The 53,247-nt window shown below is 38.9% G+C and carries 88 protein-coding genes and 1 pseudogene (2 of these 89 cut by a window edge); 12 read left to right on the forward strand and 77 right to left on the reverse strand.

Going from position 1 to position 53,247, the window contains the following annotated elements; translation table 11 throughout:
* From GN277_RS17830 to GN277_RS17910, 19 genes are all read right to left on the reverse strand, one after another.
* Positions 1 to 1,039 carry the 5' portion of a hypothetical protein gene (locus GN277_RS17830; protein ID WP_159752270.1) on the reverse strand. It extends 1,346 nt beyond the left edge of the window, so the window shows 1,039 of its 2,385 coding nt (coding positions 1-1,039); it begins with the start codon at positions 1,037 to 1,039; its stop codon lies off the left edge, out of view.
* Positions 1,040 to 1,186: 147 nt separating this feature from the next.
* Positions 1,187 to 1,513 carry a hypothetical protein gene (locus tag GN277_RS17835; RefSeq protein WP_159752272.1) on the reverse strand — a complete coding sequence of 109 codons (327 nt, stop codon included), beginning with the start codon at positions 1,511 to 1,513 and terminating at the stop codon, positions 1,187 to 1,189.
* 400 nt (positions 1,514 to 1,913) lie between these two features.
* Complete coding sequence (locus tag GN277_RS17840) at positions 1,914 to 2,849, reverse strand: hypothetical protein (RefSeq protein WP_159752274.1); 936 nt, start codon at positions 2,847 to 2,849, stop codon at positions 1,914 to 1,916.
* Entirely contained in the window at positions 2,843 to 3,739 is an 897-nt protein-coding gene (locus tag GN277_RS17845; RefSeq protein ID WP_159752276.1) for a hypothetical protein, read from the reverse strand. Before GN277_RS17845 ends, GN277_RS17840 begins: the two co-directional genes overlap by 7 nt.
* Before the next feature lie 17 nt (positions 3,740 to 3,756).
* Complete coding sequence (locus GN277_RS32460) at positions 3,757 to 3,963, reverse strand: DUF5659 domain-containing protein (protein WP_408641726.1); 207 nt, start codon at positions 3,961 to 3,963, stop codon at positions 3,757 to 3,759.
* Positions 3,964 to 4,005: 42 nt separating this feature from the next.
* Positions 4,006 to 4,410 carry a hypothetical protein gene (locus tag GN277_RS17850; RefSeq protein ID WP_159752278.1) on the reverse strand — a complete coding sequence of 135 codons (405 nt, stop codon included), beginning with the start codon at positions 4,408 to 4,410 and terminating at the stop codon, positions 4,006 to 4,008.
* Between the two features lie 230 nt (positions 4,411 to 4,640).
* On the reverse strand, positions 4,641 to 4,850 hold the full coding sequence (locus tag GN277_RS17855; RefSeq protein ID WP_159752280.1) for a hypothetical protein: 210 nt from the start codon (positions 4,848 to 4,850) through the stop codon (positions 4,641 to 4,643).
* Entirely contained in the window at positions 4,840 to 5,037 is a 198-nt protein-coding gene (locus GN277_RS17860; RefSeq protein ID WP_159752282.1) for a hypothetical protein, read from the reverse strand. The genes GN277_RS17855 and GN277_RS17860 overlap by 11 nt, the downstream gene beginning before the upstream one ends.
* A gap of 29 nt (positions 5,038 to 5,066) precedes the next feature.
* Positions 5,067 to 5,486: a hypothetical protein gene (locus GN277_RS17865; protein ID WP_159751405.1), complete on the reverse strand. Its 420-nt coding sequence runs from the start codon at positions 5,484 to 5,486 to the stop codon at positions 5,067 to 5,069.
* Between the two features lie 101 nt (positions 5,487 to 5,587).
* Positions 5,588 to 5,974, reverse strand: a complete 387-nt coding sequence (locus GN277_RS32465) for a cold-shock protein (protein ID WP_159752284.1) — start codon at positions 5,972 to 5,974, stop codon at positions 5,588 to 5,590.
* A gap of 174 nt (positions 5,975 to 6,148) precedes the next feature.
* Complete coding sequence (locus GN277_RS17875) at positions 6,149 to 6,436, reverse strand: hypothetical protein (RefSeq protein WP_159752286.1); 288 nt, start codon at positions 6,434 to 6,436, stop codon at positions 6,149 to 6,151.
* A gap of 98 nt (positions 6,437 to 6,534) precedes the next feature.
* A complete protein-coding gene (locus GN277_RS17880) occupies positions 6,535 to 6,819 on the reverse strand; it encodes a hypothetical protein (protein ID WP_159752288.1) in 285 nt (94 codons plus the stop codon).
* Between the two features lie 127 nt (positions 6,820 to 6,946).
* The gene (locus tag GN277_RS17885) at positions 6,947 to 8,011 is read right to left on the reverse strand and encodes an FtsZ/tubulin family protein (RefSeq protein WP_159752290.1); all 1,065 of its coding nucleotides are present in this window, start codon (positions 8,009 to 8,011) and stop codon (positions 6,947 to 6,949) included.
* Complete coding sequence (locus GN277_RS17890) at positions 7,989 to 8,282, reverse strand: winged helix-turn-helix domain-containing protein (protein ID WP_159752292.1); 294 nt, start codon at positions 8,280 to 8,282, stop codon at positions 7,989 to 7,991. The genes GN277_RS17885 and GN277_RS17890 overlap by 23 nt, the downstream gene beginning before the upstream one ends.
* A gap of 204 nt (positions 8,283 to 8,486) precedes the next feature.
* Positions 8,487 to 8,621, reverse strand: a complete 135-nt coding sequence (locus GN277_RS30960; RefSeq protein ID WP_280178615.1) for a hypothetical protein — start codon at positions 8,619 to 8,621, stop codon at positions 8,487 to 8,489.
* Positions 8,622 to 9,190: 569 nt separating this feature from the next.
* On the reverse strand, positions 9,191 to 9,931 hold the full coding sequence (locus tag GN277_RS17895; protein ID WP_159752294.1) for a toll/interleukin-1 receptor domain-containing protein: 741 nt from the start codon (positions 9,929 to 9,931) through the stop codon (positions 9,191 to 9,193).
* Between the two features lie 319 nt (positions 9,932 to 10,250).
* Complete coding sequence (locus GN277_RS17900; protein WP_159752296.1) at positions 10,251 to 10,811, reverse strand: Uma2 family endonuclease; 561 nt, start codon at positions 10,809 to 10,811, stop codon at positions 10,251 to 10,253.
* A gap of 147 nt (positions 10,812 to 10,958) precedes the next feature.
* Complete coding sequence (locus tag GN277_RS17905) at positions 10,959 to 11,204, reverse strand: helix-turn-helix domain-containing protein (protein WP_159751411.1); 246 nt, start codon at positions 11,202 to 11,204, stop codon at positions 10,959 to 10,961.
* Positions 11,205 to 11,306: 102 nt separating this feature from the next.
* Positions 11,307 to 11,543 carry a helix-turn-helix domain-containing protein gene (locus tag GN277_RS17910; protein ID WP_159751412.1) on the reverse strand — a complete coding sequence of 79 codons (237 nt, stop codon included), beginning with the start codon at positions 11,541 to 11,543 and terminating at the stop codon, positions 11,307 to 11,309.
* A 118-nt stretch (positions 11,544 to 11,661) separates the two neighbouring features.
* On the opposite strand from GN277_RS17910, the gene GN277_RS17915 reads away from it, so the two are divergent.
* Positions 11,662 to 12,168 (forward strand): hypothetical protein, encoded by a 507-nt coding sequence (locus GN277_RS17915; RefSeq protein WP_159752298.1) that lies wholly within the window; start codon positions 11,662 to 11,664, stop codon positions 12,166 to 12,168.
* Between the two features lie 161 nt (positions 12,169 to 12,329).
* Here the strand turns inward: GN277_RS17915 and GN277_RS30965 are convergent, their stop codons facing one another.
* The 6 genes from GN277_RS30965 to GN277_RS17935 form a co-directional block, all read right to left on the reverse strand.
* Positions 12,330 to 12,455: a hypothetical protein gene (locus GN277_RS30965; protein WP_280178616.1), complete on the reverse strand. Its 126-nt coding sequence runs from the start codon at positions 12,453 to 12,455 to the stop codon at positions 12,330 to 12,332.
* Between the two features lie 19 nt (positions 12,456 to 12,474).
* A complete protein-coding gene (locus GN277_RS17920; RefSeq protein WP_159752300.1) occupies positions 12,475 to 12,747 on the reverse strand; it encodes a hypothetical protein in 273 nt (90 codons plus the stop codon).
* Positions 12,748 to 13,180: 433 nt separating this feature from the next.
* On the reverse strand, positions 13,181 to 13,312 hold the full coding sequence (locus tag GN277_RS30970; protein ID WP_280178605.1) for a hypothetical protein: 132 nt from the start codon (positions 13,310 to 13,312) through the stop codon (positions 13,181 to 13,183).
* 128 nt (positions 13,313 to 13,440) lie between these two features.
* Positions 13,441 to 13,671, reverse strand: a complete 231-nt coding sequence (locus tag GN277_RS17925; RefSeq protein ID WP_159752302.1) for a hypothetical protein — start codon at positions 13,669 to 13,671, stop codon at positions 13,441 to 13,443.
* Between the two features lies 1 nt (position 13,672).
* Positions 13,673 to 13,858: a LexA family protein gene (locus GN277_RS17930; RefSeq protein ID WP_159752304.1), complete on the reverse strand. Its 186-nt coding sequence runs from the start codon at positions 13,856 to 13,858 to the stop codon at positions 13,673 to 13,675.
* Positions 13,859 to 13,887: 29 nt separating this feature from the next.
* Positions 13,888 to 14,481, reverse strand: coding sequence for a recombinase family protein (locus GN277_RS17935; RefSeq protein ID WP_159751416.1), 594 nt, complete (start codon positions 14,479 to 14,481; stop codon positions 13,888 to 13,890).
* 239 nt (positions 14,482 to 14,720) lie between these two features.
* Here GN277_RS17935 and GN277_RS17940 point away from each other — a divergent pair, with 239 nt between their 5' ends.
* Positions 14,721 to 14,996, forward strand: coding sequence for a hypothetical protein (locus GN277_RS17940; protein ID WP_159751417.1), 276 nt, complete (start codon positions 14,721 to 14,723; stop codon positions 14,994 to 14,996).
* Between the two features lie 94 nt (positions 14,997 to 15,090).
* Here GN277_RS17940 and GN277_RS17945 read toward each other — a convergent pair whose 3' ends face one another.
* The 8 genes from GN277_RS17945 to GN277_RS17980 all read right to left on the reverse strand — a co-directional run bounded on the left by GN277_RS17945 (position 15,091) and on the right by GN277_RS17980 (position 17,681).
* Entirely contained in the window at positions 15,091 to 15,270 is a 180-nt protein-coding gene (locus GN277_RS17945; protein WP_159752306.1) for a hypothetical protein, read from the reverse strand.
* 10 nt (positions 15,271 to 15,280) lie between these two features.
* Entirely contained in the window at positions 15,281 to 15,457 is a 177-nt protein-coding gene (locus GN277_RS17950; protein ID WP_159751419.1) for a hypothetical protein, read from the reverse strand.
* Positions 15,458 to 15,520: 63 nt separating this feature from the next.
* Complete coding sequence (locus GN277_RS17955) at positions 15,521 to 15,955, reverse strand: hypothetical protein (RefSeq protein WP_159752308.1); 435 nt, start codon at positions 15,953 to 15,955, stop codon at positions 15,521 to 15,523.
* A 128-nt stretch (positions 15,956 to 16,083) separates the two neighbouring features.
* A complete protein-coding gene (locus GN277_RS17960) occupies positions 16,084 to 16,239 on the reverse strand; it encodes a hypothetical protein (protein ID WP_159752310.1) in 156 nt (51 codons plus the stop codon).
* Positions 16,240 to 16,252: 13 nt separating this feature from the next.
* A complete protein-coding gene (locus tag GN277_RS17965) occupies positions 16,253 to 16,441 on the reverse strand; it encodes a hypothetical protein (RefSeq protein ID WP_159752312.1) in 189 nt (62 codons plus the stop codon).
* Between the two features lie 9 nt (positions 16,442 to 16,450).
* Positions 16,451 to 16,822 (reverse strand): hypothetical protein, encoded by a 372-nt coding sequence (locus GN277_RS17970; RefSeq protein WP_159752314.1) that lies wholly within the window; start codon positions 16,820 to 16,822, stop codon positions 16,451 to 16,453.
* Between the two features lie 106 nt (positions 16,823 to 16,928).
* Positions 16,929 to 17,228, reverse strand: coding sequence for a hypothetical protein (locus GN277_RS17975; RefSeq protein ID WP_159752316.1), 300 nt, complete (start codon positions 17,226 to 17,228; stop codon positions 16,929 to 16,931).
* 276 nt (positions 17,229 to 17,504) lie between these two features.
* Positions 17,505 to 17,681 carry a hypothetical protein gene (locus GN277_RS17980; RefSeq protein WP_159751426.1) on the reverse strand — a complete coding sequence of 59 codons (177 nt, stop codon included), beginning with the start codon at positions 17,679 to 17,681 and terminating at the stop codon, positions 17,505 to 17,507.
* A gap of 472 nt (positions 17,682 to 18,153) precedes the next feature.
* Between GN277_RS17980 and GN277_RS17985 the strand changes: the two genes are divergently transcribed.
* The 5 genes from GN277_RS17985 to GN277_RS18005 all read left to right on the forward strand — a co-directional run bounded on the left by GN277_RS17985 (position 18,154) and on the right by GN277_RS18005 (position 19,972).
* A complete protein-coding gene (locus GN277_RS17985) occupies positions 18,154 to 18,339 on the forward strand; it encodes a hypothetical protein (RefSeq protein WP_159752318.1) in 186 nt (61 codons plus the stop codon).
* 241 nt (positions 18,340 to 18,580) lie between these two features.
* Positions 18,581 to 18,868 carry a hypothetical protein gene (locus tag GN277_RS17990; protein WP_159752320.1) on the forward strand — a complete coding sequence of 96 codons (288 nt, stop codon included), beginning with the start codon at positions 18,581 to 18,583 and terminating at the stop codon, positions 18,866 to 18,868.
* 105 nt (positions 18,869 to 18,973) lie between these two features.
* Positions 18,974 to 19,492, forward strand: coding sequence for a J domain-containing protein (locus tag GN277_RS17995; protein ID WP_159752322.1), 519 nt, complete (start codon positions 18,974 to 18,976; stop codon positions 19,490 to 19,492).
* A gap of 62 nt (positions 19,493 to 19,554) precedes the next feature.
* Complete coding sequence (locus GN277_RS18000; protein ID WP_159752324.1) at positions 19,555 to 19,722, forward strand: hypothetical protein; 168 nt, start codon at positions 19,555 to 19,557, stop codon at positions 19,720 to 19,722.
* Complete coding sequence (locus GN277_RS18005) at positions 19,664 to 19,972, forward strand: hypothetical protein (protein ID WP_159752326.1); 309 nt, start codon at positions 19,664 to 19,666, stop codon at positions 19,970 to 19,972. Before GN277_RS18000 ends, GN277_RS18005 begins: the two co-directional genes overlap by 59 nt.
* Before the next feature lie 341 nt (positions 19,973 to 20,313).
* Here GN277_RS18005 and GN277_RS18010 read toward each other — a convergent pair whose 3' ends face one another.
* Positions 20,314 to 20,469 carry a hypothetical protein gene (locus GN277_RS18010; protein WP_159752328.1) on the reverse strand — a complete coding sequence of 52 codons (156 nt, stop codon included), beginning with the start codon at positions 20,467 to 20,469 and terminating at the stop codon, positions 20,314 to 20,316.
* Between the two features lie 151 nt (positions 20,470 to 20,620).
* Between GN277_RS18010 and GN277_RS18015 the strand changes: the two genes are divergently transcribed.
* Both GN277_RS18015 and GN277_RS32190 read left to right on the forward strand, forming a co-directional pair.
* Positions 20,621 to 20,845: a helix-turn-helix domain-containing protein gene (locus GN277_RS18015; protein WP_159752330.1), complete on the forward strand. Its 225-nt coding sequence runs from the start codon at positions 20,621 to 20,623 to the stop codon at positions 20,843 to 20,845.
* Positions 20,846 to 20,849: 4 nt separating this feature from the next.
* A pseudogene (locus GN277_RS32190) lies at positions 20,850 to 21,016 on the forward strand (helix-turn-helix domain-containing protein).
* A gap of 179 nt (positions 21,017 to 21,195) precedes the next feature.
* Here GN277_RS32190 and GN277_RS18025 read toward each other — a convergent pair.
* From GN277_RS18025 to GN277_RS18060, 8 genes are all read right to left on the reverse strand, one after another.
* Positions 21,196 to 22,176: a hypothetical protein gene (locus tag GN277_RS18025; RefSeq protein ID WP_159752332.1), complete on the reverse strand. Its 981-nt coding sequence runs from the start codon at positions 22,174 to 22,176 to the stop codon at positions 21,196 to 21,198.
* Positions 22,177 to 22,191: 15 nt separating this feature from the next.
* Complete coding sequence (locus GN277_RS18030) at positions 22,192 to 22,851, reverse strand: toll/interleukin-1 receptor domain-containing protein (RefSeq protein ID WP_159752334.1); 660 nt, start codon at positions 22,849 to 22,851, stop codon at positions 22,192 to 22,194.
* Between the two features lie 80 nt (positions 22,852 to 22,931).
* A complete protein-coding gene (locus tag GN277_RS18035; protein ID WP_159752336.1) occupies positions 22,932 to 23,273 on the reverse strand; it encodes a hypothetical protein in 342 nt (113 codons plus the stop codon).
* A 237-nt stretch (positions 23,274 to 23,510) separates the two neighbouring features.
* A complete protein-coding gene (locus tag GN277_RS18040) occupies positions 23,511 to 24,077 on the reverse strand; it encodes a hypothetical protein (RefSeq protein WP_159752338.1) in 567 nt (188 codons plus the stop codon).
* A gap of 20 nt (positions 24,078 to 24,097) precedes the next feature.
* Positions 24,098 to 25,069, reverse strand: coding sequence for a hypothetical protein (locus GN277_RS18045; RefSeq protein ID WP_159751436.1), 972 nt, complete (start codon positions 25,067 to 25,069; stop codon positions 24,098 to 24,100).
* 279 nt (positions 25,070 to 25,348) lie between these two features.
* Positions 25,349 to 25,615 carry a cold-shock protein gene (locus GN277_RS18050; RefSeq protein ID WP_159751437.1) on the reverse strand — a complete coding sequence of 89 codons (267 nt, stop codon included), beginning with the start codon at positions 25,613 to 25,615 and terminating at the stop codon, positions 25,349 to 25,351.
* Positions 25,608 to 25,931: an HU family DNA-binding protein gene (locus tag GN277_RS18055; protein WP_159751438.1), complete on the reverse strand. Its 324-nt coding sequence runs from the start codon at positions 25,929 to 25,931 to the stop codon at positions 25,608 to 25,610. Before GN277_RS18055 ends, GN277_RS18050 begins: the two co-directional genes overlap by 8 nt.
* Position 25,932: 1 nt before the next feature.
* Positions 25,933 to 26,397, reverse strand: a complete 465-nt coding sequence (locus GN277_RS18060) for a hypothetical protein (protein ID WP_159752340.1) — start codon at positions 26,395 to 26,397, stop codon at positions 25,933 to 25,935.
* 836 nt (positions 26,398 to 27,233) lie between these two features.
* On the opposite strand from GN277_RS18060, the gene GN277_RS18065 reads away from it, so the two are divergent.
* Positions 27,234 to 27,530 carry an ABC transporter substrate-binding protein gene (locus tag GN277_RS18065; RefSeq protein WP_159752342.1) on the forward strand — a complete coding sequence of 99 codons (297 nt, stop codon included), beginning with the start codon at positions 27,234 to 27,236 and terminating at the stop codon, positions 27,528 to 27,530.
* Positions 27,531 to 27,661: 131 nt separating this feature from the next.
* The gene (locus GN277_RS18070) at positions 27,662 to 27,958 is read left to right on the forward strand and encodes a helix-turn-helix domain-containing protein (RefSeq protein WP_159752344.1); all 297 of its coding nucleotides are present in this window, start codon (positions 27,662 to 27,664) and stop codon (positions 27,956 to 27,958) included.
* Positions 27,959 to 28,045: 87 nt separating this feature from the next.
* On the opposite strand, the gene GN277_RS18075 is transcribed toward GN277_RS18070, so the two are convergent.
* From GN277_RS18075 to GN277_RS18105, 8 genes are all read right to left on the reverse strand, one after another.
* A complete protein-coding gene (locus tag GN277_RS18075) occupies positions 28,046 to 28,981 on the reverse strand; it encodes a hypothetical protein (RefSeq protein ID WP_159752346.1) in 936 nt (311 codons plus the stop codon).
* Between the two features lie 201 nt (positions 28,982 to 29,182).
* Positions 29,183 to 29,278, reverse strand: coding sequence for a putative holin-like toxin (locus tag GN277_RS30370; RefSeq protein ID WP_004071533.1), 96 nt, complete (start codon positions 29,276 to 29,278; stop codon positions 29,183 to 29,185).
* A 102-nt stretch (positions 29,279 to 29,380) separates the two neighbouring features.
* The gene (locus GN277_RS18080; RefSeq protein WP_159752348.1) at positions 29,381 to 29,632 is read right to left on the reverse strand and encodes a phage holin; all 252 of its coding nucleotides are present in this window, start codon (positions 29,630 to 29,632) and stop codon (positions 29,381 to 29,383) included.
* A 13-nt stretch (positions 29,633 to 29,645) separates the two neighbouring features.
* Positions 29,646 to 29,939 carry a hypothetical protein gene (locus GN277_RS18085; RefSeq protein ID WP_159752350.1) on the reverse strand — a complete coding sequence of 98 codons (294 nt, stop codon included), beginning with the start codon at positions 29,937 to 29,939 and terminating at the stop codon, positions 29,646 to 29,648.
* A 49-nt stretch (positions 29,940 to 29,988) separates the two neighbouring features.
* Positions 29,989 to 30,114, reverse strand: coding sequence for a CD1375 family protein (locus GN277_RS30975; RefSeq protein WP_330587338.1), 126 nt, complete (start codon positions 30,112 to 30,114; stop codon positions 29,989 to 29,991).
* Positions 30,115 to 30,166: 52 nt separating this feature from the next.
* A complete protein-coding gene (locus GN277_RS18095) occupies positions 30,167 to 30,295 on the reverse strand; it encodes a CD1375 family protein (RefSeq protein WP_159752354.1) in 129 nt (42 codons plus the stop codon).
* Between the two features lie 2 nt (positions 30,296 to 30,297).
* Positions 30,298 to 30,708 (reverse strand): hypothetical protein, encoded by a 411-nt coding sequence (locus tag GN277_RS18100; protein WP_159752356.1) that lies wholly within the window; start codon positions 30,706 to 30,708, stop codon positions 30,298 to 30,300.
* Positions 30,709 to 30,730: 22 nt separating this feature from the next.
* A complete protein-coding gene (locus GN277_RS18105; RefSeq protein ID WP_159752358.1) occupies positions 30,731 to 30,889 on the reverse strand; it encodes a hypothetical protein in 159 nt (52 codons plus the stop codon).
* A 109-nt stretch (positions 30,890 to 30,998) separates the two neighbouring features.
* Here GN277_RS18105 and GN277_RS32470 point away from each other — a divergent pair, with 109 nt between their 5' ends.
* The gene (locus tag GN277_RS32470; protein WP_159752360.1) at positions 30,999 to 31,277 is read left to right on the forward strand and encodes an H-type lectin domain-containing protein; all 279 of its coding nucleotides are present in this window, start codon (positions 30,999 to 31,001) and stop codon (positions 31,275 to 31,277) included.
* Here the strand turns inward: GN277_RS32470 and GN277_RS18115 are convergent.
* The 27 genes from GN277_RS18115 to GN277_RS18245 all read right to left on the reverse strand — a co-directional run.
* Entirely contained in the window at positions 31,270 to 31,773 is a 504-nt protein-coding gene (locus GN277_RS18115) for a hypothetical protein (RefSeq protein WP_159752362.1), read from the reverse strand. The two genes, GN277_RS32470 and GN277_RS18115, sit on opposite strands and share 8 nt — an antisense overlap.
* 18 nt (positions 31,774 to 31,791) lie before the next feature.
* Positions 31,792 to 33,279 (reverse strand): pyocin knob domain-containing protein, encoded by a 1,488-nt coding sequence (locus tag GN277_RS18120; RefSeq protein ID WP_159752365.1) that lies wholly within the window; start codon positions 33,277 to 33,279, stop codon positions 31,792 to 31,794.
* Between the two features lie 22 nt (positions 33,280 to 33,301).
* Positions 33,302 to 33,871, reverse strand: a complete 570-nt coding sequence (locus tag GN277_RS18125; protein WP_159752367.1) for a hypothetical protein — start codon at positions 33,869 to 33,871, stop codon at positions 33,302 to 33,304.
* Positions 33,872 to 33,873: 2 nt separating this feature from the next.
* Complete coding sequence (locus GN277_RS18130) at positions 33,874 to 35,298, reverse strand: phage tail protein (protein ID WP_322101294.1); 1,425 nt, start codon at positions 35,296 to 35,298, stop codon at positions 33,874 to 33,876.
* Positions 35,299 to 35,374: 76 nt separating this feature from the next.
* On the reverse strand, positions 35,375 to 35,692 hold the full coding sequence (locus tag GN277_RS18135) for a hypothetical protein (RefSeq protein WP_159752371.1): 318 nt from the start codon (positions 35,690 to 35,692) through the stop codon (positions 35,375 to 35,377).
* 17 nt (positions 35,693 to 35,709) lie between these two features.
* Positions 35,710 to 35,874 carry a hypothetical protein gene (locus GN277_RS18140; protein WP_159752373.1) on the reverse strand — a complete coding sequence of 55 codons (165 nt, stop codon included), beginning with the start codon at positions 35,872 to 35,874 and terminating at the stop codon, positions 35,710 to 35,712.
* A 10-nt stretch (positions 35,875 to 35,884) separates the two neighbouring features.
* Positions 35,885 to 36,067, reverse strand: a complete 183-nt coding sequence (locus tag GN277_RS18145) for a hypothetical protein (RefSeq protein WP_159752375.1) — start codon at positions 36,065 to 36,067, stop codon at positions 35,885 to 35,887.
* Entirely contained in the window at positions 36,067 to 40,086 is a 4,020-nt protein-coding gene (locus tag GN277_RS18150) for a phage tail tape measure protein (protein WP_159752377.1), read from the reverse strand. Before GN277_RS18150 ends, GN277_RS18145 begins: the two co-directional genes overlap by 1 nt.
* Positions 40,086 to 40,721: a bacteriophage Gp15 family protein gene (locus GN277_RS18155; RefSeq protein ID WP_159752379.1), complete on the reverse strand. Its 636-nt coding sequence runs from the start codon at positions 40,719 to 40,721 to the stop codon at positions 40,086 to 40,088. The genes GN277_RS18150 and GN277_RS18155 overlap by 1 nt, the downstream gene beginning before the upstream one ends.
* Entirely contained in the window at positions 40,721 to 41,080 is a 360-nt protein-coding gene (locus tag GN277_RS18160; RefSeq protein WP_159752381.1) for a DUF6673 family protein, read from the reverse strand. The genes GN277_RS18155 and GN277_RS18160 overlap by 1 nt, the downstream gene beginning before the upstream one ends.
* Before the next feature lie 15 nt (positions 41,081 to 41,095).
* Positions 41,096 to 41,647 (reverse strand): phage tail tube protein, encoded by a 552-nt coding sequence (locus GN277_RS18165; protein WP_159752383.1) that lies wholly within the window; start codon positions 41,645 to 41,647, stop codon positions 41,096 to 41,098.
* A 5-nt stretch (positions 41,648 to 41,652) separates the two neighbouring features.
* Positions 41,653 to 42,084, reverse strand: coding sequence for a hypothetical protein (locus GN277_RS18170; protein ID WP_159752385.1), 432 nt, complete (start codon positions 42,082 to 42,084; stop codon positions 41,653 to 41,655).
* Positions 42,081 to 42,503 carry a minor capsid protein gene (locus tag GN277_RS18175; RefSeq protein WP_159752387.1) on the reverse strand — a complete coding sequence of 141 codons (423 nt, stop codon included), beginning with the start codon at positions 42,501 to 42,503 and terminating at the stop codon, positions 42,081 to 42,083. The genes GN277_RS18170 and GN277_RS18175 overlap by 4 nt, the downstream gene beginning before the upstream one ends.
* Before the next feature lie 5 nt (positions 42,504 to 42,508).
* Positions 42,509 to 42,985, reverse strand: a complete 477-nt coding sequence (locus tag GN277_RS18180; RefSeq protein ID WP_159752389.1) for a DUF6751 family protein — start codon at positions 42,983 to 42,985, stop codon at positions 42,509 to 42,511.
* Positions 42,946 to 43,323: a head-tail connector protein gene (locus GN277_RS18185; RefSeq protein ID WP_159752391.1), complete on the reverse strand. Its 378-nt coding sequence runs from the start codon at positions 43,321 to 43,323 to the stop codon at positions 42,946 to 42,948. The genes GN277_RS18180 and GN277_RS18185 overlap by 40 nt, the downstream gene beginning before the upstream one ends.
* A gap of 2 nt (positions 43,324 to 43,325) precedes the next feature.
* Positions 43,326 to 43,469 carry a hypothetical protein gene (locus GN277_RS18190; protein WP_159752393.1) on the reverse strand — a complete coding sequence of 48 codons (144 nt, stop codon included), beginning with the start codon at positions 43,467 to 43,469 and terminating at the stop codon, positions 43,326 to 43,328.
* A 20-nt stretch (positions 43,470 to 43,489) separates the two neighbouring features.
* A complete protein-coding gene (locus GN277_RS18195; RefSeq protein WP_159752395.1) occupies positions 43,490 to 44,404 on the reverse strand; it encodes a hypothetical protein in 915 nt (304 codons plus the stop codon).
* 15 nt (positions 44,405 to 44,419) lie between these two features.
* Positions 44,420 to 45,049, reverse strand: coding sequence for a phage scaffolding protein (locus GN277_RS18200; RefSeq protein WP_159752397.1), 630 nt, complete (start codon positions 45,047 to 45,049; stop codon positions 44,420 to 44,422).
* A gap of 98 nt (positions 45,050 to 45,147) precedes the next feature.
* Complete coding sequence (locus GN277_RS18205; RefSeq protein ID WP_159752399.1) at positions 45,148 to 45,318, reverse strand: hypothetical protein; 171 nt, start codon at positions 45,316 to 45,318, stop codon at positions 45,148 to 45,150.
* A gap of 153 nt (positions 45,319 to 45,471) precedes the next feature.
* The gene (locus GN277_RS18210; protein WP_159752401.1) at positions 45,472 to 46,308 is read right to left on the reverse strand and encodes a hypothetical protein; all 837 of its coding nucleotides are present in this window, start codon (positions 46,306 to 46,308) and stop codon (positions 45,472 to 45,474) included.
* A 311-nt stretch (positions 46,309 to 46,619) separates the two neighbouring features.
* On the reverse strand, positions 46,620 to 46,865 hold the full coding sequence (locus GN277_RS18215) for a hypothetical protein (RefSeq protein ID WP_159752403.1): 246 nt from the start codon (positions 46,863 to 46,865) through the stop codon (positions 46,620 to 46,622).
* On the reverse strand, positions 46,865 to 48,418 hold the full coding sequence (locus GN277_RS18220) for a phage minor capsid protein (RefSeq protein WP_159752405.1): 1,554 nt from the start codon (positions 48,416 to 48,418) through the stop codon (positions 46,865 to 46,867). Before GN277_RS18220 ends, GN277_RS18215 begins: the two co-directional genes overlap by 1 nt.
* The gene (locus tag GN277_RS18225) at positions 48,415 to 49,779 is read right to left on the reverse strand and encodes a phage portal protein (protein WP_159752407.1); all 1,365 of its coding nucleotides are present in this window, start codon (positions 49,777 to 49,779) and stop codon (positions 48,415 to 48,417) included. The genes GN277_RS18220 and GN277_RS18225 overlap by 4 nt, the downstream gene beginning before the upstream one ends.
* Complete coding sequence (locus GN277_RS18230) at positions 49,779 to 51,143, reverse strand: PBSX family phage terminase large subunit (RefSeq protein WP_159752409.1); 1,365 nt, start codon at positions 51,141 to 51,143, stop codon at positions 49,779 to 49,781. The genes GN277_RS18225 and GN277_RS18230 overlap by 1 nt, the downstream gene beginning before the upstream one ends.
* Positions 51,070 to 51,981 carry a terminase small subunit gene (locus GN277_RS18235; protein WP_159752411.1) on the reverse strand — a complete coding sequence of 304 codons (912 nt, stop codon included), beginning with the start codon at positions 51,979 to 51,981 and terminating at the stop codon, positions 51,070 to 51,072. Before GN277_RS18235 ends, GN277_RS18230 begins: the two co-directional genes overlap by 74 nt.
* Before the next feature lie 65 nt (positions 51,982 to 52,046).
* Positions 52,047 to 52,529 (reverse strand): hypothetical protein, encoded by a 483-nt coding sequence (locus GN277_RS18240; protein ID WP_159752413.1) that lies wholly within the window; start codon positions 52,527 to 52,529, stop codon positions 52,047 to 52,049.
* Positions 52,530 to 52,554: 25 nt separating this feature from the next.
* Positions 52,555 to 53,247, reverse strand: the 3' portion of a protein-coding gene (locus GN277_RS18245; RefSeq protein WP_159752415.1) for a tyrosine-type recombinase/integrase. 372 nt of this gene lie beyond the right edge of the window; only the last 693 of its 1,065 coding nucleotides appear in the window; its start codon lies beyond the right edge, outside the window; its stop codon occupies positions 52,555 to 52,557.

The raw sequence follows: 53,247 nt of genomic DNA on the forward strand, positions 1-53,247 counted from the left end.
AACTATTGTTGTATGTAATGGAATTATTGATGTAGCATTCAATATCTGCTTCTTTTCTATTTGCATCTCCTTTAAATGTATCTTTCCTTACAGAAAACTCTACAATACATGGGATAACCATATCATTTTTACCTATCAGAGAATTACTGTCCTCTATCTCAATAGATGTATTCAATACATTGCTTAATCCTATCAGTTGTTTTTTTAATAATGTATATTTTTTAGTCTGTTGATCCTCTTTTAGCATAAGAAAATCATTGATAAATTCCTGATCACTAAAATCTATATCTTTAATTTTTGATTTGATCCTACTTTTATTCTTTATCCTCGTACCAAAGTATTCTTCCAGAAATTTTTTATAGGTAGTATTTCCATCCTGGGTTTTTGTTATGAACTGCTTGAATGTATCAAAATCATAATAAGCCAATGATATATTTTGTGATTTATCAACGCATTTTATTGTTGCAGGATTATGGAATTCTGTACCTAAATAATCAAGATGAAAAGATACATCTGGATTACAGACAGAATAGAAATATACATAATTTTTATAAAAAGATGATTGATGTAAGTCATATCTGCATATTTCTATACCTCTTTTCTGGGTAATTCCTATTTCTTTAAATTCAACACATATTTCCCCATCCTTCACCCTTTCTGGGTCTATGGTGCCCTCCAGTATGACACCTTCATTTGTATGCCATAAAAGACGATACTTTTTAAGGAAGCAGATGCTAATTATTGTTTTCAGTCCATTTCCCTGTTTGCCCCTTGAAGCTGTCACATATACACGATTCTGGCTTATATAGAATTTAAAATCATAAATGCTTTTTACAGTATCACAACTAAGGCCATTACCATTATCATATATCCCCATAGAGGACACATCTTGGACAATATATATTTGTTTACTATTTAATGGTTCAATAGCATCAAGGGCATTATCAATAATTTCCTTTATAATGACCTTGTTCCAATATTCTTTTGTTAATCCGATCTGCTTTATAAGTCCATCTTCTGTAAAATAATCTACAGTCATAGGTGTTTTACATATTACTCTGTTTATTACGTCCACCATCCTTTTAAAGTATTTCATCCAAAAAATCTATAATTGCGAACAAGCTATGCTTGTGAGCAAAATCATGAGCTTGCGCTTTTCAGCAAGCGAAATGCCTACTGTCAGGGACTACACCAACTCATAATCATTCTTATCAATCAAACTAATCACTTCTAATACTTCCTTCTGTGTTGCTCTATCCTTACATCCCTTAGTCATCTGTATAATCATTTTCATAGAATAGATAGGCAATAATAAAGAACGTATTTTTTCTCTATATCCCATCCATTCTAAACGTGTTGCATTGTATCCCCCATAATCCTTATAATCATGGCACCATTTCTTTTCAAGATAAGCATTCTTACTAATTACTGGTTCACAAGCTGCCAAACATGAAATCAATAATGTATCTGTAAATTTTTTATTCTGTAAATTTTCTTTATCCTGTCTTGTCATAAATTATCATTCTCCTTCTGTTTGTCTCCGACGGTAGGCACAGCCTAAGACCAGCTAAGTCCAGCTACGCCGTCCTTATCTGCCCTTAGTCCGTGATTATTATTGGAGCATCCTGCCACATTACTCACCGCCAAAAAGCGGCGGCTCGCAATATGTCAGTCTGTTCAATAATGATATGTTTTTGTAAGCAGATATTTTCTTTGGGGACGAATACACATTTTTCTATTATATATAGATATTTGTGAATACAACCCCAAATTAATTTTCAATTTGTTACCCCATTTCTATTAAATATATCTTTATATAGAGATGGGGTAACATTTCGAGATCTAATTCAATTTGTTACCCCATTTCTTATAAAAAGAATTAATATTATATAGAAAAGGGGTAACATTTCACTTTATCCTGCATATGGTAATCTGATATATTGTCCTGACAAATTAATATCTCTTGCTTGACAGTATAAAATTACCTCCGATTTATTTAATACTTTATTGCTGAAATTTCCACTACTCTTTATTCCCAAATATTCCCTAACCCTTACTTTCGGAATTCTATGCTGTTTATCAATAAATTCTGGATGCAGTCCATTCTGAATTTCAGCAAGAAAATCAATAAATCTGCTTGCATAGCTATCTTGTTTTAATGCCTCCACATAACTATCTTGCTTGCTCTTTTCCATAATAAACATGTTACTGTCATAGTTTACTGTCTCAACCAAACAATTTTCCATTTGAGATTTTATTAAATCAATCACATCTGTATTATTGATAAAAATAAATACATCTGTATCATACTTCATATTTCGATTTACTCTTTTAACCGCCTGATATATTTCAGATGCAATCCAAAAAACACGTATTTTTTCTAAACGCTTATCTGTAAAACTATATATTCTTTTCACAGCTCTTCCATTACATTTACAAGTTAATGGAAATGCTTCTTCTATGCTATCTTTGCCATAATGAAGATACTTTAATATGTAATCTACATCACTTAAATTATGGGTTTGTATAATTGCAATATTTTTCTTATCATACCATTGATTACTACCTGTAATATTCCCAAAATAACCTTTATTCTCTTCTGGTACATCAATCAAGCACATCTCGTCTTTCTTTCCGACTACTAAAATATCATTCCCATATTTTTTTAAAGCACTATTCACTACGTCATAAAAATTAATTATTTTATCTTTAATGGCAGTAGTTGTAGTAACTGGCACATTTATGATTTTCCAGTGACTATGATCTAAAACCTTTCCGCAATGTTGTAATGCAAATTCCTCTTGATTTAAGGAATATGCACTTTGTAATTCCCCTGAAGCATCTAGCATAATATTATTATCCAAAACCAATAACTATATCTTTTATCGGTAGTATATAATTTCTTATCGCTATATAAGCACATTCCTGTAAATAATTGCTTATATTCCAAAATATGTTCACATAATATTTTAACAGTGCATATATCATCTAATAGTACAAGATTGAGATCTGGTACAGAATCCACACTACACCTGATTTTTTCTCTCCAATCTTTCAGCAAAACATTTGTCACATTTGAACGAATTAATTTAATCAGCATATTAAAGTCCTTAGTTGGAGATTTATCTGTTAAAGTTATAAATCTTCGTTCACTATTTTCTTTATTCCATGTAGTCAAAAAATCTATCGGTTGATGCATTGCCTTTTCAAATGCTTGTAACAATATATTATCATTTTTAAATAAAGATCTATATGTTTCTATATCACTATTTCCAAGAGAAATTACATTGATTGTTGATAAAAACTCATCAATTACCAATGTACTTCTACTTTTTGCAAATATTTTACGTTTTCCAATATCTTTCATTAATACTGTATATTTTTGATGAGTAATAATTACAATTGGAATATTATGCAAATATGCATTGATTTTAGAAACTGTAGTTGTTGGTACATCCTCATTATTATATGCAAATGCAATATCCATTCCTGCCATCTTATTTATATTATTCATAGATTCTCTACAGTCATTATCTGTTCTTCTTACAAAAATTGCTTTTTTACCATCTTTATATAAATCAACTAATGCACTTTCAGCAGTTCTGGTTTTCCTACATCCGGCTTCTATATCAAACACCGCAAAATGTCCTGAGTTTTCACCATATATAATCTCATGTTTCAACTGTCGTTTTTGCTCATCTAATAATTTCGTATTACAGTTTTCAATATTCGTATTCATCGTTAGTGCCTCCTATGTTATCTTGAATTTCCAAAGTAGGCTTGTATGCTTTTACGAATATTTACAGATTCCATAAAATAAAAAACGTTTTTTCCTTTATATTTTGTATTCTCTTCAATACCCATAAGCCTATAACCAGACATCATCAAAAATCCAGCTAATTTTTGATTGTATACTGGAAATGCTTTTTTATCTGTATTCTTTTTATTATCTCTTGTTGTAATAAATCATTCCTCCCTTCTAATTCTTAAGATAGCTTCGTACTTTCATTCTTCTCTTCCACAATCAAAAGCATACATAACTGCACATTTTAACTCATCCATTGTAATATTTTTTAAAGTTGCAAATAACATCTTTAAACTATCGCCACCATCATTTCTTATAGCTTTTATATCCATTTGCGGATTAATTTTCTGTGCCATTTGGAAATATTTTTCATCAAATTTATGCTGTACTGCCGAAAACAATGAATTATTTAAATTTTCTGGATCACCATTAATAATCCATAGAATACCTGGCACATCATAGTCAAATACACCAGTTTCATACAATTCACTATCTGAATTAAAAATAAGTTCCTCCAGACATTTCTTTGTTTCATTAATCTTCTGTTTTCTTATTGTTTCAATTATATTTTGCTTACACCATGTACCATATTTAGGGTATTTCATTACTTCATTCCTCCTATCTCATCTTTTACATCAATAAATCCCATAATTCTATTCTCCTTTTCAATCCATATTAAATACACAAAATCCAAGTTCCATTACTGTGCCATTTTTTAATGCAATCTCCAAAACATGAGCCACAATATCATCTTTTGCTTCTCCTGTCCTGACAGTAGACTCACATCTTGTAACTTCTTCATAGCGGATTGTTACATCATTAGGAATCAATGATACTAATGTGACGCATAGTTACTGATAATCAATTCTGTTTTAGTAGAATCTTCCACTATCTCATATATCTCTGAATCAATATGAAAATTACAAATTGCTTTCCTGTTATTTGAATCCAATGATACGGTTACTGTCAATTCCTTTTCTTCATGTTCCCCAAAGAAATCATCTACTGTTTGTTTAATTGTTTCTCTTGTCAATTCATTTTTCATAAATTTCAACTCCCTTATTTTTTTCCTTTTTTCTTGAATACATATTCTTTGGTTGTTTTATAAAAATATTCTCCTTCTGAAGAATGTCTTTTACACTTTTTCTGTAAAATCTTCTTTCCTTTAAGCTATATTCTCTAAAGGCGATATACCTAATTGCAGATATACCGCCTAAAATATCATTTCTCAAAAATAACTACCTTATCTCTAAGACTTATCCTAAGCCATGAATCCGATTGAAACCACGTTCCTATTTCCGTCTAAATAATCATCTTCAGGGAACATATAGAGATTGATTAACCGCTCAGATGGAAATTCAAACCAATCCTCAAAATCCTGTACATCCTCAATCGCCTCAATCTTTGACAGGTCTATGTACATGGAACTGTTGACTTCACACGGATAAAGCGGTTTCCCATCTTCTGATTGTCCTATTGGATTCCTTTCAGTGTTTGAAAAACAAAGTAATGGCGTGGTTTTCAGTAATTCACAATTCGTGAAATACATATCGCTAAATTCAACGTCCATGTGCTTGCTGCTTTCCTCTTCATCGAGATTTCCACTGTTCAAATGAAGCTGAAAACCTCTTTTTGTTTTGTTGTGTTTTGATAATGCTACTAAGAATTCTTTTAATTCCATTTTCGTTTATCCTCCATATTCTGATATTTTTATTATAGAGAGTCAGCTTTCACCAACTCTCAGCTATTCTATATAACTACTTCTCCAAATGTGAAGAAATCTTATGCTACTTCTTCACTTGTAGAAAAACCTGCATATAAAGCCAAATCTAGGAAAGACATGCCTTGTTCATCTGACTGGATCACATTCTTTCCATCTACTACGAGATACTTCTTGGCACCATGGGAATCCTTTATCGTTTTTATATGCAATCCTTCATCTTTCAAGGCATCCTTTACCATCTGCATTGTAAGAATAGGCACGACATTGACCGCTATTTCTCTGCCATCCTTGAGCGTTTCAACCTCAAAATCCACAATGTCATTTTCTTCCAGATAACGGTAGCCATCCATTTTAATGCCTGTATAGTGGACAAAATAATCCTTGTCACTTGATGAAATGAACCCCCAGCCCTTAGACTTGTTGAAAAATTTTACCATCGCTTTCATAATTTTGTTCTCCTTTTCTTCGTGTATTTTTTTATATGACAGGCAGCATTTATATGGGATACTGCCTTGTAATATACTTCTATTTCTGTCAAATTATTTTTTTTGCAATCCAACATTTAGCATGTTGTTTTGTGATATCTTCAACCTCTTTCTATTCCGAAATATCAACGCTTGTCATACAGAAAGCAAATTAAGCGTGTATGTACCATCATATTTCTCAATGTTTTCAATGGAATCCTCATCAATGCATATGGAAGCTGTCACTCTGTTTTCTTCGTCTCTGGACACAAGATATAGTTCTGAACAATCGTCCTCCTCTAATTCAAGTGTAGCCTTTTGCATGTTGATGGAAATTCCATAGTGATCCGATGGAGAAATATTGACATATTTTCCTTTAAATGCAGCTACTAATTCTTTTACTGTTACTTCTCTTGTTTCTGTTGCTTCCGTTGTGTTCATCATTTTCTTTAATCTCCTTTGGTTTTTATTTTTGTGAGTGGATATTGGGATATTGCTTTATGCTTTATATCCACTTATTATTTACTTCTATATTTCTATTCTTAACTATCTAATTCACGCAATAAATCTAAACTAACTTTTCTACGCTTTCCTTTTGACTCCGTATTCTGCCTTTTTGCAATAGTATTCCACTGTGGAATAACTACGGCATCCAGATATTCTGATAAAAGTTTTACATCAGATTCTTTTAACGAGTTCAAACCACCTTTAAATCTGGATAGATTATTTACATCCAAGCCTATATTTAATGCGATTGCTTTTAACATCAATCCTTTATTGGTAATCTCAATTAGCTTGTTTCGTATTGATTCATTGTTGTATGCCATTACCTATATCCTCCACTTCCTTTTCCAAGTATGGAATTAGTATATTCTGACCACGATGAAATATTTACTGATTATCTGTGACTAGCTATTACCAATCCCTTATTAACTCTGATTGATTCTGACTATCTTATAAAAACAATAAATCCCTTGTAGACTTTCTCTTCTCAGTTTTCGGCTTTTCAGCGGTAATATCTCCCAAAAAGTCAATACTTCCTGTTAATTTACGTTCACTTGTAGCTGTCAAATTTCTTTTAATCGTGTCTTTATTGTCCTCAATCTTCTGTTTGATTTCTTCCAACTTCTTATATGGAAGAGAACAACCTGATATTGCTAATACTGTCGCATCAGATTCCCACCCCTCAAATGTAGCAAGTGGTTTTCCAACACTTTCAATTATTTCATTCAGTCTCACATTGTTATTAGAATTTACCAATGCTATGTTCGCCACTACACCATCATTCTCCAACGGCACATATATATTATCCCTAATCCTTTCAATCACTGTTTGAGTAGCTGCTTTATCAGAGCCTTGCTTATTCACAATGCAAACTCCCCTTTGTGATAGAACATTCTCAATTTCTGCCCGATCAACCACGCCCCTTGTAGATGTTGTCTCACAATTCAAAAACGCATCCAGATAACAAGCGAACTGTTCATTCAGAACTAATTTTTCTTTATTTTTATTGTTATCAATAATGAAGGTCGCACCACCGCCCTCTATGGTTTCTAATTCCTGGAAAAACTCATAGCAGTTCATATACTCTTTCATACTGGCATTATCATCAGGTGTACACGTTACCACACAAATGATTTTATCCGTTTCCGCTTGTAATCTCATTTTTATAGCTGGCACAATCGCACTACCCGAACCACCACCAGAACTTCCCATAAGGAAGATAACCCTACAATCCTTGAATCTTTCCTTAATCTCATTGATAAGCAAGTCAAAATTCTCACAGTTATTTTCTGCTAACAACTGTTTTGCCTTTTTACGTTCCTTGCTACTTCCGTATCCACCCAAAATATGGTATTTGCTTTCTTCCGGTATATCCAAACCATTCAAATCTGATTGAGCCGTATTCGCTGCCATAATAGGATATTCCTTTACATGAACACTCTTAGCCATATTACCGCCCATCTGCCCTAAACCTACAAAACCATACCATCCCTTAACATTCATTGTTGTATCCATTCTTTTCTTCCTCCATATCATCATATTTTTTTAGTAGCTCCAAACCTAATTCATTGATATAATAGCTGTTTGCCCTTTCTACTTTGACACCAGATTCAACCAAATTTCTTTTCTCAAGAATCTTTATATGCTTGTACAATGTATTAGGCTTATTTCTTCCTTCTTGCTCTGAAAGTTCTATCGCTGTCATGCCCCTTATACAGTTAGTAGCTTTATTTTTTCTTAAAAGTTGCATAATCACATACTGTGTTCTGACTAACTCTTCATTCACTCTTATCACCTTCTTTCTTTTAATGATATTCTCTTTTTGTTTCTTACCAACTTGGATTAATTATGGTAAAAATTATAGGCTTTTCAGCCTTTTGCACCTAAGATGTATCATATTTTTCTCCATCAGAAACCACTTTCTTCCTTATATAAGGGAACACGATCCACTTATCTACATTCCTTCTCTTACCACTTCTCCATTTTTCTTTCATCGAAATCCCCCTTGTGAAATTTTCAATGTGCTTTCATAAATATCATTCTCTTTTTTGATTGGATTAAGTTGCTTAATTTTATCAATATAATGTTGTACTTCTCTTTTTGTAATTTTCTTTGTAATATCCATAGATTTAACAAAAGCTAGATATTATAAATTTTTTCTTCCAACACTAAAAAGAGTATATTAATGAATGTTTCATCATAATAAATGAAACGTCACTTTCAATATGGTAACTATTCCTATGGAAATTTTGGCAGAATCGCCCATAACGCTTGAAAATCAGATAAAGCTGTGTGATAATACAAGTGAGCGATTTTGCTCTTAGTTATGTAATAGACCTGTCCGATGGTGTTGGCGCACCGTTTGAGGAGAGGTCTTTTGTATTTCCTTGATGGTTATTATATATCGAATGTATGTTCTTGTCAAGCAAAAATCGAATGTTTGTTCTGTTTTTTTATTGGGAATTTGAGAAAAATGGTATATTTTTGATGGTGATAACTTTCCAAAAATTTTATCCAAAATTAGTACAAAGAAAAATGTAAATCTATATTAATAAAACTCGGACATTTATATAAAGCTTTTCAATGAATAACCAACAAATGAAACTTTTATTAAATGCTAAAGGCGATACTTCAAAATAGTATCGCCTCACCGAAACATCCTCAATAATATTCACCGCCATAAAACTATCTCCTTTAAGCAGAGAATTCTTCTTTTAACCTCTTAATCGCATTTAATAAATCATCATAACCTTCATCCCTAGACAGATCCACACAATAACGAGATTTCAGAAAATTAGGCAATGGCAATTCACCGTTATCGCCATGCTCAAATATCACTGGTATATATTTTCTTTGTAATGGTTCATTTTTAATCTCCGATATTATCATTTCTGACTCATATCCCACGCCACCCATACGTTTATTTGCTTTCTCTGCATAGTCTTCATTACAAACAATAATTATTGAATCTATTTCATCAGACGTAAGAAAATGTTCCATAAAATAATTCATATCTTGTCCAGGATGTAAGTCTTTCCTGTCATACACAACATTAATTCCATCTTTCTCTAATTTATTAATCAAACTAAAAACATTTTGCTGATTAGAAGGGGGATTCCAACTATAAGAAATAAAAATTTTAGGTTTATTAATATAATTCCCTTGAAGATATGGCTTCAACTCTTCTAGCTTTGTCTTTTTTATTGTCCAATGTGTCCTGTTCCATTCCCATGTACCCATATCAAGTAATTCAGTAAGTTGCATTAAATTATCAAAAGTAATTACTTGTCCTGTAAGTTCATAATCAATTTTAATGCCTTTTTGATAGATATCTATATTTTTTATAAACCCTACATATCCTTCTGATTTATGGAATTTTTCATATGTAAATAAACAAGGGATTGTCTTTAATTCATTTATTGCTCTTGGGGACAAAGTTGAATACTTTTCTTTTAACTCAGGTAAAATATATTCTGTAAGACAACGTTCAGGTTCTAAAAAGCTGGCGACTTAGTCCAAGCAGTACCGTCGGATGTTATTAATAAATTAATCATAATTTTATGCCCCCTTTACAAAATGAAATTTCAATTTAAACCATATACTTTCTTAAACAACATTCTCTCTATAAATACATAGCCTAACAAAAACTCACACAATTAACATAATCTTCCCAAAAACAATAATAATCTTTTATTTTATAGCTTAATTAGCGATATCGGGCTACTAACTTTGCCTAACTTAACTTTATATTCCTTTATTTAATATTTATTTCAGAAAAGTCAATTTCAAAATCTTCATATATTCCTGCCTTGACTTTATCAGAAAAAGCATATTCTTCTAGTGAATCCCGTTGGAAATCATATACCGTAATCCGATTCTTTTCAAAATCTACAATCCAATATTCCCTAACTCCTGCCGTACCATATTTAAGCAGCTTCTTATAATAATCCATCTGCTTACTGCCAGGAGATACAATTTCAATAATCCAATCCGGTGCCCCATGGCATCCCTTTTCATCTAGCTTTGAAGGATCGCAAATAACCGAAATGTCGGGTTCTACATAATTGATATCATCATTATTCAAGAATACTGCAAATGGGGCAATATTTACTTCACAGTTTCCTTGGTGTATGTCAATATAATCTGCAATCTTTCTACTTAATGATAATAACAATCTTTGATGTGTTCTACTTGGTGTCGCAAGATAATATATCTGCCCTTCAATCAATTCTGCCCTCTCACCTTCTGGCAGAGCATATATATCATCTATTGTATAGGTTTCTTTGCAAGTCTCTTCTTTTCTTACTACATTCATCCGCTGCACCTCCGATCTTGGTTAATATTATAAGGGACTAGGACAGAGAATACAACTCATTTATTGATTTCCCCCTTATCTGTTCTTTCCACTAAATAATCAATGGAACCGTTTTGGCTTCTATCCGTTTAAATTTCTTTCTAAGTCTCAGATATCATATCCTTGGAAAAACGCATTAAAATCACATGAAAAAATTTTAGTTAAAGCTATAAGCAAGTCTACACTCGGATTATTCAATCCCATTTCAACCTTGCTATATGTGCCTGTGGAGATTTCAACATTCTCTACCTGTAATTTCGCTACGATATCTTTATTTCTTAAACCTTTCTCTATCCTTAATCTTTTTATATTTTCTCCCACCAAATGATTTGTCCGTTGGTTAATCCTTTCCATACTATCACCTCTATAAAAACAATATCTAAAATAGAAGGAAAAGTGATTCCAAAATAGCAGGATAATATTTTCCCATAGTTTTGCACATAATAATAGGGAGCTTTACTTTTGGAAAAATGAATCATAACTGCATGATAATATATCCGTCAATGCAATTAACAGATCCACACTGGGATTATTTCTGCCAGTCTCAATCTTACTATAAGTGCCAGTAGATATATCCACTCCATGTAATTGAAGCTGTGCGACAATCTCCTTGTTTTTCAACCCTTTTTCCAACCTTAGCCTTCTGATGTTTGTCCCTACTATGTGGTTTGTCCGTTGATTTATTCTTTCCATATTTCACCATCCCGATAAAATTGTATCCAAAATGGCAGGAAATTCGATTCCAAAATGGCAGGAAATGTGATATTCTATGACTTATAGATATAAAATATGGCTTTAGTGAGGTATGTATATGAAAAAGAAATGGATCACTCTGTTTATTATATCTGTAACTATAGGTATTCTGGCTTGTTTACAATGGGGAAGTAAAATAATGGATACATTAACCCCTAATCCTCATTTTGCCCCACTAACCCAACACCCCATAAATAAATCCGAAACCACTGAGGACAATATACCCCTGATAGAAGGATATAGCAGTACGATCGAGAGTTTTAGGAATGGATATGTTCAAGATGTTTCTATTTTGTCACACCGGATATTTATACCAGACAAGGAAGAATTTGCCAGAGAAGTTATTCAAATGATAATAGATAACTCGTTAAAAGGGATTTTGTTTTCTTATGATATCAATGGGTATCCAAATGAATTGCATATAACTGTTTATCTAAATGAGGCTGCCCATAGGCGCGGGAATAGCAGCTTTAAGATTTCTTATACACAGGATATTCAGAATGGATTTAGGTATAATATTAAAGATGATCTGGAGAAATTTAGCTTGGAGATATTTGAGGAATAGTAAAAGGGGTTAGCCATTTTGTTATTGTTTCATGGCTAACCTTTACTGTGGATATTTTAAATTTTTGTTATGGATTACAATGGTCTGAAATAATTTCCATATTCCTATCAGAAATTCTTATATTTTGTGGGTTTTCTGTAGTAATACGGGTTGCAATAATATTATAATTCTATTTTTTTATGATTAGCTCTATTTCCAATAAACTCCATAACTTCTTTATTACATTCAATAGAATCTAAAAATTCTTTTGGGATTTCTTTCATCGAATCTATTAACAACCACGTCATATTACTATCTTCCTTATATTTATCCGGAGTATATTTTTGTAAGTTTTTTTTGTGTCTTAAATATTTCACCACTCTTATAGTCATAATCTTCTACATGACACCAATAGCAAACCGGGAAATTACCAAGAACCAAAATTACATATTCAGGCTGATCTGCAATAGCTTTATCCGTAGAGTATGTTACTTTCCCATTCATAAGAAAATATCCCAAATGAATTGACAGTATATCCTGAGAAGTTAATGAATCCCTTTCTCCTTTATAGTTTGATAATTTTAGCAAACGAATATCCATTTTTATGTTCCGTCCTTTCCACTTATCTGGTGTATAAATATTTGTCGTTTATATCTCTTTAAAATAGTAACACCTATTTTTTAATTTTTCAATATGGCTATGCTACGTTTATATTTATCTATATCATATAAAGTATTTTAAACAACATATCTTACAATTTTATATGTACATTCACATTCCCCCTCTCCCACAAAATTCCCGAACACAAATTCAATAATTGATAATCATTCTCAATTACTATATAAACCTATCATGTTAGTAGGTTTTAAAATTTCATACCTCCAAAAATTTATTTCCCATTAATCCAATAGCCAACAACACTAAACCCTATCAAACAAAAAAGAAACAAAATAGTTTCTTCCTCCGAATCACTTCCCGAACATATTTTTCTTGAGTACCTTTTATCACGTTTACTGACCATATCAATAGATTTTTATATGGTAAACTTTCCATCCCTCTCACCCTTTCCAAAAACTCCACTCACCAATCCAATCCCACACCACTCCAACGCCAAAAAATAAATCCCTTCCACCGAATCAGTCACATTTTCCACCATATCAGGCAAAAAAATAACGGCTCCCTCATGCCATACGACACAAGAAAACCGTTATAAACACCTATATTTCTTACCTTTTCTTAATTTTCCATGATCCGCTTCAAGCCTCTACCGAACATTATGTAATCTCAACAACCTCATTCCTGCTTATTCTTGAACACATATCGCTCAGCAGTAGAATAAAATGCATCCTCCACTATCTGCAACTCTTCATCAGAAAGCATCCCCTTCATCCTTAACGACAGCAAGATATTATCACATACCTCTTTCTTTGCCTGGTTACTTTTTCTGGTGTCGTCCCTAGATCTTCCTCTTTTGACACATTTATATCCTGCTAATGATATGGTTCTTGGTTGAAAATCATTCATCTTAATCAATCCCTGCCCGTTCCAACTTCTTTAATTTCTCTCGTACATCTGATGGAGATTTTATACCTGTCCCTGAAGAGATATCCCGGAATGAAGGAGCAAATCCATATTTCTTAAAGTAATCTACAATAAACTTATATACGCTCTTTATTTTATGATCTTCTGAGTTTATGTCCTGCTTCTTCATAACCTTATTTCATCCTTTCCATTATGCCGCTATTTTCCTTCCACAATACGCAAATATTTGTAAACAGAATTCCTGCTAAGTCCTGCCAGCCGTGCAAATTCTGATAGATTAATTACACCATTAGAGAACTTTGGATAATATCTAAAAAATGATTGCGGGATATCTTCTATCTTAGTTTTATACCGTCCAATATGTTTCCCTTTTGTTCTTGCGTTTTCTAAGCCCGATTTTATTCTTTGGATTGTGATTTCCCTCTCCATTTGTGCAAATACTGACATCATGCGCAACATTCCCATGGTCATAGGATCAATTTTACTCCCAGTACAATCAACAATGAAGCCTCCTACAACTAATTTCAAATTCCTATTCTGAACCATTTCCAATATCTCACATAATTGCTTTGTCGAACGGGATAACCTGCTTACCTCTGTACAGGCAATCGTATCGCCTTCCTTTACCGTTTCAAGAAGCTGCTGCAGTTTTTCCCTGTCCTCATGGGATCCACTTTCATATTCCCAAAAAATATTATGTTCCTTAATTCCCAATGCAACCAGTTCTCTTTTCTGTCTACCTATATCTTGCTTATCTTCATTGGTTGAGGCTCTTGCATATCCATATTTCAAATCCGTTCCCTCCTTCCATCCAAATATAGAGAATCCATAAAATCGTTCACAAAAAGGTATAAACTATTTCTTGAACAAAATCGGCTATTTTCCCCATACTTTTCATTCCAAAATGACTATTTTCCAACTGTTCACATTTTCAAGTGTTTTCTTGAACAACATTTCCAGATCCCATTTTCCCCATTGTCATACCGTGTTTCTCCCTATATAATAGTATCAATTACAGGAGGACAATCACCATGGACATTGAAATCAAACCACGAAATCCACTCAAAAAACTTTTATCAAATCTCCATGACAAATTAGAGGACATATTATTTTTCCTGATCCGCAAGACACCTCAAGCCATTATTCCGCCATCCATTATGTTATGGTTTGAAAACTATCTCAATAAGCGTTCTAAGGAACTACAACAAGAGATCATCCGCCAGCAATGGAGACAACTATATCTTGAAAAAGCTGTAGAAGAAATCCATGCCACCCAGAAAGTGAAAAAAGCACAATCAGAAGATTAACTATTTTCCGTTGTGCTTTTCTTTTCTCATTATTTATTGATAATTATTCTCATTTAACATTCCCTACTCTTAAATCACATCTGTCAAAATCACATCATGTCCAACTGATACTGGCATTAAGTAACAAATATTCCGCTGTCGGTATGCAGCCTTCTATTATATTATTCATCAGATATATATTTATTGACCGGATGATCATATCATTCAGCTTATTTTTAATAATTGCAGGTATATTTTCCTTAAAATCCCTGAATTCATATGCTAATTTTTCCACAATTCTACCTCTATATATATTTCGTGACTTTCCTTGCAACCCTCCAATACTTATCTGCTTTTTTTGATATTTCATCTCGAATGGGTTCTTCCCCATGAGGGAAACCTTTTACTATTTCTGATAGTTTATCTCCATAACCCATACAAGCCGTATAAATTAACTGTAATTCTTCCTGAGTAAAATCCATTATATTTCCTCCATTATTCTATTGGGGACTGCCATTATAGCAATCCCAATATTTATGTAGCTGCTAAAAGAACTTATCGACCAATACTTTGATGATTGCTTTCTTTAGCTCGTTTGCATACTCGGACAAATCTACTGTGATAGCACAATCCCATTGTTCCATCATACTATTGTCGGCATCATGAAACCCTATACAAATTGTGTATTTAATCGGTTTGCCGAATTCTAATACTACTCGTAAATATGTAAAGTCCATCACTACCGGCTTATCACTCCATACAGTAGATAGATGATAACCTTTTTCAGCGTTTACGGCTTCATGCTTTTTGGTATACTCAACCTTTGCTATCTCAATAGCCTTGTCAACCTCAGCCTTCAGATTGTCGGACATATCGCAAATATCAATAGATACTTCCATGTAGTCCTCATCAAAAGTCAAGTTCCCCAATTCCAAAACGCCGATATTAGTTGTTTCTGTACGTGCTTTCCATTTCATCATATAATTTTCCACCTTTCTTTATTTCATCCAAATCAAGATTGTTTTCGGCTTACTGCCTATAGGATGTACAGGGAATCGAACCCTATATAAAAGAACCATCCACCCTAATAATCTGCTATGTACCCTTACTATTTCCTGCCAGCTTTCAGCAGTTTACTATCGTCATACCATTTAACAGCTCCACCTTTAAAAATGGGTTTCGGCTGCAGAATTGTTGACCGTCCAATCTTGGTAATAACTCCATTTTTCTTTACGGTTGTAAATGTTACTGTCTGAGTTTCCATTCCTCTATACCTCCTAAATTGTAATGATTGTTTTCCCATGCTTTATACTTTCAGAAGTTGCAAGCGATATCCCTAACACATTATTGACTCGCTTTACATCCCTATAATACCGTGCAATCCTAGCAGGACTCTTATCAGACTTCACTATATGAGACTGATATGTATTATTCTTAAAAAATGAAACGTTGTATGTCTTTCTCATTCCGTCCCCCTACATGGCCGCTGATTTCTGACGTTCCCGGCGTTCATGATCTTCTTGCCAGAACTTTTCAATATCGGCTTGAATCCGTCGCTCATGCTCTTCTAATCGCTCAAAATCATCTGTATTAAGTACTGTATACCATGGGATGTATATACCGCTTTTACCAGAATGTCCAATACAATAATTTTTCCTACGCTTTATAGATTTAAGAAACCTATCTTCCTTTTTGTGAAGTTCCTGCATGTCCTTGGCTAATTCGTAATCAAATCTGACTGTAATCCCCTGGACGGTAAAACCATCATTGTAATAATACGGATTGCCTAAAGAGACAGTTTTGTATTCAATGCCGTTCTCTTTTAAAAATTCTATAATCTTCTTCATGGTGTTTCTCCCCTTTCTTTTTGGCTACCCTCTATCCCATACTTTGTACAGGATAGAAACGCTTGCGGCTTAAAGTCCTGTTTATAGTGACCGCAACCACTGTTATTTAACTGACCTTCAACATTTTAAATCTGCTTACTTTGCTAACTTTCTGGTAGTCCTCTTTACTGAGAAGTTTTTTGACTTCTTCTTTATCTACTGTCTCTCGCTCCATTTCAGAAAGTGTAGCTTTACAGATATTACCGATATACTGAAGAATCTCCTTACCTTTCTTATTTGTTGTTTTGCACTCTTCCTCATTTTCAGTAAGATATTCAATGGCTTTCAAATTTAATTTAGAAATGTTATTTTCAGCTTCCTCTTTTATCCGCTTCCATTCCTGGATGGCTTCCATTGTTTTATTCATTTCCTCAGTCGTACAACACATAATCTCAATCTCCTTTACTCATATTATTCTTATCAAGAAGCAACCCTCAAATAATCTTCTGGACTATTGCCAATACTCGGATGGCTCACCAGTATATTGATTTAAGTTTGTGAGTGCTTTCGGCTTGCTCGGTTGCTTTATATAGGATGATATTGCTATCCCAAAAGGGCAATTTTGCTTTGATGCTACGACCGTGTGACTTGTCGATTGCCCTTAAATATGAATTCTCAAAGACTCGTCAGGGGATTTATTTGGTTAAATCATATTTGACAAATCAATGAGTTGTGCTATTGATAAATGGTCAATCATGACTTCGCCATCACCGTTATAAACTTCATACTGCTGATTGTTAGGCTCTACCATATTGCAAACGTAGAAACCTTTTTTATTTAGCTTGTTCTCGGCTTCTCTAATCTCTTTTTCAAATAACATTTTGCTTACCGTCCTTTCTTGTGCTGTGCTTTAATAGAAAACTGTTTTAATATCTTCTATACTACTTGCGTGTCTATTGCCTTCGTGATCGTCAGCTCACAGGGACGTAGTATAGAAATGGCTGCTTTGCTTTGACGCTACACTCTTATTTCAAGTGGACAGCCTATAAATATCGGATTTTCACCTTGCAAGTATTCAGCCGCTTGCAATCGCTGTTTTCGGAACTTAAGCCCCCCCCCGATAACCAGGCTTTACAGGTCTTATGTTTTGTTTGCTTTGTTTGACCTTGTAAGTGTATTATAACACGATATCGTGTTATTACAATATCGGAATATTCACTAAATATAACACGCTATCGTGTCAACAATTTTGTTCATTTTGTATAACGATATCGTGTTTGTTGACATTAATAACAAAATATGATATCGTGTTATTGAGAATATTATAATTTTTGAATATAGAGGTGTATCTTATGGAAGAAAAAAAGAAAGCGTCTGAAGCGCATATGAGAGCAACAGCAAAATGGGAAAAAGAAAACTATGATAAAGTATTAGTTAGATTCCCTAAAGGAACAAAAGAAAAGATATTAGATTCTGGTGCAAAAAGTGTAAACGGTTATATTGTTCAGGCTGTAACCGAAAAATTAGATAGAAACTAAAATTTCATAACCATTTCTATTCATATATAACACGTTATCGTTATGTATTTTAACCAATTCATATATGCCGATATCGTGTTATTTTTGTGCTTTTTTCCGATATTGCAATAACACGATATCGTGTTATAATAATCTCAACACCAAAACAAAGCACCTTGATAATCCAATAGACTTTATACCCTAAGCGTGATATAATACATACTACCAAGACAACGAACAATCACAGAAGGGGTGATATATCATGGCATTGACAAACGAGGATTTACTAGCAATCTCTCAATTACTGGATGTTAAATTAGACGCAAAATTAAAGTCAGAATTGCAACCGTTAAAGGACGATATCAGAGACATCAAGCTACATCTTGAAAATGTTACTGATAAAGACATTCAGTTGTTAGCAGAAAACTATGTTCCGGCAGCGAAACGATATGAAAAAGCAGTTCCAGAAATACAAGCAATGCAGGCTGATATTGATATCATGAAAAAAGTTATCTCTGACCATAGTGAGAAGCTGAAAAAGATATCATAGTTCCATCATAACAACTGCATAACTTATATCACCAAAGGGTGTAAGGTCTATTGAATTATCGAGGACTTTACACTCTTTTTATTTACAGGTTATGGAGGTTGAGATATGAATACTTATTTTAAGAATGTTCAAACATTGGACGAACTCAGAAAACAATACAAGGACTTGCTAAAGAAATATCACCCTGATAATGGCGGCTCAGAAGATATTACTAAAGCAATTAATGTCGAGTATGAGAAACTATTCAAGATATTAAAGGATAACCATTCAAGACAGGACACGGCAGATAATAACGCATATGACAAACAATCATCATATGACAACATGAAGTATGACTTTGCAGAAGATGAGCTATTGAGGGAAATGTTACAGAAGGTTATTTATCTCTCTGACATTACCATCGAAATTATCGGTGCATGGTTATGGATTTCAGGTAATACCTATCCTCATAGAAAAGAATTGAAAGAACTTGGTTTCAAGTTTGCAAGTCAGAAAAAGTGTTGGTTTTGGCACTCTGAGTCATTCAGGAAGAAAAGCCACAGACAACTATCCATGGATGATATCCGTAGTTATTACGGCAGTACAGAAGTTGAAACTAATGGAAGAATAAGATTAGAAGCATAGAGTTTTGAAGGGTGTGGTCATGGCTACGCCCTCATAAAATACAGACAAGGAGAATGAATGATATGAAGAAAAGAATTGTGAATATGATATTATCAGTGGTTTTAGCGGCAGTAATGGGATGTAATGCAAGTGAAGCAAGTACAAGCAAGGTATTGAGTAATGATTTGATGAATGATAATGTTGGTATCGGTGTCATGCAAATGGTCAAACAGCGTACAGGTTCAACATAGCAAGACAAAGGAAGAATTTGACAGGCTGACATCTGTTATCGAGAATCGGAATGGTAGGATTATTATTGAAATGGTTGACGCAACTGTATTAGATGGTGATGGAAATGGATCTGATTCGTTTGGATTTTATGTGAAATATGATACTGGACAGTTTTCAAAAGGTGATAAGATTCGGAGCGTTTTTGTTTACAATCCTGATACCAATTACTTTGATGATATTGTATGCCGGAGGGATCAGTTGATTAAATGATTTGTGTGATTGGTGAATAGTTTATATAATGAAAAAGAGTCTGACAGGTAATTTTCTCTTGCTCCGTCAGGCTCTTATTTTTTGTCCTATATGGTAGGTTTATTTTGCGTTTTAAGGGGGTATTTTCGGCTTGTAATGTGTAGGTATATTCTTCTTGGGTGAAGGCATTTTGAATCGAAATAAGGTCAAATTTTTGCGTTTCAAGGCATAGATAGGGGCAGGAGATTAATGGGTATATCGGGTAGGTTTACATTAATTGAGAGATATCTTGACGCACAAAACGGGCTATGTATTCTATCCACACACCGACCTTATTTAAGCAAACCGAATCGACCCCTCCCCTATCTTCCATCCTCCAACTCACTAATCTTCCTCATAATCTCCCTATAAATCCTCTCCTGCTCTTCCCCAGTCAGATTTATCGTATATTCATCATAGAAATCCAGATCATCACCCATAATAAAATCAAAGAATCTCTGCAACTGTTCTACTGACATGCATACTTCACTTGGTTCTGGCACATTATATTTCAATACCTTATCCTCACCCTACATTGAATCATCCTCCACTTCTAATATTTTAGAGTTTATTACTCTAATTGTCAATAGCGTTTACTACTCTAAGATACAATAATCCAGAGGTGAGACTATGGACTACAAAGACCGCATTCGTGCTTTACGTGAAGATAATGACTATACCCAAACAAAAATAGCAAATATCTTAAATATTGGTCAACGCACTTATGCAGACTACGAATATGGCAAAACCCGTATTCCTGTTGACGCTTTAATCAAGCTGGCTAAATTCTATGATGTGGATATGAATTATATTTCTGGTGTAAGCAACAAGCGAAATAAATTTCCTGCGGAGTAACCTCATGATTGATTATTCTCCATTCTGGAAAACACTGAAAAATCAAACGAGAATTGGTATACTTTGACCAACAAATATCATATGTCTCATAGCACTCTCCATAGATTAAAACACGGCAAAGATATTTCTATGAAAACAGTAAACGATCTTTGCCGTATTCTTGACTGCTAGATTGAAGACATCTGCCAGTATGTTATGAACGATAAGAATCAGATGTTGTGAAAAAATACTTATATATTGGCTATTTATCTATCAATAAACCCTCACCCAAACAAAAAGTATTTATTCTATTTTAATTCATTTTACGTTAAACTCTTTAGGATACACAGCGAGCGAAGTATTTAAAGCTTTCAAATATTTCCCTCTCCAATAACACAATCTTCTAACACTATTTTTTTACCTTCGTATCGAAAAGAAATAAATTTAAAATAAGTCACTATATCATTACCTTCCTGCACCTCTTTTTGATAATTAATTTGTATAATTTTATTTTCACGATAAAATATCTCATTAATAGTAGCCCCCTCACTAATAATATAATCTAATAGTTCTTCTGTTCCTTCTATTTCTAATAAATCTTCATCATCAATTTCTAAAGCACCATATTCCCTGAAATTTTCTCCATCCCAATAATAGTAATATTGATTATAAGTATGAATAATCCATTTTTCATCATCAGGTAACACTTTCCAATTTTTAGGAATTATTCTCGCACCATCATATGCAGAATTAGTAATTACTATTTCATTATACTTATTAATTTCAAATCCATTTGCTTTAGATGTTAAACTCGGTTGAAATGGTTTTTCCTCTTTTACTCCCCATAAGAATGTTAGCGATCCTGTAGTATAATACTCCTCAAAAGCAATAAACATATCATTTCCAAAAAGATAAACTTGAGGATATCTCCAATAGTTTTTACTTTCTTCCACTTTATATACCCCCTGCTGATTTACAAACCATATCTCGCCAGTAACCGTGTCTTCATCCATTATTCTACCAACAATAGCAAACATTTCACATTTTCCATCAGAATCAAAATCATTATAATGATTATATACTATTTCTTGTTCTGTTTTTTCAGAAATTGCATTTAAATAGCTAGTCTCAGACATAATTATTTCTTCTATATCTTTTGATTCTATATCTTTTGATTCTATATCTTTTGATTCTATATCTTTTGATTCTTTAGAAGAGATCACATAACCTTTATAAAAATATATAACATAACTTAATATCACTATAAACAAAATAAATAAAATAATTTCTTTTAATTTTATACTACTTTTTTTTAATATAATGTGAAATTCTCTCCGCAATATTTTCGTCATTTATATCAAATATTTTCATATCTCTAAAATTTTAATTACTTCACCTATAGAATCTTTAATCATAGATATATGTCTTAATTCTTCTATATACCCACTTTTACTCTCTTCATCTATTCTTTTTAATTGCTCCTTAAAATTTTTTTCTTTATCTTTCCAAAAAATTGTATATTCTATACCTTTATTATCTCGCCATATATCTTTTGCTGAATCTAATATTATAGGAATAATTCTGTCTTTATAGTTATCATCCTTAATAAATTCAAAGATTTCTCTCATACAATTTTCAGATTTTAAAAATCTATCACTTAAAAGGATAATCGAATAATCTGTTTTTCGTATTCTTTTCATAAATTCTTTTATACTTTGTGTATAGTCTAAATCTCTTATATCTCTCTCAATTGTATAGCCATAATTTTGTAATTTTTTATCAAGTTCATCTACAACCATTCCATCATCCGACGAATAGGAAATAAATATAGAAATATTTTTGTTTTCTAATTTAGTATTCATATTTTTCATAGTCTTAGCATTTTGATTTTGCTCTAATATCTTCAAAATCATTTGGTTATAGGTATCTAATTTATTAAATTCCTCTCTCATTTCTATTCTGGTATCATCAACAGAATTACTTATCTGTATTGAAATGTCTTTTTCAAAATCTTCACTTTCACGCATTAATCCAATTAGTGTTTCTGAAACAAAAAGCAATGATTTTTTAATATCACTTTTACATTCTATATAACCAGTTTTATCTTCTATATATTCATTCCATAAAAATCACGTAAATTAAATCTATCATATTTAAATTGTCTGAATATTTCATCAGTAAATTCCATTTCAGAAAACAATCCCTTTATTTCAGCTACTACATAAGCCATATTATCTTCTGAAATAGCCAGAGACTTCATCTTATCTTCTGACAGAATATTATCAATTTTGGATTTTCCTTTATTGATAAAATCATTAATCTTATTGATTCCTTTTTCTGAAATGCCATCTATTGAAATTCCAAACAATTCATTGGATAACTCATTTTCTACTTCGCTTTTTACCGCTGATTTTATTATTGTTGATACGATGCTAACTGCAATACTCATATGCTATCCCCCTCGTACAAAATATACTCTAATTATAGTATCTATAGCTTCATACATCAAGCAATTATATGATTCGTCTCAAGTATCAACAATAAATGTACAAGAGTCACAAGGGGGGGTATGTTTCCATCCAAAAATAATTAAGTACCTACAATATACTCTATCCCTCCAAAACTCGCAAAAAAATAGAGGCATACCAGATTTTTACATCCAATATGCCCCATTACCGCTAAATCACTACTGACGTTTCTTCATATAATTCTGCTGTTTCTCATACCATTCCATCTTTTCTTCATGCGCTTTCCTTCGTTCGTTGTTAATTTTTAACATTGCATTTGTTCTGGCTACCATTTCAGATGCCTCATCTTTAACGTCAATCATTCTATGGATACTATTAAGGATTTTCTGTTCCTGTTCCGCTTCTTTACGTTTCTCCTCTGCCGCTTTCCGTTCCGCTTCTTTCTTTTCCAGATACGAATTTACAAAAGCATTATTCCTATCAATGCGCTCCTGCTGTTCCCTCCTCTCATTCTCAATGCGTTCCTGCATCCTGATATTTGCCTGTTCGTAATCATCTGCCCTCTGCTGTCTCATCCTTCTACACACATCATCTATTCCGATAATATCTTTATAGATCTTATAGTCAGGTTTTGCATAATCCAGAAGATGTCCATATCTGTTTCTGGCCTCTTCTTCCCGCTCCTGCTTTATACTGTACTCAGCATGGGCATTATCTACGTACTTATCTAATAAATGTTCATACTTTCTTTGTAATTCCTGCGTTCCCTTTAAATTGTTTGTCATAGTAAAAATCCTCCTTAATTTTAATCATCAATTTCAATCTTCCAGTTTATCATTGCTTCATATACACAATCAGGAATCTTTCCCTTGTATCTGTCGGCAACTACTATAATAAGAGCTTCTTTATGTCTCTTATAATCTCTAAATGATTCTTCCACTGTATTGTAATGTCCTAATTTTATAGTTCTGCCATCAACATTCAATGCAGCACGGTATTTCCCTTTTGCCTTTTCATAATTTACGCCAATCGGATATTTGCCACGTTTACGTTTACAATTCAGCAAAAGGGTATTGATTGTATGTGGAACAAATACACATGTCTCAGGACTGTATACCTTATTACCCTTACACAAGATATCCTTGTCTAAATCCATCTGCTCATTACCAATCATATAATAATTTTCTTCTACCCATTTATAGAATCTTTCCTTATCCTCTAACCAATAATCACAAATGGAACAACCTTTATATTTTGGAAATCTATTATGCAATTTTTCATTGTAACAACGTGTATACATGTCATTCCATAATCTCTTCGCTTTCATGAGATTATAGTTTAAGAATGGGATATACTCCTGTTCTCTGCCCAAATCATCAATACTAATTCTTCCATTCTTCAAATCACGCAATTCTCTATCAGATACATAAATTAGATTATTATATTTGCTGTTTGAATTATCACCATCAATATGATATATTCTGTTTTTGCCCTTTACTGGCTCTAAGAACGCCTGTGCAACTAAATAATCCGCATTTACATCTTTTTCATATTCAACGCCTGTTTTATCTTCATAATGTACTTTCCAGTGAACTTTATTGTTACTTTTTGATAATGTATCTTTATGAGTGTAGAATTTACCTTTTATGTCATTAACTAATCTCCCTTCTGACGAAATATAATAGTGCTTTGTTCCTTCTGTCAGCACAAAAGTTTCGAGTTTATTTAATGGCACAATACCCGTACGCTTTAAATCTAATGTTTTGATTTCTTTCATTTTTAACTATTGCATATTTCCTTTCGATGTGATAATAGATACGTTCGTTTTTATGCGAACGCAAAAATGAGAATCCAGAAATGGACTCTCTGACATGTTTGTATATTTAGTTGTAATATTTATAGGCGATTAGTTTAAACCAACTGCTGCCTGTTCAGAAGCAAACGTTTTAAAGTGTTCGCTTATCTCTATTTGACGGCTAAAAACCTAAAAAATTTTCATACCCAACTTGTTAGGATTACAGGACAAGAAATATTAAGTTTTTATTGGAATCAAAATCTATCTATATCTTTTTCTATATGGCGGTGTTTCTATTACAATAATATTCTCTGCCTGTTCTTTTCCTGTCTTCTTATTAATGCCGACACTGAACTCTACCAGATATCCGTATTCTGGACATCCGCTTCTACACTGTGACTTATGGACGAAGTATGACGCTCCGTCCTTTTTAGACTTGATAAATCCGTAACCCTTCGTTGTATCAAATCTAGTAATAACTCCCCATTCTCTGTCTTGACTTAGATATTCATCCATCAAACTACTCATGGCTTCCCTCTCCCTTGATATGCTTATCTACATTTTGAGAAATATTGAATTTGATAATCCTTCTCTCTGGAAATGTCAGTTCTGTTTTGCATATTGAGTTATATGTAGTCCTAGCTTTCCTAACTTTTGACATGAACTTGCCGAAACCTCTTAAAATGATATCGTCACCGTCAATCATACATTGGGACATCTCTTCAAGGAATGTATTGATAACAATCTCGATATCCTCTTTTTTCACCTTTTCCTTGCGTCCTTCCCTGCCTACATTTACTTTTCTCCATACCCTGTCAACTAATTCCGGCTTAAAAATAACCATACTATTTGTCCTCCTTCGCTTCTAAAATCTCTTTTATCTGTTGTGCTGTCAGATTGAACTTCTTGCCATATATGGGCTTTTTATCTTTCTCATTCTTAAAGATTGCATAGCCACTTACTCTAAGCGGGTGTTTCCTTGTACTGCATTTCTTTACGTAATAGCCTTTTCTGCTCGCCAACTGCTTAATATATGGCGGCATGGAACTAAAATCTGCAACCTCATGTCTCTTTGCTTTAATCTCAGCTTTTGACATGGTACGGACAATTTGTTTGATCCATGTAAATGTATCTTGGAATATCTGACCTGAACTACTGCCGAAATCTTCTTTCCACCATATACTCCACTGAGTTAGCATCTGATTTTCAGAAAAATTAATGTTTCGTCTTGCCTTGAACCAATAAGCCATGATCCATTTCTTTTCCTCATAAAAGTTAATCCTGTTTGTGTTAGTTGCTTTCTCTGTCATTTTTCATGACCTCCTTAAATTTTTTGTTGTTTGATTGAATCTTTGAAATCCATGTTTTATGTGTGCCTCTGGATATATGGGATATCCTGATACCTGGTATAGCCTTATAGCGTTTTATACGGCTTATATAAGCATTTTGAGGTATCTCCCCTACTTCTCCATACGAAGAAATTCAGGCACTAAAATAAGCCCCACAATCAATCCTATAGAATCAACTGTGCGACTTATTTTAAAGTCTGAACTTCTTTTGTCGTCATACGTGCAAGAATCTCCTTTCTCTATGCACTATTCGTTATGGTTGCAACTTTGATTACCTGGTAATCAAAAGTAATCAAATCAAAATCGCTGAAACCCTTGATTTTACTGGCTTTGTAACACTTTTCTCACGGGTTCAAGTCCCGTATGCTCCATTCTGCAAGGCAGAGCCATGTGAAGTCTGTTTAAGCGGAGGTTACATGAAACTGAGTGAACCAAACGAACATGGCTCATGAAAAGGTGGTGAGCATATGCCAATCAACCTTGAAATTGTTAAAACTGCTATTGATGATTTTGCAAAAGTACAAAGACGTATGATATTGGCAGAAAAAGAAAACGCACCAGAAACATACGCCGATTTCTTTTAATATAACATGTAGCAGAGGAAAGATGGTTGTTGTTAGCCATCTTTTTCTCTTTTTATAGGGATAATTACGGGGAGGCATGTGTCTCGACGAGTCACATGCCTCCCTATTCATGACTATCTATTAACCGGCAGTCCCCTTTTTTCTTTCCTTCATTTTCACACAATAATCCTCTCCGAATATACTATACCATTAGGAATTTAAAGGAGGATATGTATGAAAAAGCGTTTACTTGCTGCCGCCCTTGTGATTGCCTTGGCTCTCACAACTCTGCTGGCGTGCTCATCCAAAGAAAAAGACTCTCAAACTGCTTCCACGCAAAAAGAAAACAAAGAGACTTCCGCAACAGAAGATACAACAAAAGAAGAAGTGCTTCCTGAATCAACGAAAGTCATCCTGAACGAAGTCGCCCACTCTATCTTCTATGCCCCTATGTATGTAGCCATCGAGGAAGGGTATTTTGAGGATGAAGGGATTGAACTTGAACTGGTTACTGGATTTGGTGATATATAGTTAATACAAAATAATAGGATAACAAACATCGTCATTTTCCCTTTTTCCAAAATGCGGTTTATTTTCTATATTTTACCATTTGAAATTACCACATCCTTAAGCTACTATAATACTTAAGGATGTGGTAATTTATGAAGATATTTGGAGAGCGGTTAAGAACACTACGCCTAGCGCATAGTATGACACAACAGACATTGGCTGAGCTGTTATGTTCCGAACGAACGACTATTCTCGGATGGGAATTAAAAGACAAAGAGCCTGATTATCAGTATGTCGTTGATATAGCTGATATTTTTGACGTGTCTATAGATTATTTATTTGGCAGAGACGATTTCATTGAAAAATCACGAAAACGGGAAATGTCGATTGATAATGAGGATCCCTTAAAATCCCCGTCTCAAACAGACTATAATGAAGATGTTCTGTAATACATATTATTTAATGTATGAAGATGTGACAAGAAAGTGTAGCCGCTGTGACCTGGGACCAACATAACAACTACACTTTTATTATATCTAAAATAACTGGAACCGGTCAATCGCCGTTCCAAAACTTCCTGTAAATCCATTCTGCCCGTTCCCAGTTTCATCATCGTACTGCCAATTACCGTAACCCAGGTTTATCTGGCTAGATCGGTACTGCGCCTGTTGGTATCCCTGAGTCTGAATCATCTCCTTAGGAGTCTTATAGTACACCCTTACCGTATCAATTACTTTATTGTCTCCTGCAAAACCGTTCTCCGGATCATCCCAGTCACAGCCGGATACTTTTGGCAGCCAATCGCCTCCAAGGATATGTACCTGATACCATAAACTTCCCTTATCACATCTGATTGCTATATCCATAATCCGTTTTCCTCGGATGCCTGCATAATCATTCAAATTCGTTACCTCCGGCAGAATCCTTCCATCTTCAGTCCGGACAGAATACATGAAATTCACTATTGCATTATAAGAGCCACCGCTGGCGATCGCAGCCGGAGCCTTATTTGTGCTAACTCCATTTCCATAATCCACGTCGCATAGCTTAATAATATGTGTAAACTTATTCTTTGACAGTGGATAATGGACCATGTTTCTGGCGCTTCCGTCCATTGCGTAATATCCACCATTGCCATCATATACACCAATATGGCCCTTCATCCATACCGCCCATCCGCGCATATTGGCTTTGCGCTGACTGATGGGATAACACTCCAATGCCGTGGATTTATACTGCGCAGACCCTCGCATAACTCCCGTCGCTGTCGTGATCAGTCCGCTGCAATCACAGCATTTGTGACCTGCCTTATTGCTGTCTGACCACCATACACAATTACTTCCATACATATTCCGTAGCGCATCAATCTGCGCTTTGCTCAGTACGGTCCCTTTTGCACCATAGACATACTGCCAATCTTCTTTTAGCGCCTGCTTGCATTTATCCATTAGATGGTCAACGGTACAACTCATAATCTACTCCTTCCTGTCGGCTCTTGCGCCGGCGCAAAAAAAGAAAGCCCGTTCAAATTCCCGGACTCTCCAAATTTCACATTGCAATATCATCCAATTTATCATATAATACAGACAAAGAAGATGACCGCCCCAAAAGTGGTTAGCCTCAGCTATAAGTAATAAACCTACCTGAACCGGCCAAGTACAAGGTAGGTTTATTTATTTTCGCTTGTTATTCCTATCTATGTAGGCAAGCAATGCAACGAGGAACGAACCGCCTAAAAATAACAGGCTTAAAACTTCGTATGTACTCATCTGCACCACCTCCCTTCTTTTCTCAAAGTACGGGAGGCTGTCCACCTTGCAACACGGTCATCTCATTATTATCTTATCATTACACCCCTGCACCGGCAACCTTTATTTAGGTTCATTATATGTAAGCGCCTGCTGGCTGTCTGATACTCCTTCCGTCGTTGGGTCTGCAACGATCCCCAGGATCGCAAGCACCCCAAACGCGGCATTTACTACTGTTAGAAGGTTATTACCCAATTCTCCCAAATCCAGCATATACCCGAATGTTGCTGCAACCACCTGGACAAGCAGCAATACAGCCGGTATTACCGACATCCAGAAAACTTTGTTTTTCACTCTCACTTTCCAATTAATCATACATCCTTCTCCTTTACTTTCTAATCTCAAGTTCCAATACCTCCTTATACATCTCAGTTACCATGCCGTTTCCACCTAAATCATGGTATGCCTCGTACATTTCAATAAAGTTATCTAAAGCGTACGAAGGAATATGCTTTAAAGCTACATACCGGTCATGATATTCTATAAGCTGAACCCTTAAAAGCAGCATGGTTCCTTTGCTGTTTGAATCTCGGTCTTTTTTCTGGTTCTTAAGCAGCCAGACAATATAACCCAGCACGATCGGCATTGCAGTAGTACATATACTCATAATAAATTGCTGCATCGGAATAAACCTCCTTTTGCAGGGCAGCAATAAAGCCACCCCTATTTCTTTACTCTGCCAGTTCCAGCACATCCAGATCTGACAGAAGCTCCCTTACTTGCGCCTGGATTCTTTCCGGCACCTGGTCAAATGTCTTCTTTCCCTTTACAATCAGGGTTACATAAATAACTGCCACAGCGTTTACCTCCTCTCTAAAAATTCTTTTGCATAAGAAAAACAGCAGCTCCTTAACCAACCTTCTCACTCTCCTGGTTAAGAATCTGCTGCACTTCCTCCATTAACTTCTCCGGTACCTGGTCGATTGTCTTTTCTCCCTTACGTACCAGTATCGCGTATACTTTTGCCATGGAACTCATATCTACACCTCCATCCCTTCATACAGTTCACAGATTGCAAGCTGCAGGTCTGTTACCTGGGTCGCCGTTTCTAAAGACATTGTTTTCGCTACTTCTGCAACGGAATTGGCCGCGATAACGTTGGCCTCTGCATCTGCCAGCCGCTGTTCCGTCACATTTACAGATTTGGTAAGAATCACCATCTTTATATCACCTAGGGTCATCACGCCGCCATATACCGTCCAGCCAGGAACATCTCCTGTTTTGTCCTCTGTGTCTGTCAGCAGTTCAATGTTTGTGAGCAAGGCCGGTACAGAAAATGTGTCCTGAAGTTCTTCCGCCGTCTTATTCTGGAAGTCTAACTCCAACCGGCCATTGGTTACCTCTGCACGAACTACATCATATACAGATCCGTCAATAAGTTTAATTTTCATATCTTTTATTCCTTTCCTGTTATTATTTGATTGTGATAGATGTAATACTATCCATATTGTAAAACCCGATCCATTGGTTATCTTTAATCACGATAAAACATTTTCCATCGTACTTATAATCGCTATATTCTTCTTTGGACCATTCGTCCACGCGCCCGTTTTTGAATACTATTTTAATCATTTTACGGCCTCCTTCGCCAAAAGTTTACGGTATTAAAAAAGACCTACTGGGTCTGCTCTAATTTCTCTCATTAAAATTCTTCCTTTCTCCTACTGCGCTAAATAGCAATTTGAAGAAACAATATGTTCAGTCTGGCAGGGCAAGTACGCAAAATGTAAATGGGTATTTCCGAGAAATTCAGATTACATTTCCCAAAGCATATAAAACCATACCTACTGTGGTTGCAAGCCTTATTAGCGTTCAAACAGATTCTATAACAGTAAGATTGGGGTGTAGTGTTAGAGATATATCTACAACCGGATGTAAGGTGTATGCCATGGATCCCGAAGGCAACATTACAAGCCAGGGATACATGATAACATGGATAGCTGTCGGTGAGATTAATTAGTAAGCCAGCAACCGGTTACATAGCGTTCAGCATTCCTTGTTTCGCCAGATGCAATATCAACACGGCCATCTTTGCCTATCCTATATTGAGTTGTGCCGTACTCAGCGCCACCTGATATATTTTTGGCAATTAGCCGAGAAGTATAGATTGGACGAAATGCTTCTGGGATAACACCGTTTACGCCAGCATCGTTAGACGACAAAGTGCCAACCGCATCGACAGCGCATTGTACCGTTTTTCCCACTTTAGTAAAATAAAACTTGCAACTTAACCCATTAATGGTTTGTGTAACGGTTTGCGTAGATTTGCTATTTAATGCAGTTATCTTATCGTCCAGCGCCTTCCCCTGCCGCGCATCCAACGCATACCCCGCCGCTGTTGTAAGCAGATTATTCACAACATTTGCCGTATTCAGCTTATTCGCCAGAGAATTCTTAATCGGCAAAACCCCATTCTTCCAAAAACGATTCAGCCGATTCGTTGTTATTACTTTCATATCTTTTTCACTCCTATTCTATGTATATGTACCCGCTATGATCTTGTCGATATCCGCCTCCGGCGTTTCTTCCAAAACAATCCCGTCCAGTTTCTTTTTATCTGCCGCGGACATTAATCCATTGGCAGACTGCGTGGCTGCCCCATGCGTATGCCCTGATGCCGCCGCCCCGATATCTCCAAGGGACGGCTTGTCGATTGTGGTATACATCCTTACCCATGCTCCCCAGGTACTACTGTAATAGTTCCTCACATATATCTTAAATCCAGATACCATATACTCTACCAAGAGCTGAAACGTCCCCGCATGTTTCCCAACCAGCATAAAAAAGGCGTTACTCGTTGGACAGTTTGATAAAGTACTCACCGTTGCATTGGCTGGACAGTAATAAAAACCTGGCGTCGTATAGCTGTTAAGGTTCCCATTGGCCGGTATATTGGTCGCATTTAAATAGTTTGCATAATTCGCCGTCCCTCCGTTCGCCGGAAGTGATGAAGGCAATCCCGTGACCTGACTCGCGGTATGGCTGTGGCTCGCTGCCGCAGCGCCCAAATCAGTCGGTGTCAGATTCACATTTCCAGTTCGATAACTCGTCTCCGCGTTTCCTTTCACCGCTACTGCGACAGGAATACTTGGCCGATTGCTCAGATCATTATAACTTCCAGAAAAAGCAACCCCTTTCAGATCAGCAAACCACCTCATAATTTTCCCCAATATTGTACTCAGCTTCTCGCCGCTGGCGATATTCTCTCTCTCAGTTGCCTGGGTAAATGTTGGCGTCTGGTCATTGGTCTCAACATCCGGAACATTTGTAAGCGCAGAAGGTGTATATCCTAATGCCTTCACAACCTCTGCCTTGGTCATCTCACCGCGGATCTCAGCGCCAGTCTTATTCTCTACGTTACCTAGGCCAACCTGTGCTCTGGTCACATCATGGGGATTAGACTGGTTATTAATATGCGCTTCTAAGGCTTCTGTGCTGGCCTTCGTGCCGATTGCCGCGTCCAAGGCTTCTACAACACTCTCATTTGTCTCTAACGCATCTGCCACCTCTTTTAGCGTGTCCAGCGTTTCCGGCGCGCCTCCGATTAAATCCACAATCTTTTTGTCCGTATAAGATTTAGCAGAACTTAGCGCAGTTGCCGCCTCTCCGCTTGCATCTGCCCCTACGTCTGCCGCTGTCAGTGAAATATTCCCTGTTAAGGCGTGCCCATTGACAGTACGGGAGGATGGAACTTTTTGGTTTATTTCACCTTGCAGCCTGTCCGCCTCTGCTTTCACAGCCTTATTCTGGATGGGATTCTCTGAGGTAGTGTTTAAGGCTGCGTCTGTAACCGTCCGGTTTGCACCCTCTGCAATACCAGACAGCTTCGCCTTTTCTTCGTCTGTATAATCGTTCTCGGATAATCCCTTGCCAAATTGCTTACGGACAAATATGTTGTAGATCGTCTCTGCCAGATATGCGGTAAAGGTGTTCAGATGTTCAATATCTATCTTTCTTGCCATTTTTCTTCACCTTCCTTTACACCTAAAATGACTGCTCTACAATCGCCCGAAGCTCTGCATCCTCTATGACTTCCTCGGATGCTGGTATATCCACGTAGCTGCCGCTTATGATATCATCAATATCCTGTTCGCTTGCCACATCAAAGATAGAGCCTTCATCATCCTCATCCACATAAGAGCCTGCAATAATGCGGTCAATATCCGCATCCGTAGCAATCCGGTACATATCGCTTAAAAGACCTTTAATCTCTAACAGTAAGGAACCATTCTCTGTATCGTTAATGACATCCTTAATATCCCCAAACTCATTCTGTATCTGCTGCATGGCCAAATGAATCGCCGCAATGTTCTCCGCTGTCTGGTCCCTTGCCTGGTTGCCCTGGGCCTTTGCATAGTCGCCTTGGGTCTTCGCATAATTCCCCTGGGCCTTTGCATAATCTCCCTGAGCTGTGGCATAATCCGCCTTTTTTACTGCGTCGATACAGACCAATTCTGCGATATCCGCATAAGTCCTCCGGACATCCTCCCCATATATGGCAGTACGGAATTCCTGTATCAATGCCCTGATCCGTTGTTCTAATGCCTCTGTCACTTCTATGCACCTCCTTCAAGAGCATCCAGTCTGGTAAGTATTCCCTGAAGCCTTTCTTCCAGTTCCTGATCTGGTTGTTCCAGGACGTCCAATCTGGGAAGTATCTGCTGTACTGTCTCTTTGATCTGCTGCCCTTCCCTCTCAAGCTCATTCAATCTCCCTTGCCCCTCCTGGATATCCTCTTTGATTCCCTTCATCTTTTCTTCCTGGGCTGTCAGGCTGTTATTGATACCCTGCAGCGTTTTCTGTGTCTCCGTAGAATTCCCCTCCAAGGTTTGCACCTTTCCTCCCAGCGCAGACACATCCTGTTTTGCAGAATCAACCGCGCCTGCCAGGGCTGATACACTCCCCCGCACTTCCTCCACGGAAGCTGAAAAGTGCTTCTGTTTCTCCACATTTTTCTGTAAGGCCGCCTGCCGTTCGGTCAGGGCTGCTATGGTATCGCCTAGCACAATCTTATCCTCCTGCGGATTCACAAGATTGTACTCCCGTTTGGACACCATCATGTACTGATCCAGCTTGTGGGGCGGTGATACCACGCGGATCATATCGCCTAACTTAATCCGGTCTATGTCCACATCAACCAAATGCAGATCGATGGCTGTCAGTTCAATCGTGGCGGTAAGATTGCGGGCGCTTGCCAGATATTCCCTGCCTTTTGCTTTTAAATTAGCGGGGACGGTCACATCATCCCAGTTCTTAGTCCCAACAATCCGGCCGTACAGGGCAACTGCCTCCGGATCCTCCAGATAATCCTTACCGCCATTCACGGATTCGATAGTCAGCCGTTTGCCGCTTTCCCCGTTCTCCCCCTCTGCCGCCTTACCGAGAGGAATTAGGACGGTAATTACATTTTCCGCGCTGATGTGCTCAGTCAGATCCAGGATATTTTCCCCGAACCGGATGACCTGGCCGGAGGTCCGGTGATAGGATTCCAGATAATCCAGATAACGGTCATCCCCTTGCTTTCTTACCCGAAGATACCCGCCATTACTGTCCACCAGCTTATCCATAATAGTATCCAGGGTATTGGTATACTGGTTGTCTTCCCTGGCGTCATAATTCATAGTCTGCTTTTCTACGGTTCCCAGAAGGAAATGCTTCTCGGCACCCACCTGGCTGTTGTGCTGTGTGAGCTTGTCGCTTAGGTAGGATGCAGGAGTTAGGTTATGATAAGCCTTGGGACGCTGGATACTGTCTAACAGGTATGCAAGAGTTCCTTCGCAGGTGTAAGTCACGGTATGGTACATATCTGACTTGGCATCTAATACCCGCCCTTCATAGAGCAGTTCGCCATTGTCATACACCTGCACCACAGATTTTAGCTTACGGATTATGTCTATTCCCCTGTGCATAGGCGGCAATGTAAAGGTCAATTCTCCTGTTGCGTTTACTGTTAAGCTAACCTTTCCAGATAAGATAGGGATATCCTCATCCCTGGGATCATATAAGAGTGAATTGTCACAAAAAAATCTGGTACATTATAAACTCGCCCCCCTGTAGTCAACGCTCACCCTCCCATTCCCTTGGAATGTCAGGAAATGCTCCCCCCGCGCCTAATTGCAAATCTAAAAGTTTAGACCGGCCAGCCGGAAGATAATAAGTCTGACCGCCGTAACCTAACGACATAGCTGAAGAACAATCAAATACCGGAACCACCTTTTTTCGTCGTCCTGGTATCAGCAATGTCATAGTTCCATTAACTTCTAAATCTTTGTATTCACGAATAATCCCATCTTCAAAACAAAAGGTATCCCACACCCAAGGCTCCAAACTGCTGTACCGTTCGTATTTGTATGGGTCTGCATCCACAGTTATCACTACATCATACGGCGCGTCTAATATCTCTTTTTCAGTTCCACCTCAATCATGCCGTAGTACACCCAATCCGGTCGTATATCTGGTATGATAGAACAGAGTTGACCATGAAGATCATTTTTTATCTTCATGGTAATAATATCCCACTGTGTATAATTGCCCTCCCGTTCAAAGCAAAACTCCATCCTTCGATTATCATACTTTACATCGTTTCCGGTTAAAAAAAGCTGCCAAATCAAGAATCCCGTTTGCAAAAGGCACATCAATGGTATGCCGTTTCACAGTTGGCGATTCTATCGTAAAGGGAGCCATCCACTCCAAATGATAATCACGTCCTGTATGTTTACCATTTATGAGCACGCCATATTCTTTATCCACTACCTCATATACCTCCCCGCTTTCATATTTGCAACTGCCAAACGATTATCTACAACCGGAGATATCAAAGAACCGACTTTTTCACCGTACATTTCCATCCTTAACCCTGATTTTTCCATTGCTCTTACCATGGCCGGTGCTGCTTTCTCCGCAAAGATTCTTCCGATTTTCTGTGCATCCGCATCTGATAAGCAAAACGAACTTGACGTATCAGAATAACTACTATTTATTCTATCGCTTATAACATGCGCACGGATTACCTTATCTGCAATGGCATCCTGCCGATTCTCCACAGCCATGTTCACTCTTACCATTGTCCCAGGTATATCAATACCTCTCAATTTCTCAGTAAGACCATCCAGATCCAACGCATCGAGGGCACTCTGGGAAATACTTTTTGCCGATTCTTCAACGTTTTTTTCTTCACTTTCGATTCCAACACCAAGTCCTTGCGAAAACCATTTTCCAAGTTTGGCGGTTTCTTTGGAGGGTGAATGGATATCTAATTTTGCTCTAATTGCCGCCAATGCGTTGCTTGCAAGACTTGCGGCGGCACTAACAGCGCTGCCTATTGCACCTCTGATACCACCAGCAAATCCTGAACCAAAATTTGAACCTACGGAATAGGAATCAACACTCTCCGCACCTGATTTAGCGTTATCCGCAAGAGTTTCCCCTTTTGTATTTGCCTCCCCAGTCATACTACCAACCCCTGAAGCATACTGAGTGCCAAATTGTCCGCCTGTGCTGGTCGGATTCACAGAACCCGCGCCTGCTTTCGCTCTATCTGCTATCTCTTTTCCTTTTTGCAACAGCGTTCCTGCCGTTCCGCCTACTCCTGTGCCAAACATCCCTCCAAAACGAGTCCCGACACCAGACGGATTCACAGAACCCGCGCCGGAACTGGCGGCATCAGCGTTTGCCTTACCCGCGAGCCTTGAATTCTCCTGTTGGGAATATGCCCCAATTCCAAAGAATGACATCAAGTTTGAACCAATTCCCAATAATGCCTCTCCAAGCCCAGAATTCCTAAGTGTATCAAGAAATGAATTGCAAACTTCTGTACCTTTCGTATTCAGTTCTGCCCCGCCTACATCCAATCCCTCTGAGGCGCCTTCCCACACACCCTCAAATATTTCTCTCACCTTTTTTGACGGAGAGTTAATCTGTAATACCTCTCGCAAGGCTTCCAGAAATGAAATCCCTTCTTCTTCCGCCTTATCCTGTATCTGGTCGAACCCTTCAAGCCCTTCCATTGCGCCTTCAACTGCATCCGCAAGGGCATCTTGCGTCCCTTGCGGAAGTTCGGCAAGCCCCATCATAAATGCTTTATAAGAGGCTTTCGATTCCTCACTTAGTTTTCCATCGAGGTCAGCCTGCGCAAGTGCCGCGACCATAGCCCCCGCACCTTCTGTACCAATAGAATCTATTGCCTCTTTAATTCCATCTGGAAGTTTTTGGAACTCAGATACCGCTTTCGCGGCTGAATTGGCGGCTTCTTCCCCGAAAGCCTGATACATCTGTCCGCCCTCTGTTACAAGCACTGACAAGGCGCCTGTCATCTCCGAAGCCTGCTCAAGCATGGATGCTTTTGCTGTATCGGATGCTGCCAACATTTCTGCTGTATATGCCTGATACCCACTCAGTAGAGAATTCATTGCAGCCTCAATTTCTTCAGTTGTGCCTTCTTGCATTGCCTTCATTAGTGCTTCATAATTATTGACCTCTGCGGATAACTCATTTAGCGAAGTTCTAGCCCCGTCTACTGCTGCCGACGCTTCATCAAATGCGCTTTGTGCTTCGCTTACAGCCTGTTTCGCCTCATTTATGGCTGACATTGCTTTAGGTCCGCTATTATTTCCATATAGCTCTGTGACCTCATTCAAATGCTTCTGTGCATCCGCAAGCGCATCTTCCTTTTCTTCCATTACTGCTGTGGCATCTTTATATGCAAGCAACGCCTCCTGGCTATTCTTATAAGCTGCCGCCATATCTTCTTCTAATGAAGCGCAAAGAGCCTCTGCCTTTTTCTTTGTAATCACTTCATCCAGGGCGCCTACGGTTTCCTGATAGTTCTGGATTACACCGTCCGTCAGCTCAATCTCTGTCCCAAGTGCATCCGAAAGCTCACCTGCTATATAACTAGCCCGTTCTTCATATCCGGCCTTTACGTTCCCGTTTTCATCCGCAATGGCTCGAAGCTCTGACAACAATTTTTGATATCCATCATACTCCATGTCAATGGATTGCACCGATTCTTCCCTTGCCGTTCTCTGGCCATTCAAAGCGTCCGTCAGGTCATTACAGGAGCCTAGCATCTTTTTCTCACTGTCAGAAAGCTCATAAGTCTTTTCCTTGGCGTCCCCCGCCACGACAGTGTACGCAATCATTCCAGCTGTCAACGCTGCTATCGCCGTGACTGCCAAACCTATTGGATTAGCGCTCACCACCGCATTAAACGCTGCATGTGCCGCAGTCGCAAGCCCTAATTGCTTGTTCAATACCCCAACTGCAACCTGTTTCAACGTAACTGCCCCCGTAGATGCCGCAGTCGCAACGGCTGACGTACCATTTGCTGTTATAAATAAATCTAAAGCAACCGAACTGGCTGCATACGCTTTTGTCAGCCTATCTATTACACTGGCCGCTGTCTTTGCTACCGAATACCCCTTAACCGCCGTAACTCCTGATACAAGCAAAGGAATCGCTTTATCCAGATTCGTAGCCAATAACTCAAATGATTTGACCGCATCCTTGATTCCCTTCTTCGCCAAACTGCTTCCTACATTTGCAACATTCCTTAACGGAGTGACAATCTTTTCAGCTTTGTCTCCGCTTTCTGCCACTCTGTCGGCAAATTCGTTAAAAAGCTCTCCCGCCTCAGACACGACGCCCCGAAGTCCTCCTGAGTCAAATGCCTTTGAAAGTCGATTCACACCCTCCGTACCATAGTCTACCGCCTCCTTAAGCGGTTCCTTCATATGGTCATAGATTTTAATGCCAAAGCCTTCCACCGCAGAGCCCAGAATCGTGAGACTGCCTTTCAGATTATTCTGCATGGTTTCCGCCATAGTCTGGGCTGCGCCGTCTGCATTGGCAATCGAGCTTTTCAGGGCCGTAAAATCAGCATTGGAAGCATTGACGATTGCCAGAAGCCCTGACATACCCTCCTGCCCTGCAAGGATAGCCGCATAATGGGCCTTCTCCGCTTCCGTCAGTCCAGAAAAACTTGTTCTCAGCTCGCCCATAAGGGTATCCAGACTCTTTGTCTTTCCTTCGGAATCTGTCAGGGAGATTCCTAGTTTATCCATTGCCGCCTGCATATCATCCGTCGGCTTCACCAGGTTTGTGAATATCTGGCGGAGTGTCGTGCCCGCCTGGCTCGCCTTAATTCCACTGTTCGCCATCAGACCAATCGCAACCGCACAGTCATCCACGCTGAAACCAAGCGCACCGGCAACAGGGGCAACGTATTTAAACGTCTCCCCCATCATCCCTACATTGGTATTAGAATTGGAGGAAGCCTTTGCCAGCACATCGGCAAAATGTGCACTGTCCGAAGCAGACATCCCAAACGCCGTAATTGCATCGGTCACGATATCCGATACCCTTGCCAAATCCTCCCCTGAGGCGGCGGCAAGGTTCATGACCCCTTCGATACCTCCAAGCATGTCCTCTGTTTTCCAACCCGCCATCGCCATATACTCGAACGCACTGGCGGCCTGCGTTGCGCTAAACTTGGTCTTGCTTCCCATCTCTTTCGCTTTCGCCGTCAATTTGTCAAGTTCGGACCCTGTCGCGCCTGATATTGCAGACACCTTCGACATTCCGGCCTCAAAGTCAGACCCTACCTTTACCGCATATCCGGCCATGGCCGTGATTGCTGTGCCGGCAGTTCCCGCCGCAATAGCGATCCCTTTTAGCGCGCTTTTAGCAGTTCCGGAAAACTTCGCCATAGCCGATTGGGCCTTTGAGCTGTCCAATTCTGTATTAATCTTAATTGTTCCGTCTGCTGCCACTATCTCACCATCCCTGTCTCCATCTGTCTCATTCTCACGTATTCAATCCACTTACTGTTTCTGGCTTCCAGAGTCATTTTTTCTCCCGTAACCGACAAATCTGTAATCCGATACAGCTTCTTCATCTCATTCAAAAAAGCCCGATCCTTCTTCGGTAGACCAGATGTATTCACCTTCCGGTAATACATAATCTTGTGCATCTTCGTTTCCTCGTTCAGCGACTCGAACAAAGCCATAAACTGCCACCAATGCATTTCACATTCTGTCAGGTCAATTCCATACTGCTCTTTAAATGCTGCATAAATATACGGCGCATCCTGTGCAAAAGAAAACGCAGATTCTCTTGAACTCCTGCGCTGGTATCTCTGCCTTTTGCCTTTTTCTTCTTCCGTATCTTCTTCGGGATCCCCGCAGCGGTAAAACCACAACATCTGCTTGATTGCTTCGTCTACATTGGTTGGTATCTCAGGATAATACATCTGCAAAAGCCGAATAAGACGATTGATGTCATCCGTCCCGCTGCATCGAACCCTGTCAAACTGCATCCCAATACGGAAATCATAACGAATCGGATATTCCCTTCCATCAATTATAACCGTTTCAGGAAGTGTTCCGGTGATGAAATCCTCTTTCACTATGCATCACCATTCTTCTCAAACTTTTCTTTCAAAACCTTTGTGCGCTGTTTCAAGATGGGGTCTACCTGTTTTTCATATAACTCAACCAAATCCTCCCACGCATCCAGACAGGTAAGAAGATCTGTATCCTCTCCTAATACCTTCTTTGCACTTCCAGGGCCAAAGATATCATCCAGGAAACCAATTACAGCATTACATTCCATCTCAATCCCGTCTGCCCCACTTGCACATTCCGATGCCTTGTTGGCCGCCTCAATCACTTTTTTCAGCCCGCCATCATATTTCCTTGCTACTTTGTGGTTTAACAAAGCTGCGCTCAGCTTTACCCCCAGAATCTCTACTGTCACTTGCTTCACGGCTGTTCCTCCATTCTACTTTGTGGATTTTTGTGTTGTTTCACTAGCTACCTGCGCCGCTGCTTCCGCCTCATAGGTATATTCCGTTGGATTGGAACCAATCTTCTTAAATTCAATATCTACGGCGGATGATTCTCCCGCATTTCCAGATCCGTCAGAGTTCACAATAACAGATACCTGGCCGCGCTCTCCTTTTCCGTTCAGGATATTAAAATAGATATAATTAACGACAACATTGTTACCAGTACCATACTTCATCTTGTGGGACAGACAGAAATCCTGTGCAGGGTCTCCTGCATACCGATCCCCTGTCACCGAGAAGGAACGCTGTGTCCCTGTCTTCATGGTGTTCTGCCCAGAACGGATGTACTGCTTATCCTGCGTTACCGGATTCATTTGGGAATCCAAACCCGCAATCCCCATCTCCACGACCACATAATCCCCATCATTTGTAGCCGCACCTTTTCCCATACTTGTATCAATAGCAAACACATAGTCGTCATTCGTCACCCAACCTTCATAGTTCGGCTCCACTTTCCGTTCTTGCATTAATTCGCTAACCTTCATTATCTCTACTCCTTTTCAAAATAAAGAACCCTGCACTGGATCATGTATTGGGCAGTCATATTCTCCCAATCCACGGTTGCAAGGTTCGGCATGTTCTGTAAATTTTCAATTTTCTTTACCTGACATTTTTTACCAAAGTCAGGGAAATTCCTCTTTTTGTTCTGTTCTTCAATCCAGTCCATAAACTGCTGTGCAAGGTTCATTGCCTGCATATTCAGGTCATCCGTCTCCGTGGAGTAGTGCCAGGTCAGCAGTATAGAAAAGACATATTCCTTATCCGCAGCGCGCAGGAACTTCTTCACAATCTTTCCGGAATAATTCGTCAAAAAAGATACAGAATCCGGAGAGTCGTTGGCAAAATTAAAAGAGGTTAAAGAGCCAACCAGTTCCGCTACCTTTTCTTCGACATATGCCTTCATAACCTCATGCTTTGTCATCTTCCTACTCCATTCACAAATTTTTGTACTGCGCTTGTGTAATCACCCATCCGTGCGGCCTTCATTGCCTTATCCCATTCAGATGTTGCCAAAGGATGCCTTGATTTGTTGTATTTTAAAGACTTTCCTGTCGTAACTTTACTCTCGCCGACCTTCGCCCAAGGGCTGCCCGTAAGTCTGGATACCATTAGAACTCCCTTATACTGATATTTTGCATAGGGAGAAAGATAATGTACAACACCGCTTCCATTCTTAACATAAGTACGGACGTTCTGGGATAATCCCATGTTCAAGGCTGGCACATAGGGATTCATTAAGCGCTTTGCTTCATTCGCCATAAAAAGCTGCGTGCGGTCCCCTCCTAAGGCTTCCTTTGCGATTTGCGGAATCATCTTGTTCCACCTGAACTCTACACCCATTCTGTTTAACCCCCTAACCTGTAATGCTTCGCCCTCAGATGTGATGTATTGTCAGAAAACGCTGTCACTACAAATGAATCCGGCTTATATCTGGCCAACACTTGTGATGCCGTATCGGGAGAACTGCCAGTTATATCGGCTTCACATTCTCCCCTGATTACGATATCATTCTGACTACAGGTAAAATACCTTTTGCGTTCTTCTTCAGATAAACAAATCCATTCACGGTATGGCACATAATGAGCCGATACAGGTATCCTCACCGTATAGGTATTATCCATCATGGGATTCTTCTGGGCATATTCTGTCCGTCTAATCACACTCTTATAAAAGCAGTTATGAAGTGCCGTTTTCTGCCAAATATCCGCCTTACTCTCTGGATTGTCTGCTGCCCGAAAGCAATTATAGATTGTGATTGTCTGATTATAGTTCGGATTCATGGTTACACCCCACAATACATTAAATCTGTATTCGCCAGCCATTTTCTTGTAATCTGTCCGATACTCTTTTGTACCTGCTTTTCTGACAAATCTTCCGTCTTATAGGTTCCTGTCTCACCGTCGTTTCCATAACTTTGCAGTATCATCCCGCTTTCATCCTTGACCGATTCTACAAAATACAGCTTCTCGGCAATCTCACAGCAGCACATCTGTACTGCCTCTGGGATTTCCTCCATGCTGTCAACCCGTTCAAATGTACGCTGCCTGATCTCACCCGCTGCCAGCATGGCCCAATAAGGAAATGTTTCATCTGGTATAGTTGGCTTTCTTCCAAGCAGATACCCAGAATGATAAAATTCCAAATCCGCATATATCTTCATTGCTACTCCCCTTCCTGCCAAGCAAGAAATTCATTGATTATATCTGCTTTTTTTGTCTTAGTAATGGCATAGCCCAGAGTGGCAGCCAAAGACCGAATCTGGGAAATGGTCATTCCTTCTAGGTCTCTGGCTGTGTATGATTTCACCTTTGCGTCCAGACTACGCCCTATTCTTCCCCCGACTGTTCACCGGTTTCACTTTCCGTCGTTGTGGTGCCTCCGCACCTTTTTATAACAGCATAATTCTTGTCACCCAGTCGATATCCGGAACAAATCTCTACCTGCGCCAGTGTCCCGTTGAAATTCTCAGAATCTTTAAGCCTCGCCATATCCAGAAGATCGACGATATGAAGCCCTCTCCAATCATACATGATATACTCGACTTTAGATAAATCCTCTGTCTGGAGAGTTCCTGTATAATCGTAATACTTCGCCGCGGTGGAAAGGTCAAGCATGTTGCACTCTACCCAAAGCATCCCCAGGTAGTATCCCATCTGTCCGGTACGGATGATTTCATCGTTCTTTAAAGGTGTAAACTTATCGCCGGCTGACTCAAGCATGGTACTGTACGTCTCCACAGAGGCAAGGACAACATTGGCAGACGCTTTCTGCTTACGGATACTTTTTCTCCCCTCGATGATCTTGCTGATGATATTACTCTTTGTAATCGCTTCGGTATCTGCCATTGCCGTTCCTTCGTGTACCAGACATGCCAGTCCTGACATCTGCCAGCCTTCCCTACATACCTGTGTGGACTGTGCCAGATGAGCGTCCGCCATATCATAGGGTACTGCCCCCGCCTGGACATTATAAATCTTCGTAGACTCCTGCTGCAAATTGTTTAACAGCAAGGGAATCAGGTCGTTACTTGCCTCGCCATGCTCAAAATCAGACGCTGGCTTCTTAGGAGCTTTCGCAGCCTTTGCCGCCAGCCTGAATATTTTCACGGCCCCCGCCCCTTCTGCTTCTCCCTGATGCTGATCGCTGAACGTCAGCCCTGGCTGAAAGATTGCATCAAAATAAAAATTGGGTTCGATAATCGGGCTATACTTTTCACTCACGTTATATCCGCCATATTCCATAATTTTTCTTCTCCTTTATTTCTTTGAATACTTGTTATTTCCATACTTCTTCTTAAGATAAGCTTCTTCTTCTGACCTTGTTGTCGGTTTATAGGTGTGGCTGGTCGCACGGGTGAAAACCTTCTTTGGTTCTTCTGTCTGTACTTCTGCCTCAAACTCATCCGGATACTGCTCACGGACTTTCTTCATGTAGTCATCAGCACCGGCAAACTTCCCGTCTTTAAATTCCATGTTCTGTGACAGAAACTCCTGCAGGATTGTTTTTCTTGACAGGGGAGACTTAATCTTCTGGCCATCCAGATACCTTTCTGCCGCAAATGTTCTTTCCTGGCTGGCAAGCTGCGCCTGAAGCTTCTTTGTATCCTCCGTGTACTTTGTTTCCCAGTCTTTGGCTGACTGCTTGATTCCGTCGATATCCATATCTTTGTATGACTTAATAACACCGTTGGCGTCCTCCAGTTGCTTCTTATATCCTGCGGATTCTGTTTGCAGGCGGGTGTAATTCTCCTTACCTACATAAGCACCCTCCGACAAGTCCACATATCTGACCGGATTATCCTTTCTGTCGCTGGTGTTGTTAATCTCCGTCAGTTTCGCCTCTACCTGTGAAAATAGTTCTTCTCCTAATGCTTCCCTTAACTCCATATGTGTTCTCCTTTCCCATGTTTCGCCTGCGTTTTTATAGCCGGTGTCTTCCGGAGGCTGTGCAGTTTAAACGCCATGTCGGGCGTAATCGGGGCAGTTTAAACGCCGTAACCGTTTTGGGCGGAAAATAGCATTTCGTCCCTACAATGCTTGTTGCTGTTTGACGGACAGTTCAGAGGTATCTTTATCACCTCCTCCTTGATTTTTCTATTAGAAAACACCACCCCTTTCTCAGTGGCGCTCATGCATAAGGCACAGCATTTCGCCATACCTTCCGGTTATCCTGGGGATGTCAGAACCATACCCTGACAGGACTTCTCCCCGTATTTAATTTACTTCATAATTGTATCTCCTTAAAAATGGGTATAAGAAAACCACCGGCCGAACGACTGGTGGCTTTGCGCTCATTCTATATTTAATCTTTACTGTGCCGCAATGTCAATCGTAAATGGTGCAAATTCTAATTCCCAATTATCGCTAAATCCTTCCGCATAAATCTGGAAACTTGCAGAACTATCAATTACAGGAAAAACAATTATTCCAGATGATGACGCATTAGGTAATATATCCGAAGCCAACTCTGCATAAGCCCCCTCAAATGACGATATAGACGCCATATCTTGTTCAATCTGCTGCCCATTCTGGATAATCTTCATACTGTAGGTAGACATACAGAACTTGTCAACGGAACTGTTTGTCTCTGTCATATAGATCCTTGTTTCATTTTCCGCAAATTCAATCTTATCGACTTTCAAGGAAATTCCATTTTGCTCTGAAATGGCGTTTTCTGGTGTTAGCTCTTTTATAGTCGGTGTTACAGCTTCAATATAGGACATTACCTCAATCTTATCAGCTTTAATTAATGGTGCCGTAACAATCCCGCCCATCATGTTTTCTCCCTCAAATGTACCCTCTATTCTTCCGTCTACTTTTATATAATTATTTGTACTAAAAGATTCACTCCCCGAATAATGTATAATAAAATTATTCTGGGCGTTTTGCGGATCATGCCATGCCTGAAGTGCAGTAGTGCCTTCCGACTTTTCTGGCTCCACAAATATTTGGCCCGTCAAAACTACATATTTCCCTTTGAAACTGTCTGGATTTGTAAATAATTCTGCAATCTGGCTTTCTTCAATATACTCCTTCGTTTTCTCTTTTTTCTTTTGCTTTTCCTCTGTCTCTGAGTTACCTCCACACCCTGCTAACAACCCGCAGCACAAACAAGCTGCCAGCAACATACTCAACACTCTTTTCATCCGTATCCTCCAATGTCCCCGACCTTACACTGAAACCTGCTTAGATTATACAGTCTACGCAAAAGAAAAGCAACAAAATGCCACTCATTCCGTAAAATGGGTGGCATTAGTTAATATTTAAATTTCTCGCAGTTATCGCATATAAAGCAATGCGTTGTCTCACATGCACCCACAGGCTCCAACAGACCGCTTTGCATATTGGACACGTAACACGTTCTCCTTCTCTCAACTTCTTCACCATGTCATTGAATTCATAAGGATCCATTCAATATCACCTCCATGGGTATTCTGGATAAAGCCTTCTGACTTTCTTAATTATAATACTCCAATCCTTGCGGTATCTCTCCTTCTGTTTTCATATTCTTCGGTATCTGCATCCTTGAAACATGAAAAGCCTTTTTGCAATTATTGCACCAGATATCCATATATCCATTTCTATTTTCAGGTATTACTACAGAGCATTTGTAATCTGTATTTGTACTTCCACAAAACGGACACGCCCCTACGCTTCCCTGATCCGATATACTTTTAAGGCTGTCAATCCACTTCTCTGTCATTACTTCGCCCTCTTTCTGGCAATATTATACCAGAAATCTTCAAATTTGTAAGCCTCTTTTTCCATTTCCATAAGATGGCTTTGCGCATGTTCCTTTCCACGCTTTCTTAGCTGTAATACATGACATCTCTCATGTATAATCGTCCTTATTAACGTTTCCTCATCCAGAAACGCATTAGGAAATAAATCAATCCTGCCTATATCGTTATAATCTGTGCTGCCACAAAGCGGCGTTCTCAGCAGTTCTTCACTCCTTTGGATTTTTATATTCAAATCTTGAATTTTCAACCCATATCTTGAAGCTATTCTCTCTACATACCGCTTCTGCACTGGGATCTGCAACCCTTGATACTTCCCTATATTATCCTCTTTCCGTCTAGGCTTCGGAGTTCCTCCTACTTTTCCCAGGCCATCTTGATACACTCTGGTCATCTGTTCTGGAAGTTCCATTTTTGCAGAAAATAACTTATACTGCTGCATCTGCAACTGGTATCTTGCCTTCTTAGCAATCACGCCCTTTTCATTCGCTTCACCTTCTTCAAGCAGCTTAATATCCTGCCTGGTCTTTCGCATGCTCCTTTCCATCTGTCTCTGCTTCTGTAACGCCTGATACGCTGTATACTCTTTACCAAGATACTTTTTTGGCGTATTTTCTTCTGCCATCATTTTCTCAAGTTCTTCGTCTGTATAATTTCTCGCAGATATCCCTGGTATAAAGACATTATAATCATGATAACAGTTGACCCCGTGTAATCCGGTTACAGAGCCAAGCCCGCACACACTTTGTAATTTTTCATAGGTATACACCTTACCCTGCCACACCTGATGTTCTGGTCTCGCACCGATATGATAAGACACTTCATAGGTATCTACACCAAGTTCCTTTGCCGCCTGCTCATTTATCTTGCCCTGCACCTGTCGGAATCCCGTCATAATCGCCCTTCTGGCTGCCACTTCTACACGATTACTATGGCCTGTCCCATAATGAATCGTGCGCAATCCGCTGTTGGTCATAGTATTAATCGCGCGGCCGATTGCAACATCATAGCTGACTGATCCAGATACGATATCCATCAAAGCACCATCCAAGGTATCTCTGTAAAACTGTGTGAGTGGGCTGTTATAGGTTTTCCCCGTACTAATATCACGAATCACAAAACCAAGGGAATTCGTAATATTACGGAACGATTCTTTCGTCTGTATTTTGACTGCCGCTATTAATGCCTGCAATTCCAAATTCTTATCAAATGGAATCTGACCGACGCCAAAAGCCTCATAGCATCTCTTATATTGGTAGTATTGTTCGTACACCTCGTCTGAAAAAATGTGTTCTATTTCTTTGTCCGCAGCCTCTAACGCATTTTTAATCCATTTCTTTATATTCTCCTCTGACTCTCCAAGTTGGATTAAACACTGTATCTGATGATCTGCTTTTGCTGTGGAGAATCCATTAATTTTAATTGACCGGACAATATCAGCCATAATACGCATTTCCAGGTCAGACATGGTTTTTTCAAATGGGAGTGGAATTCCCTCCAGGCTTCCCTGCGTCATTCTTCAATTACCTCTGCCGGCGTCGCAACCTTCTCCCTGGCAGTCTTTTCATCTTCTCCATACCATTTCATCCGATATTCATATGCCTGCATAATGCCCGCCGCCAAATCTTGAAGATCCTGTTCTCTTTCCGCTTTCTTATCTGTGACTAACGAATCATCCCATGACATGGCAAGATTTACGTTTCCTGGCGGTGCAAGGTTTTCTATCGTTATCCATGCGTCAATGGCATTTACCAGCACCCGAAGCGCATCCCCCAGCTTGTTCTGGATTGCCTTGACCGTGGAATAAGAGCGCTGCTTACTCATTTTGATTTCTTCCGCCGTTTTATCTACCACCTGGGGATCGGACAGCGTGCCATAAGCAAGGCCGCTATTAAATTCTACCTTCTGGATAATTTTGTTATATCCGTTAAAGAAGCTTTCATCACGAATCTCCGGCGAATACACATTAAAAAATGGTTTTCCATCAGTATCGGTCACATTGTTTCCCATATCAACGTACTGTCGTTCCTTACCTTTGGGCATGATGGCATTTCCTTGACGATCATGTTTGAAAAATTCTGAAGTTGCCTGGATTGCAGTCTCCTTGGACCTGTATTCCCACAGAGCCGCCCCATATTGCTCATCTGCATCCCTAATCTGGTCTGCCGCCCTCGCGTAGATAGATACGCCAAGCGGCGATTCTGGATCTATATTATTTGCAACTGGAATTTTGAAGTAGGAAAATAAGGTTCTGTCCGCATTTCGGAATTCTACATACGGTTCTATATTCTCCCATTCTGGTATTTCTTCCAGACTAATTTCCTGTCCAAGATTGATTACATTGTCGTTTTTTACCTGAGCCTGTCTGCTTACAAAAGCCTTATTAATAATCCTATAGTTTTCATCTACAAATTGCTGATACTCCAATCGGGTAAATAGTTTCTTTCCTACCCGCTTAAATTCTGGAAATATAACGCCTGTTATATTTTCGGCACTGTCGAAGGATACCGGATAGAAATATCCTGCTTTTGTAACATCAACAGCGATTCCTTTACCGTCCATGTAGGGCTTGAATGATATCCCACCAGTGGAACATGCATATTCTACATACCTTGAAAGGTTGCACAGAAATGGCTCCATGTACTGTGCTATCATGTCGGCTCTTGCGCTTCCTGATATCACAATCTTGGATTCCATTGTGACCAGCCTTGCCATTTCTGTACATATGGACGCCGGTATTCCCAGACTCTTTATGTCCCCCTTAACCCATGGGGCCTCATTGGTATACATTTTTCCCCATTGATAAATCGCAGTTGACATTTTCTTCGATATAGCAATATCCACACCCATCGCCTTCTGAATATTTTCATACTGCATCAATTTTCATCACCCCTCTCTGCCATAGGCAGCATATAAAAAATTTGTTTCCACATTCCAACTAGAAGGTAGCGAAGGGCATCCTCCGCATGATCTGACACTTTCAACGGTTCTTCTTTGCCTTTTTCTATGCTCTTAGGTTCATACTGGTATATCCCCATCTCCTTAATCAGATGTTTTTGCGTAGTACTGAGCAATAGCCTCTTAAACGACAAAAATTTCTGCACACGGCTGATACCAAGCTTTACATCATTTCTCGCTGAAATAATAGATATATGTGGAAGCTGCCGGCGTGCTTCTTCTATAAGTCCTGCTGCCGACGGGTCGATAAATATATAACTCACTACCCTGTTATATTCCTTCTCGATTTCATCACAAAATTGTTTCAAATCCTTTGCATAATCAGAAGGGCTCTTTTGTTTTCCTGTTTCTCGCCCAGAATGGTAATATTCTTTCAGCCCTCTTAATATCTGGTTTTCATAATCTATACCGGCTGCTTCAAAGACGGTTGCATTTTGCTGACCATAATCCACCCCGATCCCGATTTCGCCTATGGCTTCTTTGGATTTCTTACTATAATCATCCGGATTATATGTATGGTGTTCTGGCTTAAACATATAGTAGATTAAATCGTCCACACCTGTTGATTCCCCAAGCCATACCCAGCGATACATTTTTAAATCCGTTTTTTTCATTTCCTCGGCTGAGTCAATCAAGTCCTGACCAAGCCACGCGATCGGCACGTCTTCATATGTTGTATGGATGTGGATGCAGTCGCCCCTTTTCTCCATCTTCTTGCACCACTGGTTAATCTCAGCATTTGGGTTCTTCGGCGGATTGTACAGATAAATCATCTGAAAGCCGCTGCTGTTGCCACGGACGAAGGTTGCCTCGATATTGGTCAGTTCGTCTTCTCCCTCACCGTCGTCAAAGAACTCTGTTAGCTCATCCAGGATCACCAACTTAATGGGCTTGTCTTCGTCAATGATACCCTTTGTGTCGTCAATACCATCCGAACCGGAAAAGTAGATCGTCGTCCCATGCTTCTTATAGGTAATCTCCATGGGTGACTTGGTGATCTTGAAGGCGGTCTTTTTCACCTTCAAGCGATTCAGCCCTCTAAGCATCTCCTTGTACACGGTCTTCCGCAGCTTATTGTGGTGCTTTCTCAAGACAACGACAGAGCCGTATGGGTCCGCAAGAATTTGGTAGTCTGCGCGGATAGCTGCGTAGCTGGATTTGGTTCCTGCACGGCCAGAAGTCAGTATAATATGCTTAATCTTCGTGTTATTAAATATCCCCCGATACTTCGAGATGATGATCTCCGATATCCTTACCTGCTGTTTCTTCTTGCTCTGCGTCATTTACAATCTCAACTCCGTCTTCTTCTTCGTCAAAAAAATCTCTCCTGAGCCGTTCTGTATTGGCCCTCATTTGCTCAATTTCCGCCCTCTGCTTCTCCGTGGCAAGGTTCATGTGGTCTGCGATCCAGTCCATGGCTTTGAGTTTGTCCGGCAGCTTGACCTTTACTCCGTCTTTTCCTTTCGATATCTCGGAAATAAGGATGCCATCCACTTCCCTATCATTTTTTATGTTTACATTCGATACCTTTATGGTATGCTCATTGCCCTGCTTATCTGTTACGGAAATTTCTTCATTGCCAAATTCGACATAGTCCTTGATGTCTGCTCTCGCTATATCCAGATACCACTGGAATATATCCGACTCATCCAGCATCTCACGGTTTAGACGGTTTTGTTTCAGACGGAGGATTTCTTCCTTCACCTTAGTATTTCTTAATAAGCCATAACCATTAACCATTGCTGTTTCATAGCTACACTCATACGCTTTTTTGTATGCCTTTGTAGCATTAAAGCACCGGATATAGTACAGACAGAAAAGCTTCTGCTTATCAGTCAATTCCGTATTTTCTACAACCTGCTCAACGGCTGGATCTACCTTGTCATCATTCCTCTGCCGGCCGCCCCGTTTTCGTTTAGTAACGTTACCGTTCGGTTGATTAGTAACGTTACTATTCCATTTATCTAAATTCTTCCACTTCCGTACCTGGGATTCTGATACACCAAGGGCAGAAGCGATGTCTTTTAATTTCGTTTTCCCGTTCGAGTCAAGCCACATCTTATATGCCTCGTCCCGCTTCGGGCTTCTAGCTCTCGGCATATCATCACCTCTGTTATCCATCAAAAGAGGCAGCTCGCCATCACTGACTGCTGCCTCTTTCTTTGCTTTCTGATGATATCACAATATCACAGATTGGACTGACATTCTATGACATCTTTTATTTCTTTCGGAATCTGCAAATGCGCCAACGCTTTTCCATGGAAACGGTGCACCTGACGTTCAGAATACTTTATTTTTTCTGCAACCTCCCACCAGTCAAGTCCCTTTACATATCGGTAAAATAGCACGTCACTCTCATTTTGATTTTTTAATTTCTTAATCCTACCGGATATATCCATATAAAGCTTAATCCGATTATAACGTTCATTTACTAAATCTCGTTCCATCCTATCTAACTCTGCAGCATAATCCGACAAATCTGACTGTCCCGCCCCTGATGGTAAACCATTATAAGTAATCGCCCTTCCAAGTCGCATCCCCCGAATCTCTACCAATTCAGATTCAATCCTTGAAATCATACGTACAGAATCCCGATATCTCCACAGATATTCTTTCTTCTTCTCATTATCTTCCCTAAATGTCAGAGCTTTCCCTTCTGTTTTACTCAATATCACCACTCTACTTTCTGTTTTCCTATGCCGCAGCACCATACTTCCAGAAAGCCTGTGTGATCTGCGCCGGATCGGTGGCAGCATAGTGCTTATTTAATGTTTTTGTGTTCCCATTTTTATGCCCCAGATAAAAGGCCACTAACTCTCTCGGACAGCCTTTCTTTGTCATATTCGTCGCTGTTGTCTTTCTCAGAAGATGCGGATATACCCGACGTGTAAGTATCGAACGCCTCGCAATCGAACGAAGGGCGTTTTCGATTCCCGTTTTATGTATCCTTCCATGCCCCTTCCTAAGCGATACGAATAATGCTTCATATTCGTCTGTACGGCTGTCTATATACTTTTTTAGATGGTATTTTGCCATATCGTCCAGGCAGGCTGTACGGTATGCCTTTGTTTTCTCTCCATATACCAATACTTCGCCTGTCTGCCAATTTACATTCTCCCTGTTGGTTGCCACACACTCGCCTACACGGACGGCCGTACTCCGCAGGAACTCCAATAATGCCCTGTCTCTCAGACATTCCCTGTATTCCCCCATATCTACCAGATTACCGCTGCTCTTAACCTTGCAGGCATCCCTCAGCGCTTCCATTTCCCAATCCTTCAGGTAGTCTATCGGCTTTTCAACCTCAGACCATTTTTCTACGTTTTCCACCGGATTTTCGGTTACCAAGTGACTCTTACGCATCCAGGTGAAAAAAGAGGACAGGTT

This window comes from Sporofaciens musculi (assembly GCF_009830285.1).
Classification (GTDB): Bacteria; Bacillota; Clostridia; order Lachnospirales; family Lachnospiraceae; genus Sporofaciens; species Sporofaciens musculi.

Coding starts and splice junctions, on each gene's coding strand:
- GN277_RS17835 (WP_159752272.1), bottom strand. CDS start 1,513: ATGACAAGACAGGATAAAGAAAATTTACAGAATAAAAAATTTACAGAT.
- GN277_RS17840 (WP_159752274.1), bottom strand. CDS start 2,849: ATGCTAGATGCTTCAGGGGAATTACAAAGTGCATATTCCTTAAATCAA.
- GN277_RS17845 (WP_159752276.1), bottom strand. CDS start 3,739: ATGAATACGAATATTGAAAACTGTAATACGAAATTATTAGATGAGCAA.
- GN277_RS17850 (WP_159752278.1), bottom strand. CDS start 4,410: ATGAAATACCCTAAATATGGTACATGGTGTAAGCAAAATATAATTGAA.
- GN277_RS17855 (WP_159752280.1), bottom strand. CDS start 4,850: ATGAAAAATGAATTGACAAGAGAAACAATTAAACAAACAGTAGATGAT.
- GN277_RS17865 (WP_159751405.1), bottom strand. CDS start 5,486: ATGGAATTAAAAGAATTCTTAGTAGCATTATCAAAACACAACAAAACA.
- GN277_RS32465 (WP_159752284.1), bottom strand. CDS start 5,974: ATGAAAGCGATGGTAAAATTTTTCAACAAGTCTAAGGGCTGGGGGTTC.
- GN277_RS17875 (WP_159752286.1), bottom strand. CDS start 6,436: ATGATGAACACAACGGAAGCAACAGAAACAAGAGAAGTAACAGTAAAA.
- GN277_RS17880 (WP_159752288.1), bottom strand. CDS start 6,819: ATGGCATACAACAATGAATCAATACGAAACAAGCTAATTGAGATTACC.
- GN277_RS17885 (WP_159752290.1), bottom strand. CDS start 8,011: ATGGATACAACAATGAATGTTAAGGGATGGTATGGTTTTGTAGGTTTA.
- GN277_RS30960 (WP_280178615.1), bottom strand. CDS start 8,621: ATGGATATTACAAAGAAAATTACAAAAAGAGAAGTACAACATTATATT.
- GN277_RS17900 (WP_159752296.1), bottom strand. CDS start 10,811: ATGAATGTAGTAAGAAAAGAAGAGACTTGCAAAGAAACCTATACAATA.
- GN277_RS17905 (WP_159751411.1), bottom strand. CDS start 11,204: ATGGAAAGGATTAACCAACGGACAAATCATTTGGTGGGAGAAAATATA.
- GN277_RS17910 (WP_159751412.1), bottom strand. CDS start 11,543: ATGGAAAGAATAAATCAACGGACAAACCACATAGTAGGGACAAACATC.
- GN277_RS17915 (WP_159752298.1), top strand. CDS start 11,662: ATGAAAAAGAAATGGATCACTCTGTTTATTATATCTGTAACTATAGGT.
- GN277_RS30965 (WP_280178616.1), bottom strand. CDS start 12,455: ATGACGTGGTTGTTAATAGATTCGATGAAAGAAATCCCAAAAGAATTT.
- GN277_RS17920 (WP_159752300.1), bottom strand. CDS start 12,747: ATGGATATTCGTTTGCTAAAATTATCAAACTATAAAGGAGAAAGGGAT.
- GN277_RS17925 (WP_159752302.1), bottom strand. CDS start 13,671: ATGAATGATTTTCAACCAAGAACCATATCATTAGCAGGATATAAATGT.
- GN277_RS17930 (WP_159752304.1), bottom strand. CDS start 13,858: ATGAAGAAGCAGGACATAAACTCAGAAGATCATAAAATAAAGAGCGTA.
- GN277_RS17940 (WP_159751417.1), top strand. CDS start 14,721: ATGGACATTGAAATCAAACCACGAAATCCACTCAAAAAACTTTTATCA.
- GN277_RS17950 (WP_159751419.1), bottom strand. CDS start 15,457: ATGGATTTTACTCAGGAAGAATTACAGTTAATTTATACGGCTTGTATG.
- GN277_RS17955 (WP_159752308.1), bottom strand. CDS start 15,955: ATGATGAAATGGAAAGCACGTACAGAAACAACTAATATCGGCGTTTTG.
- GN277_RS17960 (WP_159752310.1), bottom strand. CDS start 16,239: ATGGAAACTCAGACAGTAACATTTACAACCGTAAAGAAAAATGGAGTT.
- GN277_RS17965 (WP_159752312.1), bottom strand. CDS start 16,441: ATGAGAAAGACATACAACGTTTCATTTTTTAAGAATAATACATATCAG.
- GN277_RS17970 (WP_159752314.1), bottom strand. CDS start 16,822: ATGAAGAAGATTATAGAATTTTTAAAAGAGAACGGCATTGAATACAAA.
- GN277_RS17975 (WP_159752316.1), bottom strand. CDS start 17,228: ATGAATAAAACAATGGAAGCCATCCAGGAATGGAAGCGGATAAAAGAG.
- GN277_RS17980 (WP_159751426.1), bottom strand. CDS start 17,681: ATGTTATTTGAAAAAGAGATTAGAGAAGCCGAGAACAAGCTAAATAAA.
- GN277_RS17985 (WP_159752318.1), top strand. CDS start 18,154: ATGGAAGAAAAAAAGAAAGCGTCTGAAGCGCATATGAGAGCAACAGCA.
- GN277_RS17990 (WP_159752320.1), top strand. CDS start 18,581: ATGGCATTGACAAACGAGGATTTACTAGCAATCTCTCAATTACTGGAT.
- GN277_RS17995 (WP_159752322.1), top strand. CDS start 18,974: ATGAATACTTATTTTAAGAATGTTCAAACATTGGACGAACTCAGAAAA.
- GN277_RS18000 (WP_159752324.1), top strand. CDS start 19,555: ATGAAGAAAAGAATTGTGAATATGATATTATCAGTGGTTTTAGCGGCA.
- GN277_RS18005 (WP_159752326.1), top strand. CDS start 19,664: ATGATAATGTTGGTATCGGTGTCATGCAAATGGTCAAACAGCGTACAG.
- GN277_RS18010 (WP_159752328.1), bottom strand. CDS start 20,469: ATGTCAGTAGAACAGTTGCAGAGATTCTTTGATTTTATTATGGGTGAT.
- GN277_RS18015 (WP_159752330.1), top strand. CDS start 20,621: ATGGACTACAAAGACCGCATTCGTGCTTTACGTGAAGATAATGACTAT.
- GN277_RS18025 (WP_159752332.1), bottom strand. CDS start 22,176: ATGACGAAAATATTGCGGAGAGAATTTCACATTATATTAAAAAAAAGT.
- GN277_RS18030 (WP_159752334.1), bottom strand. CDS start 22,851: ATGCGTGAAAGTGAAGATTTTGAAAAAGACATTTCAATACAGATAAGT.
- GN277_RS18035 (WP_159752336.1), bottom strand. CDS start 23,273: ATGAGTATTGCAGTTAGCATCGTATCAACAATAATAAAATCAGCGGTA.
- GN277_RS18040 (WP_159752338.1), bottom strand. CDS start 24,077: ATGACAAACAATTTAAAGGGAACGCAGGAATTACAAAGAAAGTATGAA.
- GN277_RS18045 (WP_159751436.1), bottom strand. CDS start 25,069: ATGAAAGAAATCAAAACATTAGATTTAAAGCGTACGGGTATTGTGCCA.
- GN277_RS18050 (WP_159751437.1), bottom strand. CDS start 25,615: ATGAGTAGTTTGATGGATGAATATCTAAGTCAAGACAGAGAATGGGGA.
- GN277_RS18055 (WP_159751438.1), bottom strand. CDS start 25,931: ATGGTTATTTTTAAGCCGGAATTAGTTGACAGGGTATGGAGAAAAGTA.
- GN277_RS18060 (WP_159752340.1), bottom strand. CDS start 26,397: ATGACAGAGAAAGCAACTAACACAAACAGGATTAACTTTTATGAGGAA.
- GN277_RS18065 (WP_159752342.1), top strand. CDS start 27,234: ATGAAAAAGCGTTTACTTGCTGCCGCCCTTGTGATTGCCTTGGCTCTC.
- GN277_RS18070 (WP_159752344.1), top strand. CDS start 27,662: ATGAAGATATTTGGAGAGCGGTTAAGAACACTACGCCTAGCGCATAGT.
- GN277_RS18075 (WP_159752346.1), bottom strand. CDS start 28,981: ATGAGTTGTACCGTTGACCATCTAATGGATAAATGCAAGCAGGCGCTA.
- GN277_RS30370 (WP_004071533.1), bottom strand. CDS start 29,278: ATGAGTACATACGAAGTTTTAAGCCTGTTATTTTTAGGCGGTTCGTTC.
- GN277_RS18080 (WP_159752348.1), bottom strand. CDS start 29,632: ATGATTAATTGGAAAGTGAGAGTGAAAAACAAAGTTTTCTGGATGTCG.
- GN277_RS18085 (WP_159752350.1), bottom strand. CDS start 29,939: ATGCAGCAATTTATTATGAGTATATGTACTACTGCAATGCCGATCGTG.
- GN277_RS18095 (WP_159752354.1), bottom strand. CDS start 30,295: ATGAGTTCCATGGCAAAAGTATACGCGATACTGGTACGTAAGGGAGAA.
- GN277_RS18100 (WP_159752356.1), bottom strand. CDS start 30,708: ATGAAAATTAAACTTATTGACGGATCTGTATATGATGTAGTTCGTGCA.
- GN277_RS18105 (WP_159752358.1), bottom strand. CDS start 30,889: ATGATTAAAATAGTATTCAAAAACGGGCGCGTGGACGAATGGTCCAAA.
- GN277_RS18115 (WP_159752362.1), bottom strand. CDS start 31,773: ATGAAAGTAATAACAACGAATCGGCTGAATCGTTTTTGGAAGAATGGG.
- GN277_RS18120 (WP_159752365.1), bottom strand. CDS start 33,279: ATGGCAAGAAAGATAGATATTGAACATCTGAACACCTTTACCGCATAT.
- GN277_RS18140 (WP_159752373.1), bottom strand. CDS start 35,874: ATGGAGTTTTGCTTTGAACGGGAGGGCAATTATACACAGTGGGATATT.
- GN277_RS18165 (WP_159752383.1), bottom strand. CDS start 41,647: ATGAAGGTTAGCGAATTAATGCAAGAACGGAAAGTGGAGCCGAACTAT.
- GN277_RS18170 (WP_159752385.1), bottom strand. CDS start 42,084: ATGACAAAGCATGAGGTTATGAAGGCATATGTCGAAGAAAAGGTAGCG.
- GN277_RS18175 (WP_159752387.1), bottom strand. CDS start 42,503: ATGGGTGTAGAGTTCAGGTGGAACAAGATGATTCCGCAAATCGCAAAG.
- GN277_RS18180 (WP_159752389.1), bottom strand. CDS start 42,985: ATGGCTGGCGAATACAGATTTAATGTATTGTGGGGTGTAACCATGAAT.
- GN277_RS18185 (WP_159752391.1), bottom strand. CDS start 43,323: ATGAAGATATATGCGGATTTGGAATTTTATCATTCTGGGTATCTGCTT.
- GN277_RS18195 (WP_159752395.1), bottom strand. CDS start 44,404: ATGGAATATGGCGGATATAACGTGAGTGAAAAGTATAGCCCGATTATC.
- GN277_RS18200 (WP_159752397.1), bottom strand. CDS start 45,049: ATGGAGTTAAGGGAAGCATTAGGAGAAGAACTATTTTCACAGGTAGAG.
- GN277_RS18205 (WP_159752399.1), bottom strand. CDS start 45,318: ATGGCGAAATGCTGTGCCTTATGCATGAGCGCCACTGAGAAAGGGGTG.
- GN277_RS18210 (WP_159752401.1), bottom strand. CDS start 46,308: ATGAAAAGAGTGTTGAGTATGTTGCTGGCAGCTTGTTTGTGCTGCGGG.
- GN277_RS18215 (WP_159752403.1), bottom strand. CDS start 46,865: ATGACAGAGAAGTGGATTGACAGCCTTAAAAGTATATCGGATCAGGGA.
- GN277_RS18220 (WP_159752405.1), bottom strand. CDS start 48,418: ATGACGCAGGGAAGCCTGGAGGGAATTCCACTCCCATTTGAAAAAACC.
- GN277_RS18225 (WP_159752407.1), bottom strand. CDS start 49,779: ATGCAGTATGAAAATATTCAGAAGGCGATGGGTGTGGATATTGCTATA.
- GN277_RS18230 (WP_159752409.1), bottom strand. CDS start 51,143: ATGACGCAGAGCAAGAAGAAACAGCAGGTAAGGATATCGGAGATCATC.
- GN277_RS18235 (WP_159752411.1), bottom strand. CDS start 51,981: ATGGATAACAGAGGTGATGATATGCCGAGAGCTAGAAGCCCGAAGCGG.